The 55,367-nt window shown below is 62.4% G+C and carries 54 protein-coding genes, 5 tRNA genes and 1 pseudogene (1 of these 60 running past the window's edge); 30 read left to right on the top strand and 30 right to left on the bottom strand.

The genetic code is table 11. From position 1 onward, the window contains the following. From ACVOLQ_RS07425 to ACVOLQ_RS07415, 3 genes are all read left to right on the top strand, one after another. A protein-coding gene (locus ACVOLQ_RS07425; RefSeq protein ID WP_481527550.1) for a class I SAM-dependent methyltransferase crosses the window boundary here: on the top strand, window positions 1–432 show its 3' portion. 375 nt of this gene lie to the left of the window's left edge; the window shows 432 of its 807 coding nt (coding positions 376–807); the start codon falls outside the window, past its left edge; its stop codon occupies window positions 430–432. A gap of 269 nt (window positions 433–701) precedes the next feature. Next, entirely contained in the window at window positions 702–2,273 is a 1,572-nt protein-coding gene (locus ACVOLQ_RS07420; protein WP_481527549.1) for an SDR family NAD(P)-dependent oxidoreductase, read from the top strand. A 136-nt stretch (window positions 2,274–2,409) separates the two neighbouring features. Next, a complete protein-coding gene (locus ACVOLQ_RS07415) occupies window positions 2,410–3,018 on the top strand; it encodes a DNA-3-methyladenine glycosylase (protein WP_481527548.1) in 609 nt (202 codons plus the stop codon). Window positions 3,019–3,073: 55 nt separating this feature from the next. On the opposite strand, the gene ACVOLQ_RS07410 is transcribed toward ACVOLQ_RS07415, so the two are convergent. Continuing rightward, window positions 3,074–4,051 carry a LysR substrate-binding domain-containing protein gene (locus ACVOLQ_RS07410; protein ID WP_481527547.1) on the bottom strand — a complete coding sequence of 326 codons (978 nt, stop codon included), beginning with the start codon at window positions 4,049–4,051 and terminating at the stop codon, window positions 3,074–3,076. A 350-nt stretch (window positions 4,052–4,401) separates the two neighbouring features. Between ACVOLQ_RS07410 and ACVOLQ_RS07405 the strand changes: the two genes are divergently transcribed. Both ACVOLQ_RS07405 and ACVOLQ_RS07400 read left to right on the top strand, forming a co-directional pair. After that, window positions 4,402–5,271: a glutathione S-transferase family protein gene (locus tag ACVOLQ_RS07405; RefSeq protein ID WP_481527546.1), complete on the top strand. Its 870-nt coding sequence runs from the start codon at window positions 4,402–4,404 to the stop codon at window positions 5,269–5,271. Continuing rightward, on the top strand, window positions 5,268–6,335 hold the full coding sequence (locus ACVOLQ_RS07400) for an LLM class oxidoreductase (protein ID WP_481527545.1): 1,068 nt from the start codon (window positions 5,268–5,270) through the stop codon (window positions 6,333–6,335). The genes ACVOLQ_RS07405 and ACVOLQ_RS07400 overlap by 4 nt, the downstream gene beginning before the upstream one ends. A 266-nt stretch (window positions 6,336–6,601) precedes the next feature. Here the strand turns inward: ACVOLQ_RS07400 and ACVOLQ_RS07395 are convergent. Together ACVOLQ_RS07395 and ACVOLQ_RS07390 are read right to left on the bottom strand one after the other, a co-directional pair. Then, a pseudogene (locus tag ACVOLQ_RS07395) lies at window positions 6,602–7,048 on the bottom strand ((R)-mandelonitrile lyase). 308 nt (window positions 7,049–7,356) lie between these two features. After that, window positions 7,357–8,406, bottom strand: coding sequence for an NAD(P)-dependent alcohol dehydrogenase (locus ACVOLQ_RS07390; RefSeq protein ID WP_481527544.1), 1,050 nt, complete (start codon window positions 8,404–8,406; stop codon window positions 7,357–7,359). A gap of 124 nt (window positions 8,407–8,530) precedes the next feature. On the opposite strand from ACVOLQ_RS07390, the gene ACVOLQ_RS07385 reads away from it, so the two are divergent. Then, window positions 8,531–9,418, top strand: coding sequence for a LysR family transcriptional regulator (locus ACVOLQ_RS07385; RefSeq protein ID WP_481527543.1), 888 nt, complete (start codon window positions 8,531–8,533; stop codon window positions 9,416–9,418). A 90-nt stretch (window positions 9,419–9,508) separates the two neighbouring features. Here the strand turns inward: ACVOLQ_RS07385 and ACVOLQ_RS07380 are convergent, their stop codons facing one another. The 3 genes from ACVOLQ_RS07380 to ACVOLQ_RS07370 all read right to left on the bottom strand — a co-directional run bounded on the left by ACVOLQ_RS07380 (window position 9,509) and on the right by ACVOLQ_RS07370 (window position 12,393). Further along, window positions 9,509–10,606, bottom strand: coding sequence for a zinc-binding dehydrogenase (locus ACVOLQ_RS07380; protein WP_481527542.1), 1,098 nt, complete (start codon window positions 10,604–10,606; stop codon window positions 9,509–9,511). A gap of 376 nt (window positions 10,607–10,982) precedes the next feature. Next, complete coding sequence (locus ACVOLQ_RS07375; RefSeq protein ID WP_481527541.1) at window positions 10,983–11,882, bottom strand: AraC family transcriptional regulator; 900 nt, start codon at window positions 11,880–11,882, stop codon at window positions 10,983–10,985. A 202-nt stretch (window positions 11,883–12,084) separates the two neighbouring features. After that, on the bottom strand, window positions 12,085–12,393 hold the full coding sequence (locus tag ACVOLQ_RS07370; RefSeq protein ID WP_313493385.1) for a hypothetical protein: 309 nt from the start codon (window positions 12,391–12,393) through the stop codon (window positions 12,085–12,087). 504 nt (window positions 12,394–12,897) lie between these two features. Here ACVOLQ_RS07370 and ACVOLQ_RS07365 point away from each other — a divergent pair. Together ACVOLQ_RS07365 and ACVOLQ_RS07360 are read left to right on the top strand one after the other, a co-directional pair. Further along, the gene (locus ACVOLQ_RS07365; protein WP_481527540.1) at window positions 12,898–13,575 is read left to right on the top strand and encodes a response regulator; all 678 of its coding nucleotides are present in this window, start codon (window positions 12,898–12,900) and stop codon (window positions 13,573–13,575) included. A 262-nt stretch (window positions 13,576–13,837) separates the two neighbouring features. Beyond that, window positions 13,838–14,014, top strand: coding sequence for a hypothetical protein (locus ACVOLQ_RS07360; RefSeq protein ID WP_481527539.1), 177 nt, complete (start codon window positions 13,838–13,840; stop codon window positions 14,012–14,014). Window positions 14,015–14,075: 61 nt separating this feature from the next. Here ACVOLQ_RS07360 and ACVOLQ_RS07355 read toward each other — a convergent pair whose 3' ends face one another. Both ACVOLQ_RS07355 and ACVOLQ_RS07350 read right to left on the bottom strand, forming a co-directional pair. Further along, window positions 14,076–14,756 carry a response regulator gene (locus ACVOLQ_RS07355; protein ID WP_481527538.1) on the bottom strand — a complete coding sequence of 227 codons (681 nt, stop codon included), beginning with the start codon at window positions 14,754–14,756 and terminating at the stop codon, window positions 14,076–14,078. A gap of 584 nt (window positions 14,757–15,340) precedes the next feature. Beyond that, the gene (locus ACVOLQ_RS07350; protein WP_481527537.1) at window positions 15,341–16,567 is read right to left on the bottom strand and encodes an EAL domain-containing response regulator; all 1,227 of its coding nucleotides are present in this window, start codon (window positions 16,565–16,567) and stop codon (window positions 15,341–15,343) included. A gap of 192 nt (window positions 16,568–16,759) precedes the next feature. Between ACVOLQ_RS07350 and ACVOLQ_RS07345 the strand changes: the two genes are divergently transcribed. Continuing rightward, a complete protein-coding gene (locus tag ACVOLQ_RS07345) occupies window positions 16,760–19,588 on the top strand; it encodes an ATP-binding protein (RefSeq protein WP_481527536.1) in 2,829 nt (942 codons plus the stop codon). Here ACVOLQ_RS07345 and ACVOLQ_RS07340 read toward each other — a convergent pair. Beyond that, window positions 19,557–19,712, bottom strand: coding sequence for a hypothetical protein (locus ACVOLQ_RS07340; protein WP_481527535.1), 156 nt, complete (start codon window positions 19,710–19,712; stop codon window positions 19,557–19,559). The two genes, ACVOLQ_RS07345 and ACVOLQ_RS07340, sit on opposite strands and share 32 nt — an antisense overlap. Before the next feature lie 809 nt (window positions 19,713–20,521). On the opposite strand from ACVOLQ_RS07340, the gene ACVOLQ_RS07335 reads away from it, so the two are divergent. The 5 genes from ACVOLQ_RS07335 to ACVOLQ_RS07315 all read left to right on the top strand — a co-directional run bounded on the left by ACVOLQ_RS07335 (window position 20,522) and on the right by ACVOLQ_RS07315 (window position 21,518). Beyond that, window positions 20,522–20,597 (top strand) — tRNA-Ala (locus tag ACVOLQ_RS07335). 51 nt (window positions 20,598–20,648) lie between these two features. Beyond that, window positions 20,649–20,724 (top strand) — tRNA-Glu (locus ACVOLQ_RS07330). 135 nt (window positions 20,725–20,859) lie between these two features. Beyond that, window positions 20,860–20,935 (top strand) — tRNA-Ala (locus tag ACVOLQ_RS07325). A 51-nt stretch (window positions 20,936–20,986) separates the two neighbouring features. Beyond that, window positions 20,987–21,062 (top strand) — tRNA-Glu (locus ACVOLQ_RS07320). Window positions 21,063–21,242: 180 nt separating this feature from the next. Continuing rightward, window positions 21,243–21,518, top strand: a complete 276-nt coding sequence (locus tag ACVOLQ_RS07315) for a hypothetical protein (protein WP_481527534.1) — start codon at window positions 21,243–21,245, stop codon at window positions 21,516–21,518. Window positions 21,519–21,779: 261 nt separating this feature from the next. Here ACVOLQ_RS07315 and ACVOLQ_RS07310 read toward each other — a convergent pair. Further along, window positions 21,780–21,866, bottom strand: a tRNA-Leu gene (locus ACVOLQ_RS07310). Window positions 21,867–21,988: 122 nt separating this feature from the next. On the opposite strand from ACVOLQ_RS07310, the gene ACVOLQ_RS07305 reads away from it, so the two are divergent. Beyond that, on the top strand, window positions 21,989–22,357 hold the full coding sequence (locus tag ACVOLQ_RS07305; RefSeq protein WP_481527533.1) for a response regulator: 369 nt from the start codon (window positions 21,989–21,991) through the stop codon (window positions 22,355–22,357). Window positions 22,358–22,495: 138 nt separating this feature from the next. Here the strand turns inward: ACVOLQ_RS07305 and ACVOLQ_RS07300 are convergent, their stop codons facing one another. From ACVOLQ_RS07300 to ACVOLQ_RS07270, 7 genes are all read right to left on the bottom strand, one after another. Next, the gene (locus tag ACVOLQ_RS07300; protein WP_481527596.1) at window positions 22,496–24,871 is read right to left on the bottom strand and encodes a Tex family protein; all 2,376 of its coding nucleotides are present in this window, start codon (window positions 24,869–24,871) and stop codon (window positions 22,496–22,498) included. Window positions 24,872–24,988: 117 nt separating this feature from the next. Next, complete coding sequence (locus ACVOLQ_RS07295) at window positions 24,989–25,204, bottom strand: hypothetical protein (protein ID WP_481527532.1); 216 nt, start codon at window positions 25,202–25,204, stop codon at window positions 24,989–24,991. Between the two features lie 125 nt (window positions 25,205–25,329). After that, window positions 25,330–25,764 (bottom strand): hypothetical protein, encoded by a 435-nt coding sequence (locus tag ACVOLQ_RS07290; RefSeq protein WP_481527531.1) that lies wholly within the window; start codon window positions 25,762–25,764, stop codon window positions 25,330–25,332. 57 nt (window positions 25,765–25,821) lie between these two features. Further along, on the bottom strand, window positions 25,822–26,196 hold the full coding sequence (locus tag ACVOLQ_RS07285) for a YfeK family protein (RefSeq protein ID WP_481527530.1): 375 nt from the start codon (window positions 26,194–26,196) through the stop codon (window positions 25,822–25,824). After that, a complete protein-coding gene (locus ACVOLQ_RS07280; protein WP_481527529.1) occupies window positions 26,193–27,260 on the bottom strand; it encodes a class III poly(R)-hydroxyalkanoic acid synthase subunit PhaC in 1,068 nt (355 codons plus the stop codon). Before ACVOLQ_RS07280 ends, ACVOLQ_RS07285 begins: the two co-directional genes overlap by 4 nt. Next, on the bottom strand, window positions 27,257–28,405 hold the full coding sequence (phaE, locus tag ACVOLQ_RS07275; RefSeq protein WP_481527528.1) for a class III poly(R)-hydroxyalkanoic acid synthase subunit PhaE: 1,149 nt from the start codon (window positions 28,403–28,405) through the stop codon (window positions 27,257–27,259). The genes ACVOLQ_RS07280 and phaE overlap by 4 nt, the downstream gene beginning before the upstream one ends. A 54-nt stretch (window positions 28,406–28,459) precedes the next feature. Beyond that, window positions 28,460–29,074, bottom strand: coding sequence for a CDP-alcohol phosphatidyltransferase family protein (locus tag ACVOLQ_RS07270; protein WP_313495572.1), 615 nt, complete (start codon window positions 29,072–29,074; stop codon window positions 28,460–28,462). 245 nt (window positions 29,075–29,319) lie between these two features. On the opposite strand from ACVOLQ_RS07270, the gene ACVOLQ_RS07265 reads away from it, so the two are divergent. Continuing rightward, entirely contained in the window at window positions 29,320–29,895 is a 576-nt protein-coding gene (locus ACVOLQ_RS07265) for a class I SAM-dependent methyltransferase (RefSeq protein ID WP_481527527.1), read from the top strand. Window positions 29,896–29,899: 4 nt separating this feature from the next. Here the strand turns inward: ACVOLQ_RS07265 and ACVOLQ_RS07260 are convergent, their stop codons facing one another. The 3 genes from ACVOLQ_RS07260 to ppsR form a co-directional block, all read right to left on the bottom strand. Next, window positions 29,900–30,388, bottom strand: coding sequence for an NUDIX hydrolase (locus tag ACVOLQ_RS07260; protein ID WP_313170108.1), 489 nt, complete (start codon window positions 30,386–30,388; stop codon window positions 29,900–29,902). Window positions 30,389–30,442: 54 nt separating this feature from the next. Further along, window positions 30,443–30,949, bottom strand: coding sequence for a DUF1249 domain-containing protein (locus ACVOLQ_RS07255; protein WP_313170107.1), 507 nt, complete (start codon window positions 30,947–30,949; stop codon window positions 30,443–30,445). Between the two features lie 281 nt (window positions 30,950–31,230). Further along, window positions 31,231–32,052, bottom strand: coding sequence for a posphoenolpyruvate synthetase regulatory kinase/phosphorylase PpsR (gene ppsR, locus ACVOLQ_RS07250; protein ID WP_481527526.1), 822 nt, complete (start codon window positions 32,050–32,052; stop codon window positions 31,231–31,233). Between the two features lie 197 nt (window positions 32,053–32,249). On the opposite strand from ppsR, the gene ppsA reads away from it, so the two are divergent. Then, on the top strand, window positions 32,250–34,625 hold the full coding sequence (gene ppsA, locus ACVOLQ_RS07245; RefSeq protein WP_481527525.1) for a phosphoenolpyruvate synthase: 2,376 nt from the start codon (window positions 32,250–32,252) through the stop codon (window positions 34,623–34,625). A gap of 298 nt (window positions 34,626–34,923) precedes the next feature. Here the strand turns inward: ppsA and ACVOLQ_RS07240 are convergent, their stop codons facing one another. The 4 genes from ACVOLQ_RS07240 to ACVOLQ_RS07225 form a co-directional block, all read right to left on the bottom strand. Further along, the gene (locus ACVOLQ_RS07240) at window positions 34,924–37,194 is read right to left on the bottom strand and encodes a thiamine pyrophosphate-dependent enzyme (protein WP_481527524.1); all 2,271 of its coding nucleotides are present in this window, start codon (window positions 37,192–37,194) and stop codon (window positions 34,924–34,926) included. 59 nt (window positions 37,195–37,253) lie between these two features. Further along, the gene (locus ACVOLQ_RS07235) at window positions 37,254–37,877 is read right to left on the bottom strand and encodes a glutathione S-transferase family protein (protein WP_481527523.1); all 624 of its coding nucleotides are present in this window, start codon (window positions 37,875–37,877) and stop codon (window positions 37,254–37,256) included. 95 nt (window positions 37,878–37,972) lie between these two features. Next, a complete protein-coding gene (locus ACVOLQ_RS07230) occupies window positions 37,973–38,509 on the bottom strand; it encodes a GNAT family N-acetyltransferase (protein ID WP_313494871.1) in 537 nt (178 codons plus the stop codon). 279 nt (window positions 38,510–38,788) lie between these two features. Then, window positions 38,789–39,622 (bottom strand): glycine zipper 2TM domain-containing protein, encoded by an 834-nt coding sequence (locus tag ACVOLQ_RS07225; RefSeq protein WP_481527522.1) that lies wholly within the window; start codon window positions 39,620–39,622, stop codon window positions 38,789–38,791. A gap of 177 nt (window positions 39,623–39,799) precedes the next feature. Here ACVOLQ_RS07225 and ACVOLQ_RS07220 point away from each other — a divergent pair, with 177 nt between their 5' ends. Both ACVOLQ_RS07220 and ACVOLQ_RS07215 read left to right on the top strand, forming a co-directional pair. Next, complete coding sequence (locus ACVOLQ_RS07220; protein ID WP_481527595.1) at window positions 39,800–40,021, top strand: DUF6116 family protein; 222 nt, start codon at window positions 39,800–39,802, stop codon at window positions 40,019–40,021. A 3-nt stretch (window positions 40,022–40,024) separates the two neighbouring features. Then, window positions 40,025–40,786: a TatD family hydrolase gene (locus tag ACVOLQ_RS07215; RefSeq protein ID WP_313170095.1), complete on the top strand. Its 762-nt coding sequence runs from the start codon at window positions 40,025–40,027 to the stop codon at window positions 40,784–40,786. A gap of 128 nt (window positions 40,787–40,914) precedes the next feature. Here the strand turns inward: ACVOLQ_RS07215 and ACVOLQ_RS07210 are convergent, their stop codons facing one another. Next, window positions 40,915–41,706, bottom strand: a complete 792-nt coding sequence (locus ACVOLQ_RS07210) for a tRNA threonylcarbamoyladenosine dehydratase (protein WP_313170093.1) — start codon at window positions 41,704–41,706, stop codon at window positions 40,915–40,917. A gap of 129 nt (window positions 41,707–41,835) precedes the next feature. Here ACVOLQ_RS07210 and ACVOLQ_RS07205 point away from each other — a divergent pair, with 129 nt between their 5' ends. Continuing rightward, a complete protein-coding gene (locus tag ACVOLQ_RS07205; protein WP_481527521.1) occupies window positions 41,836–42,273 on the top strand; it encodes a cytochrome c in 438 nt (145 codons plus the stop codon). A 111-nt stretch (window positions 42,274–42,384) separates the two neighbouring features. Next, window positions 42,385–42,882 carry a glycine zipper 2TM domain-containing protein gene (locus ACVOLQ_RS07200; protein WP_313170090.1) on the top strand — a complete coding sequence of 166 codons (498 nt, stop codon included), beginning with the start codon at window positions 42,385–42,387 and terminating at the stop codon, window positions 42,880–42,882. A gap of 73 nt (window positions 42,883–42,955) precedes the next feature. Here ACVOLQ_RS07200 and ACVOLQ_RS07195 read toward each other — a convergent pair whose 3' ends face one another. Beyond that, window positions 42,956–43,165, bottom strand: a complete 210-nt coding sequence (locus ACVOLQ_RS07195; protein ID WP_282271583.1) for a cold-shock protein — start codon at window positions 43,163–43,165, stop codon at window positions 42,956–42,958. 233 nt (window positions 43,166–43,398) lie between these two features. Between ACVOLQ_RS07195 and ACVOLQ_RS07190 the strand changes: the two genes are divergently transcribed. From ACVOLQ_RS07190 to arsC, 3 genes are all read left to right on the top strand, one after another. Further along, window positions 43,399–43,884, top strand: a complete 486-nt coding sequence (locus ACVOLQ_RS07190) for a DUF456 domain-containing protein (RefSeq protein ID WP_313494866.1) — start codon at window positions 43,399–43,401, stop codon at window positions 43,882–43,884. 122 nt (window positions 43,885–44,006) lie between these two features. Beyond that, window positions 44,007–45,146: a phospholipase A gene (locus ACVOLQ_RS07185; RefSeq protein ID WP_313170087.1), complete on the top strand. Its 1,140-nt coding sequence runs from the start codon at window positions 44,007–44,009 to the stop codon at window positions 45,144–45,146. A 3-nt stretch (window positions 45,147–45,149) separates the two neighbouring features. After that, window positions 45,150–45,500 carry an arsenate reductase (glutaredoxin) gene (gene arsC / locus ACVOLQ_RS07180; protein ID WP_313170086.1) on the top strand — a complete coding sequence of 117 codons (351 nt, stop codon included), beginning with the start codon at window positions 45,150–45,152 and terminating at the stop codon, window positions 45,498–45,500. 48 nt (window positions 45,501–45,548) lie between these two features. Here arsC and ACVOLQ_RS07175 read toward each other — a convergent pair whose 3' ends face one another. Next, the gene (locus tag ACVOLQ_RS07175; protein WP_481527520.1) at window positions 45,549–46,082 is read right to left on the bottom strand and encodes a DsbA family protein; all 534 of its coding nucleotides are present in this window, start codon (window positions 46,080–46,082) and stop codon (window positions 45,549–45,551) included. A gap of 187 nt (window positions 46,083–46,269) precedes the next feature. Here ACVOLQ_RS07175 and ACVOLQ_RS07170 point away from each other — a divergent pair, with 187 nt between their 5' ends. Then, window positions 46,270–47,379 carry a sterol desaturase family protein gene (locus ACVOLQ_RS07170; protein WP_313494861.1) on the top strand — a complete coding sequence of 370 codons (1,110 nt, stop codon included), beginning with the start codon at window positions 46,270–46,272 and terminating at the stop codon, window positions 47,377–47,379. Window positions 47,380–47,464: 85 nt separating this feature from the next. Here the strand turns inward: ACVOLQ_RS07170 and ACVOLQ_RS07165 are convergent, their stop codons facing one another. The 3 genes from ACVOLQ_RS07165 to ACVOLQ_RS07155 form a co-directional block, all read right to left on the bottom strand. Beyond that, window positions 47,465–48,100, bottom strand: coding sequence for a glutathione S-transferase family protein (locus ACVOLQ_RS07165; protein WP_481527519.1), 636 nt, complete (start codon window positions 48,098–48,100; stop codon window positions 47,465–47,467). A gap of 297 nt (window positions 48,101–48,397) precedes the next feature. Beyond that, a complete protein-coding gene (locus ACVOLQ_RS07160; RefSeq protein ID WP_481527518.1) occupies window positions 48,398–48,718 on the bottom strand; it encodes a hypothetical protein in 321 nt (106 codons plus the stop codon). Between the two features lie 74 nt (window positions 48,719–48,792). Beyond that, window positions 48,793–50,310, bottom strand: coding sequence for a fumarate hydratase (locus ACVOLQ_RS07155; RefSeq protein ID WP_312371282.1), 1,518 nt, complete (start codon window positions 50,308–50,310; stop codon window positions 48,793–48,795). Between the two features lie 232 nt (window positions 50,311–50,542). On the opposite strand from ACVOLQ_RS07155, the gene sigJ reads away from it, so the two are divergent. From sigJ to ACVOLQ_RS07130, 5 genes are all read left to right on the top strand, one after another. Beyond that, on the top strand, window positions 50,543–51,439 hold the full coding sequence (gene sigJ, locus ACVOLQ_RS07150) for an RNA polymerase sigma factor SigJ (protein ID WP_481527517.1): 897 nt from the start codon (window positions 50,543–50,545) through the stop codon (window positions 51,437–51,439). A gap of 36 nt (window positions 51,440–51,475) precedes the next feature. After that, entirely contained in the window at window positions 51,476–51,925 is a 450-nt protein-coding gene (locus ACVOLQ_RS07145; protein WP_481527516.1) for a carboxymuconolactone decarboxylase family protein, read from the top strand. Between the two features lie 75 nt (window positions 51,926–52,000). Next, a complete protein-coding gene (locus ACVOLQ_RS07140) occupies window positions 52,001–52,645 on the top strand; it encodes a trimeric intracellular cation channel family protein (protein ID WP_062166083.1) in 645 nt (214 codons plus the stop codon). Between the two features lie 347 nt (window positions 52,646–52,992). Then, the gene (locus tag ACVOLQ_RS07135; protein ID WP_481527515.1) at window positions 52,993–53,310 is read left to right on the top strand and encodes a BON domain-containing protein; all 318 of its coding nucleotides are present in this window, start codon (window positions 52,993–52,995) and stop codon (window positions 53,308–53,310) included. A gap of 70 nt (window positions 53,311–53,380) precedes the next feature. Further along, window positions 53,381–55,240 (top strand): ABC transporter ATP-binding protein, encoded by a 1,860-nt coding sequence (locus ACVOLQ_RS07130; RefSeq protein ID WP_481527514.1) that lies wholly within the window; start codon window positions 53,381–53,383, stop codon window positions 55,238–55,240. Window positions 55,241–55,367: the final 127 nt, after the last annotated feature.

Genomic DNA, 55,367 nt, shown 5'->3' with positions numbered 1-55,367 from the left:
TGCGATGTCGCCATCGCCTCGCGTTCACTGATGGTCCCTGAGCTGGAACGGGCGCTGATGAAACTCGACGCGCACGCAGCGCAGCGCGTCTACGTGAGCTGTACCACGCAGCCGCGTACTGGCGTCCTGGAGCTTGCGGCGCTGCTGGGTCGGCAATGGATTCCCATGCCGGACCATCGCTATGTGATGGAGCTGCTTTGGGACATGGGACGGGAGCCCCGGCTCGACTATCTGCCGGTGTCGGCACTGGACCAGACACAGACTGCCGACGATCTGGTCCGCCAGGCGGAACAGTTGTTCGGCGAGCTGCAGATGAACGAGCGCAGCAGGATCGCGGAGTGGCACGGGCATTCGCCCCTGAATCGGCTTGGATTGGCACCCACCAGGCGTTGGGCCTTCATCTCCTGGGAAACCACTGCCCAAGCTAGCTGAGGTGGTGCATGGCGCTGATGGCCCAGGTCGGCGAGACCGGTCCTTGGCACCGTTCAAGCTGCATCAGCTGCGGTGCGCCCAGCCCTGGAAGGCGGCTGGGCAGGCGCTGCCGCCCATCCATCAACCCGACATTGGCGCCAACCCCCTGATATCTGGGACAATTGCCGCCGGCCGGACGCTCCCGGCCCGCTACAGCATGGACCCGCATCGAGGCGGTCATCGCTCTGCTGTCCATTCACGGCTTGCCGCCGCTCTTCCCGGATCGTCATTTGAACGCCATCGATACCCCTGTTGACCCTGCCCTGCCCTTGGCGGATCGTCTGCGCGACGCGCTGGATCTGCTGGAGACCATCGACGCGGATCGCGGCGTACTCGATGCGCTGCCTGAAGCCGACCGTGTACGCCTGCACCAGGTCGTTGCCAGGATCTTCCACCCCGAACCCAAGGCACGCCGGCAGATGCTCAAGAAGCAGGCCCGTGAGCGCCACCAGGAAAAGGTGCGCAAGTCCGAGGCGCTGCTTGAACAGACCGGCATCCGCGCCCTGCGCCGCAAGCCGGTCTTCAGCACCCCGAACTACTTCCCACCGCATGCAGCCGGGTTGCACGATGCCAGCAATGGTGAAGGTGCCGCGCTAGCGGAAGAGCCGGTGCATTCGCCCGAGCTGCGCCACTGCTACGTGTGCAAGCAGAAGTTCACCCAGCTGCATCACTTCTACGACCAGATGTGCCCGGCCTGCGCCGATCTGAATTACATCAAGCGCACCGAGACCGCCGATCTGCGTGGGCGCGTGGCGTTGCTGACCGGTGGCCGCGTCAAGATCGGCTACCAGGCCGGCCTGAAGCTGCTGCGTGCCGGCGCCGAGCTGATCGTGACCACGCGCTTCCCGCGCGACTCGGCCGCCCGCTATGCCGAAGAACCCGACTTCGCCGTGTGGGGCCACCGCCTGCAGGTGTACGGGCTGGACCTGCGCCACACGCCCAGCGTCGAAGCCTTCTGCAGCGAGCTGTTGGCCACGCGCACGCGCTTGGACTTCATCATCAACAACGCTTGCCAGACCGTGCGTCGTCCGCCGCAGTTCTATGCGCACATGATGGCCGGCGAAACCGCTGCCGTGCAGAGCCTGCCGGAAACCATCCGCAAGCTGATCGGCAATTACGAAGGCCTGCGCAGCGCCGACCTGCTCCCCGTCGCGGCAGCCGCACTGCCATCGCCGCAAGCTGTCGGTACTGACGGTTTGACCCGTGCTGCCGAGTTATCGCAGGTGCCGCTGCTGGCTGACGAACTATTGAGCCAGCGCCATCTATTCCCCGATGGCCGCCTGGACCAGGACCTGCAGCAGGTGGACCTGCGCGACAGCAATTCCTGGCGCCTGCGCATGGCCGAGGTGCCGTCGGTGGAGCTGTTGGAAACCCAGCTGGTCAATGCCATTGCACCGTTCATCATCAACGCACGCCTGAAGCCGCTGATGCTGGCCACGCCAGAGCGCGACAAGCACATCGTCAACGTGTCGGCGATGGAAGGCCAGTTCTACCGCAACTTCAAAACCACCCGCCATCCGCATACCAACATGGCCAAGGCCGCGTTGAACATGATGACGCGCACCTCGGCGGCCGATTACCAGAACGACGGCATCCACATGAACAGCGTGGATACCGGCTGGGTCACCGACGAGGATCCGGCAGGCCTGGCCGCCCGCAAGGTGCAGGAAGAGCGCTTCCACCCGCCGTTGGACATCGTTGACGGCGCCGCCCGCATCGTCGACCCGATCATTCACGGCTTCAACACCGGCGAACACGTCTGGGGGCAGTTCCTGAAGGACTATGCGCCTACCGATTGGTGAGCGCGCGGACACTGATTGAAACGATGGTTGTGCCCGACTGGCCGGGGCAGAACCATCGGCGTGCCACAGGCGAGCGGTGCGATCCGCCAAGCAACCTTACTGGCACGTCACCGCGGGCTACGGCTAGGATCGGCACATGAAGACCTCGCCTGTAAACTCGATGGTGCTCCCACGCGATTTCTATCGCAGACATCCCATTGTGGTCGCGCCGGAGCTACTCAACAAATTGCTGGTTCACGACGATGGCCGCTGTGCACGCATCGTCGAAGTGGAGGCCTATGCAGGTGGCGAGGACCCCGCCGCGCATTCGTTCCGTGGCAAAACCGCGCGCAACGCCACCATGTTCGGCCCAGCAGGTCATCTCTATGTCTACTTCACCTATGGCATGCATTGGGGCAGCAATGCGGTCTGCGGAGAGCCCGATGAAGGCGTAGGCGTGCTGCTCAGGGCGGCACAGCCGTTGCAGGGTTTGGATCTGATGCAAGCGCTCAGGCCAGCTGCTAAACGCACCATCGACCTGGCCAACGGCCCCGGCAAGTTGTCCCAGGCATTTGGATTGAACCGTGCGCATGACGGCGCTGACCTGGTAAGCGGTGATCGCGGCATCCGGATTGTCTCCGATGGAACGCCGCCGCCCCTCGTTCCCGGCCAAGGACCGCGCGTTGGCATATCCAAAGCCGTGGACCTGCCATGGCGATGGTGGGTCGCCGGCAACCCGTGTGTCTCTGGAAAAAAACAACGCTGAGATGCTCGATGAGCATGTCCACCGACAGCTTTGGCAAGGATCCTATCCTTTGTGGTCAAGGCAGAGCATTCTCGCCTTTGGCCTCGCCCTGCAGCCAGCCGAGGAATGAGGCAATGGCGGGCTTGCCATCCGCCCCTGGAAGAGTCACGGCGTAGTAGGCAAACTCGGTGGGCCATGGCTGATCCAAGGCGACCACCAATCGGCCGCTGGCCACTTCCGACTGCACGTACACGTCACGTACCAGAGCAATCCCCTGCCCCGCTTCGGCGGCGCGGATCAACAACACATCATCATCGAACGCGACGCCTCGTTCGATACGGGGATCGTCCGCCACACCCAGTGCCTTGTACCAAAGTCGCCAATCGCTGCGATCGGAGTCCTGCAGAAGTGGGTACTTGAGGCAATCGATTGGCTTTCGGATCGCTTTGCCCTTGGCCAGCAAACCAGGGCTCGCTACCGGCAGGAGCACCGGCGAAGCAAGGTGACGCGAGACCAGGCCCGGGTACTCACCCAAGCCGTGACGAATCGCTATATCGATGCGGTCACGGCGCAGATCAACCAAGGCCGATGAAGCTTCAACACGCACCTCGATGTCCGGATGCTTTTCGGTGAAGCGGCCCAGCCGAGGCACCAACCAGGACGCAGCAAAACCGGGAACCGTGCTGATCGTCAGTGTCTGCCGTCCGTTGATCGCCTCCAGAACAGCCATGCTGTCCTGGATGGTATCGAAGGCGCGAAGCAAGGCTGGATACACCTGCGCGCCTGCTGGACTGAGCGCGACGCCATGCCGATTGCGGGCAAACAACGTGACGCCGGTACGCGCACTCAACAGTTTCAGCTGCTGGCTCACGGCACCCGGCGTAACCCCCATTACCTCGGCAGCTGCCTTGAGGCTGCCGTGACGACCGGTCTCCACGAATGCACGCAACGCCAACAACGGTAGGACAGCACCCATTGGTTCAATTTCCCGATCTTTCACGCTTGGAAGTGATGGGTCTCTGCTGCGCTTGTGCCCATCAAGTCGGGCCAGCATGGATCATTTCATCAAACGAGAAAAGCTGAATTAATCAATGCACGGCAGCCGGCGATCTGCGGCCTGAATGACAAGGACTGATCACCATGTGCATTCCGCTAGTAAATCCAACACTAAACCCACTGAGAGGCGTGAGGATAGCGCATCCCTTTTCCCGCCATCGCGTCGAGGCCGGTACGAACAAACATTAGAAAATCTGATGTTGTCGAGCAGATAAGATCGTTTTCCAGAGCTGACGACGCCCCATAGACTGCAAGCATTCCCCGTCGGCAGGACCAAAGCTTCCAACAGCAGGCGATCAGCTTGCGCCACCCCAGCAAACCATCAAAACCTAGCAGCGCGCACTGAAATTGCACTGGCGAGAAAACGCGCAGCGCAAGTTAAAACGCTCCGGTTTCAGATCAAGCGCAACAACCGCGTCCGCCAATTGCAGGGGTGAGCAGGGCAATCGAGCTCACAACCATGCGACCTCTCATGGCGGCCTGCAGCAACCCGCAGGCCCAACACCTGCTCCTCACTTTCGCCAGCTGCGCACCGGGTCTCCAGGTGGCTTCGGTGAACCGCATCCCAAAAATGACTACTTCATGCCCAGCCCAACACTTCATCTGTATACCGACAGCTCACCAAACGGCTTCAAGATAAGCATTGCGCTGGAAGAGCTCGAACTACCCTATCAGCTGCATCACGTGCGCATCGCCGAAGGCGAGCACCGGCGGCCGGAGTTTCTGAAGCTGCATCCTCACGCGCGCATTCCCGTGCTTGTGGACGAATCTGCTGGCATCACTGTCTTCGAGTCGGCTGCCATCCTGTTGTACCTGGCTGAAAAGAGCGGCCGCCTCCTTCCACAGCAACCGACGGCACGATGGGAAGCGATCACTTGGCTGATGTTCCATGCCGCCAGCGTTGGCCCGATCCTTGGCCAGCGTGTTCACTTCGAGATGTTTGCCGACGAAGCACTCCCGGTCGCGATTGAGCGCTACCGGCGCCTGAGCAACGAGTTCTTCGCGACCCTGGATCAGCGTCTGGCTGACCGGCCTTGGCTGGCCGGAGACGAATACTCCATCGCCGACATCGCCGGTTTTGGCTGGACGCATATCGCCCGTGTCATCGACCTGGACTTCAGCGCCTATCCGAACTTGAGCGATTGGCACGCCCGTGTCGCCGGACGACCCGCCGTACAGCGCGGCGTACTTGTCCCCGAACCGGCGACCGGCCCATGATCGAGAACCAGAAAGTGAGCGCATTGAACAACAGCATCGATATGCAGACAGCGCTCAAGGGAGCATCTGCTCCCGCGTTTGCGCAGCACCGTGGCTACCAGCGGATGTTCCGCCAAGACGCACTGAGCCTTGGAATCTTCCTGCCATTGCGCTTCTATCGTGGCGACATGCGGGTGTTGGCCGGGCAGTCGGAGATGGTTGCTCAACTGGATCGCGCTGGATTTGCTGCAGTCTGGGTACGCGACGTTCCCTTGTTCGATCCCTTGTTCGGTGATGCCGGGCAGGTCTTCGACCCATTTACCTACCTGGCATTCCTTGCGGCTCACACCGAGCACATTGCCCTGGCCACTGGCAGCGCCATTTTCTCGCTGCGGCATCCCATTGACCTGGCCAAGTCGGCAACCACAATTGACCAGCTGTCTGCTGGGCGCCTGGTCATGGGTATCGCTTCTGGCGACAGACCGGTGGAGTTTCCGGCGTATGGCATCGAGCACGCACAGCGTGCCGAGCGCTTTGCAGAGACCGTCAGCTACGTCCGCGAGTTGATGCAGCCGGGCATGTTGAGCATCAACTCGCCGCTGGGCAACGCGCAAGGCGTTGAGCTGTTACCCAAGCCGGTTGCCGGTGCGGTGCCCCTGCTGGTGACCGGGACCTCGCGGCAGTCGCTGCAATGGGTTGCCGAACATGCCGATGGTTGGTTGACCTATCCGGATGCCACCCACCACGCCGCTGGCCCCAAGCGCCTGGCCGAGAAGATACGCGCGTGGCGAGGTTTGATCGGCGATGGCGGCTTCCGCCCGCACGTCACCAACGAGTGGATCGATCTGGTGGAAGACCCCAATCATCCCAGAACGGCGATCGATGGCGGCTACACCTTGCGGACGGGCCGTAACGGCTTGATCGATCTGCTAGGTGAATGGCAGCGTGCAGGCGTCAACCATGCGGCCCTTGGAATCCAGTTCAGTCAGCGTCCGGCACAGGACGTCCTGCAGGAGCTGTCGGAGTACGTGCTTCCCCTGTTCCCTTCGCACGATTCGCCGGTACCGCCAGCGATTCGTTGGTAGCACTGTCATCGAGTTGCCGGATCACAGCGAGGTTTGCCGGCGCGTCCCGCCAGGAGCACATCCTGGCGGGAGGCGCGCTACACGGAGGAATGCCTACGGACTGGGCCCAGCAGGCAATCGTGAAATCACCACGGAAAGCATCGCAGCCGATGCGATAACCACCGCTTGCACGCAGCCACCTACTGCCACGTGGTCACGAGATCACATGCACCCTTCGCGAGCCTTCTGGAGCTTCAGCAAGATGCGAAGAAACGACTGGGGTGAAGCTATTGAGCAACGTGATACTGCTCATCACTCACCTGCTCCATCCACTCGACATTGCTGCCATCGAGCACGCCGGTGACCGCCAGATGGGTCATGGCCATTGTCGGCCCGGCACCGTGCCAGTGCTTGATGCCTGCCGGGCAGGTCATCACATCGCCCGGCCGGCTCTGCTGCACTGGCTTGCCTCATTCCTGGGCAAACCCCACCCCGGACATCACCACCAGGCGCTGCCCTGCCGGGTGCGTATGCCAGGCCGAACGCGCGCCAGGCTCGAAGGTGACCCAGGCGCCGGAGGCAGTGAGCGCAGGATCAGCATCCCACACCGGATCGATGCGTACGCGGCCGGTGAAATGCCCCGCACTGCCTGCGAGCGATGGCCGACTGCCAGCTTCAGAAACATGCTGCGTTACTGAAGCTGCGGATACCGGCACTTCCGTGATCGCGGCCATCGGCACAGCCACCGCAATGAGCCCAAGGCTCTTCAGTGAGTCCTGGATAGGTGTTCCTTGAAAGACTGGTCCTGCCATGGCGTTGGACGGTCGGGAAGCGTCCAGCAACCATCAGGATGATGGGCTGTCTGGTTTCCCATGGAAGATACGGGTGTCCTGAACTGATCCGCTTGATCAACAATGCCCGCCGGGCGGCGGGGCATGGCGGCACCAGCAGTGAAAGCCGCCAGCAGACCATGCGGCGCCTTCACTGCAGCGCTGGCCGTCAGGGCCAACGCTGCAGGCAACTATCGACTCGGCAAGCCGCCTCAGCCGCCCATGGTGGCGTTGTCGATCACGAAGCGATACTTGATGTCGCCCTTGAGCATGCGCTCGTAGGCTTCGTTGATCTCCTCGGCACGGATCAACTCGATATCCGCCACGATCTGGTGCTTCGCGCAGAAGTCCAGCATTTCCTGGGTTTCCGGAATGCCACCAATCATCGAGCCGGCCAGGGTGCGGCGCTTGGTGATCATGTTGAACACATTCGGCGACGGGTGTGGCGTCGCCGGCGCCCCCACCAGCACCATCGCACCGTCACGCTTGAGCAGTGCCAGGAAAGCATCCAGGTCGTGCGGCGCGGCAACGGTGTTGACGATCAGATCGAAGCGCTTGCCCTGCGCTGCCATCGCTGCAGCGTCACGCGATACCACCACTTCATCCGCGCCCAATGCCAAGGCAGCCTCGCGCTTGGACTCGGACGTGGTGAAGGCGATGACATGTGCGCCCATCGCATGGGCCAGCTTGATGCCCATATGGCCCAGACCGCCAATGCCGACCACGCCTACCGTCTTGCCGGGACCGGCATTCCAGTGCTTGAGCGGCGAATAAGTGGTGATGCCGGCGCACAGCAGGGGCGCCACTGCGGCCAGCTGGTCTTCGGGGTGGCCGATGCGCAGCACATAACGCTCATGAACCACGATTTCCTGCGAATAGCCGCCCAGCGTCCAACCCGGCACATCCGCGGTAGCACCGTTGTAGGTGCCGACCATGCCGTCACAGTAGTTTTCCAGCCCGGCATCGCAGTCTTCGCACTGCTTGCAGCTGTCGACGATGCAGCCGATACCCACCAGATCGCCGGGCTTGAAGCCACTCACGTGCGCGCCCACTGCGGCAACCCGGCCGACGATTTCATGGCCCGGCACGCAGGGGAACTGGGTACCCGCCCATTCGGCACGCACCTGGTGCAGGTCGGAATGGCAGATGCCGCAGTACGCGATGTCGATCTGCACATCGTGCGCCCCCGGCGCGCGGCGGCTGATGTCCATCGACTCCAACGGCTTGTCGGCGGCATAGGCGCCATAGGCTTTGACAGACATGGGAACTCCGGCGGTGTTTGGGGAAGGTGGCCATTGTCCACCGCGACGACTCGACTGATAAGGTAATCAATGCTTCTAGCCATTATTAGCTGACCTAATCAATAAGCCGTGCCACACTGCGGCCATGGCACGACGCAACCTCAATGATCTACTGGCCTTTGTCACCGTGGCGCGTGAAGGGAATTTCACCCGCGCGGGTGCGCTGCTGGGCGTCTCGCAGTCCGCGCTCAGCCAAGCCATCAAGGCATTGGAAGAGCGGCTGCAGATCCGCCTGCTCACCCGCACCACCCGCAGCGTCTCGCCCACTCCGGCAGGCGAGCGCCTGTTACTGGCCATCGGCAATCGCTTCGATGAGATCGAAGCGGAGCTGGATGCACTCACCGAGCTGCGCGACAAGCCGGCCGGCTCCCTGCGCCTGACCTGCGGTGACCACTCGTTGCAGACCATCCTGCTACCCAAGCTGTTGCCGTTGATGCACCGCTATCCCGACATCCGCATCGAGTTCGACGTCAGCTACGCGCTGCGCGACATCGTCGCCGATCGCTTCGACGCGGGTGTGCGGCTGGGTGAGAGCATCGACAAGGACATGATCGCCCTGCCGATCAGCCCCAAGGTGCGCATGGCCGCAGCCGCTTCACCGGCCTATTTCGACAAGCACCCGATCCCCAAGGCCCCTGCAGACCTGACCCGGCACAGTTGCATCAACATCCGCTTCGCCACCTCGGGCGGCTTGTACGTGTGGGAATTCGAGCGCAACGGCAGGCAGGTGAACGTGCGCGTCGAAAGCCAGGCGGTGTTCAATACCTCGCCGCCAATGGTACAGGCGGCGCTGGATGGCCTTGGTATCACCTTCCTGCCGGAGGAAGAGTTCGGTGATCACATCGAGCAAGGCAGACTGGTGCGTGTGCTGCAGAACTGGTGCCCGCCCTTCCCCGGCTATCACCTGTACTACCCCAGCCGCCGCCAGCATTCGGCTGCATTCGCACTGGTGGTGGATGCGCTGCGGATCTGAACCGCACCATCGCGCCCAACTGCTCGAAAGCTTGGCCCTGCATTGCGTGCGGCATCACCGACAATCCCTGCGATGGCGCTGGCCAGACGGTCAATTATTGAAGTCGGTAATCACGACACGGGCGATCGCTCCATCCTTCAATGACTCGAAGCCATCGTTGATCTGCGACAGCGCTATCTCCCTTGACACCAACTCCGCCAGATTGAAGCGGCCGGCCAGTGCCATTTCCGCGTAAAACGGGATATCACGTTTCAGGTTTGACGAGCCCATGTAAACCGTCTCGATCCGATTCTGGTTCAGTTGCAGGCTGAGGGCATGGAGCTCAACGCTCGTCGCTCCGTCACCTATCCCAACCAGATACAGCCCACCGCCCTTGGCAAGCATCTGCAGCCCTTGCTCGATCACTGCCCGGACACCGACGAAGTCGAACACATGGTCTGCGCCGCCCGGAAGCAAAGCTCTCACTGCCTGCACTGGATCGCGCTCGCGGGAGTTGATCACGTCGGTGGCGCCGAAACGTCTTGCGCGTTCAAGCTTTCCGTCGGCCACGTCGATTGCAATGATGCGCGACGCCCCGGCAAGCCGTGCCCCTCCAATACCGCTGAGTCCGACACCCCCGGCGCCGATGATGATCACCGTCTCACCATGCTGCACGCCAGCCGTATTGAGCACCGCGCCCGCTCCTGTGAGCACGCCACAGCCCAACAGCGCTGCGTGTGCAAAGGGCAGCGCTTTCGGAACCCGTGCAATCTGGTTCTCATGCGCCAGTACCTGTGCCGCGAAGCCGCCAAGGCCAAACCCCTGGTTGATCACACTCCCGCCACTGCTGCGCAGGCGGGCAGGCTCGGTATCCTCCCGCAATGTCGCTTCAGGCTGCAGGCACGCATGGGTATGGCCGGAAAGGCACTGCACGCATCTGCCACAGAACTGGATCAGGCTGGCGACGACATGATCGCCGGGGTTGAACTCCGACGCCTCCTCACCGAGCGCAATCACCACCCCGGCCACTTCATGCCCCAGCACTACCGGCGGCGCGTAGCCGATGCCGGCCCTGGCAAGCGTCAGGTCGCTATGGCAGAGCCCGGAGGCTTTGACTTCGATCAGAACCTCACGCCCCATGGGCTTGTCCAGTTCGATGTCCTGCACATCAAAACCTCCACCCACTGAACTCACTACGGATGCCTTCATTGAAGCTCTCTTCGGTTGAGATGCACGGTGCGTTGGGGTGGATAAGCACCACGCGAGCGTGGATGCCACGTTCCTGCCTACCAACGCCGGTCAAGGCCAGGTGGCAGTGCAGTAGCACCCGTCCATCCAGGCGCGCTTGCACGACAGACAGCAGCTGCAACGCACAGACATCGCGTGGCTGAATGCGCCCAGCCGGCATATGTCGCAACGCCTGCGAGTTGCGGGATACAGCGCTCGACCAGCGGGAATGCATCAAGCAGGCCGAGGACAAGCGTAGGGACATCTGACGTACCTGTAGTAGCCGGATATCGGCCAACCCTTGCCTAATCCTGTCTTCACGTCGACGCACGCGATGACAGGCCGCAACCGACATCGTTCAGCTCGCCAGATCTGGCCGCAGAGCGTTGTCGCGCATTTCCACCGCGTCGCGCGACGGCGTCACGCCGAACATCTTCCGGTACTCGCGGCTGAACTGCGAAGGGCTTTCGTAACCCACGGCGTAGGCGACGCTGGCTGCGCTAGACGGGTGCGCAGCCAATCTCCGCCGTGCCTCCTGCAGGCGCAAACGCTTCTGGTACTGCAAGGGGCTCATGCCGGTAGCTGCCAAAAAGTGACGGTGCAGCGAGGACAGACTCATACCAACGCGGCTGGCCAACAGCCCCACCTGCATCGGTTGCGCATATCCGACACGGATCTGATTGATCACGATACCAACCCGCGCAAGACGGCCGTTCGACAACGCGAACTGGCGCAGAACCGGTCCTTGCTCACCAAGCAATAACCGATACAGCAGTTCGCGCTCGAACAACGGTGCGAGCATCCCGATGTCAGACGGACTGTCCAGCAACCGGATCAAGCGAAGCAGCGGATCGAGCAATTCGGGACTTGGCACGCCCGCCACAACAGCGATCGGTGTCGGCGGATCATGCAATTGTTCGCTCATATCCAGTAACACCGTGGACAGGATCGCGGGATCCATGCATAAGGCGACGCCCAGAAACGGCCGCGCGGCGCCGGCCTGGAGTATCTCGCCCGCCACTTGCGTCTGCGCTGGCGCCACCACGTAGCGCGGCGCCGCCAGCTCGACGGGCGTCCCACCCAAGCTCAGGCGCGCTCGTCCCTGCGCAACAAGCAACAAGCAGATGCCCCGGACAGAGGCAGACATTGCACCGCCAGCATCCGAGCGTAGTAGCGTGACACGCGGTATGACCGTGCCGACGAAACCAGGCGCACCATGCCTGGCGATTGCTGCCTGCAGTTCCGTCAACAATGCCATTGCGTCAGCCTAGCGGGCATTCGGTGCAATGGAATGACCGGAACTGCCATTTCGACAATGGCGAGGACGACCGATGGCGGCTTATTGCGAGTCCCGTCGTTCAGTCAGTACAGCAACGGTGCTGACTGCCGTTCCGCACGCTCCACCTGGGTGTTCCGCTATGGACACCTGACTTAGGCGTTCAGCGCACCGGCGGCGCAGATCACCTGAGCGCCAGCTTGCCCTTGCTGTGGTGCCGTCTAACTAATTCTTCCAGATAGATGTCCAAAGCGGCACGAGCGTCTTCGGAGGTCTCCTTGTGCTTCAACGCCCAGCCCAGGCGATCCATCAACACCGGGTCGCGGCACTCATCCAGGCTGCTCTCATCCCATTGACGCGCCTTGCGGTAACGTTTTGCGCGCTCGGCCTGAGATAGCGGGGTATCGTAGAGCCGCGGTCGACCACGCCGTTTTGCAGGCACGGGCGTCGGCGTTGGTTCGACTTCATCCACAGCACCGTGATCATCACGCATTGTCTATTCCCCGCTGGTTCGCGCTCAATAATAAAGTGATTCATCACATTTTGCGCGATGTGCCGCCGCCGCTTGCGCCAGCACGGCAATGTTCGGGGAACACGCAGCGATCAAGCGTGCAATGTTGGTAATGAAACCAGCGATCCTGGTTTGCTAGCTCATGCCTGCGCACCTGAGCCGACTCCTGCACCTGGCCTGCGCCGACGTCCGCACAAAGTCCTGAAAAACAACGTCTGCCCCGCTGGTTTGCAACGCCAAGCAAGGGCGCAAACCAGATCCCGCCGGCGATGTGGCCATGGTCCGTAGTTCAGACTCGTCCTACGAAGCAAAGCCGTTGAATAGGACCCGTAGTGCTTACTTTGCTGACACTACACAAATAAAGTAACAGCAGGCGCAGGGCAACCCAATATCTCTTTGCTCCTTCATGCCATGCGCCGGCTGCCCACAGCGCGGCTGTCTGCTCTGTAGAGGTTCCTCCCGTTCAACAACTGAAGCCGATCCGCCATGAAGCCACTCAGCCTCCGCGTTGTTCTCGCGGACGATCACTCAGCCGTGCGTGCCGGCCTTCAGTACGTACTTACCAGCGCCGGCACGATTTCCGTTACAGGGTCAGCGCGCAATTCAACCGAGCTCATGGATGTACTGGCGCGCAGTCCCTGCGACGTGCTGATCTCTGACTACTCGATGCCAGGGGGACGCTACGGTGATGGCATCGCGCTGTTCAAGCTGGTCAAGAAGCGTTATCCCTCGATCAAGATCGTGGTGCTCACCATGCTGGAGAATCCAGGCATCGTGCACTCACTGCTGACGCTGGGCATTTCCTGCATCCTGAGCAAGACGGATTCGCTCAATCACCTCATGCCAGCCGTTCATGGCGCTTTCGCCAATGGACGCTATCTGTCACCTACCATCACCGAGATCGCCGGCGCTGTGACTTCCGGCAACTCCGGCGTGCAGACGCTCACCACCCGTGAACTGGAGGTCATCCGCTTCTTCGTCTCCGGCCTGACGGTCAACGAGATTGCCGAGCGGCTGAGTCGCAGCAAGAAGACCATCAGCACCCAAAAAGGGGCAGCCATGCTGAAGCTGGGACTGAAGCGCGATGTCGACCTGCTGAGATACGGCATTGAATCGGGCCTGGCCGACGCAGAGGCGGCTCCCTCCATCGCCCGTGCGTCGTAATCACTACCGCGTGCATCCGCCAGCTGCCAATCACTGTACCGCACACTGATAGCCCTCCCCTCCCTCCCCTTGCCGGAACCAATCCAGGAGTCAATTCCGAAATTCAAGGACTTACCAAAAGCAAGATATCTCTGCCTTATTGGGACCGGTCCTATGGCTGCGCCAGACCGCTTGACACAACATGAGCAAATTCCTTGTGCGGCGCCAACCTGGCGCTCGCATGCGTGCTTTGCTTTTGAGCTGCGGCTGAGAAAATACAAAGATGGACAAGAAAACCGCGGACGTCAGACGCCTCCTGATCGAATTTGCCCGGCTATCCACCGCCCAGAAAAATCAATTTCTGGAGACTCTCAATTTGTTCATGTACGCCTCACCACAGCGAAGGCGCAAGATCATGCTGCAGTGGGAGTCGGGAAAGGCTGGCCTGGACGTGGAATGAACCCGTCCGGATTCTAGCGCGAGCCACTTGCATTCATGCCTGACCCTCAACAGCCAGCGGTCTACGGTGCGCCCGGGGTGCCGCCAGAAGAAGTGACCAGACCGTTCTCCATCGCGTAACGCAAAAGATCCACATCTTTTTCAATCGATAGTTTCTCCATCGCGCTGGCCTTCTGCGTGCTGATGGTCTTCTTGCTGCGGTGCAGGCGCTCGGCAATCTCGTTCACCGTCAGACCCGACGCGTAGAGCCGCACCACTTCGGACTCGCGAATGCTCAACACCCCGGCCGGGTTGCGGCTGCGTCTGTTCAGCTCGATGCCCTGTACCACCTTGTCGATGGTGGGCGAGTAGTATTTGCCACCGCTCTGCGCTGCATGAACCGCCGGCACAAGATGCGTCAATGCGTCCGACTTGCTGACAATGCAGCTCACCCCTTGCGTCAGCAGGGTATGCAGTACCGCCGGGTTGTCGAGCATCGTAAGCACGACCAGCCTCACCTGCGGATAACGCCTGGCGATCATCCCGAAAAGCGCAATTCCATCGCCGAAATCGCCGGCCGGCATTGCGTAGTCGGAGACCACCACATCGCATGCCACGCTACCAAGCAGCGCCATCAGTTCGGTCGAATCGGAAGCGGTTCCCACCAGCTCAAGCGTGGCTATGGACGATAATTCGTACTTCACCCCGGCGATCATGCCCGGATGATCGTCAGCCAAGATCACCCTGATCCTGAAACCACTCATGGCGAGGTCTCCGTGAAGTGCGCTGGCAGCTGGCCAATCCAGGCTGGGGAGGCATCCCCTACCCTGCGAGGCACGTCTGGACAGAATTTATGTCACATCACGCCCAAAGACAAAGACTTGTGAACGAAGGAAAGACTCGCCTGCCGGTGTGAGCGTCCCCCTTTGGCCCCCATGCCGTGGCGCTGGCCAGTCATGGGAAGAACCCCCGTCCCATATCGCAGCAGGAGGGAAGCACAAACCGGTAGCACGGGTGCGAGCCTTGCGGTGCGCCCTGCCTACCGTCAAGTGAGCTTTCCACCGCAGGGCAACCGCGCGCTATCCCCAGTCCTGCGCAGGAAGCAGGGGCCGCTGCCGACACTGCCCGTGCCCAAGTCTCCGCGGACGTCTGAGCATCAGGAGTGTCCCGCCTTCGCACCGGCGTCCGACTCTACCAGCCTGCCCAGACCCGCACGCCAGCCCCATCGCCTGGCCAGAAAGTAAACCGGGTGCAAACAGCAGAGGCCGCAATCAGGTAAGAGCGTCTGGCTTACAGAAGCAGATCGTCCGCGGCGCTGTCATGGTGAGCAGACGCTTTCCGCATCGGATCAGTCCTGACGTGCGACGTACTGCAGGTAGTCCGCCTTGGGCATGGCACGACCATGCAGGTACCCCTGGGTGGTGTGGCAGCCCAGGCTGCGCACCATGTCCAGGTCCCGATAGGTTTCCACGCCCTCGACGACAACCGTGGCAACCATCTGCCGGGCCATGGCGATGGTGCTGGCCAACAGGCAGCGGGCATGGGCGTGATCGCGGGCTTCCACCAACATGCTGCGATTGATCTTCAGCTCGTTGAAGGGCACCTGCAGCAATCTGTCCAGAGACGAATCACCGCTGCCGAAATCGTCGATGGCGCAATTGAAACCCCGCAGCCGCAACTGGGTTACAGCGCCAGCGAGCGCGGGATTGCACCGCTCACCACCATCTTCCGTGATCTCGATAACCACCCGGCTCGGATCGACTCCCGCATGATAGGCATGATCAGCAACGCTCTGTGCCCAGTGAACGCCGCTAGCTACGCGTGCCGGAACATTCACTGCCATCAGCAAGGACGATGCTGAATCTTCGGCAGCGATGCAGTCGAACGCGCAGGACAGCATGTAGCTGGTCAGCGACTCCAACAATCCTTCGCGCTCGATTGCGGGAAGAAACCCCGCTGGTGCCAGTACCGAGCCATCTGCCCGGTGCCAACGCGCAAGGATCTCGGCACCACGCAGCACACCGGTGATTGCGCAATGCTGTGGTTGGAAATAGGGCTGGATCTGCTGATCCAGCAATGCACCACGCAGCTCCTCACGCGAGAACCGCTGTGTGGAGCACTGCACCGGAGCGGCGCCATGGACCGACATCGTCGGTTCGATCGCCGCAGCGATGATGCTACGAACCTGCTCTGCCTTCAGCGGCTTGCGCAGAGCGGCCGCCACGGTCAGCCCACGATGGCGTGCATACGCCGAGGCCGCGTTCAATATCCTGCTGGGCTGACTGCTCACGATCACCAGCCTGGCATTGCGGCAACGCTCGGCCAGCAGGTCGATCACCTGCAGCCCCGTGAGGTCGGTGATATCCAGATCGAGGACAATCAGATCCCAGCTTCGATCACGCAATGCGGCCACCGCCCGCGCACCATCCAGGGCCGAAATGACTTCAGACACCCCTGATTGACGCAACACCTTGACCATCGGAAGATGCTGCAGTTCGTTGCTGTCTACCACCAGCGCATTCTGGATCATCCGGGCTTCCGGTTGGGGTGATACGAACTGGGCAAGAGCGTTCATGGGCGATGTCTCCACGCCAGAAGCGGCGATATCAGGGAAAGGGCTGTTCTCGATGGAGTCATTCTTCCAGTGCGGCCGTCCGGCCTACATCGGCCCAGTCCTAATATTCGTCTTGCAAGCTTCAGACAACGCCCTGAAATCGGGCTTTTCACCACACCAACCGGCTGTTGCCCAACGTGAGTGGAATCTCAAATGGCTTCTGAACCAGGCATCGCAGGGAACGACACGCGCCCTCACACGCCCGCACGGACAAACGCCCTGAAACTCCTGAGCCGCCACCAACGCGCCCTGTTGTACGTCGGTGGCATCGTCACCACGCTGATCCTGGCCGCAGTGACGGTTGTGGTCATCCATTCGCAGATCAAGGACTACATCGCCGAACGGCATGCCGACCAGGGCAGCCGTCGCATCGCATTGCAGTCGCTGTTCGCGGTACGCGAGGGGGCGATACGCGTCACCACCGCACAGGAGGAGCACGCCTGGGAATCACGGCAGAAGCCTGACCCCGACCTTGTTCTCAGGTTTACCGATAGCCACGGTCGCATGACGATCCAGCGTTCCGCCAACTCTCCGCCCGTACTGGTTCTGGGAGATACGGATCGGGGCCGTTCGCTGGAGAGCCTTGCGCCCTACCTGAAGCTGGCCGATGAAGTCAGCCACCAGGCAGGCACCTTCGCCCGCGCATTGAACGCTTCCATCTACTTTTCCAGCCACGACCACAGCTTCCTCGGAGCAGGCCCTCTGCCGGACGCCAACCTGCTTGCCCGGCACAAGGGAGAATCCACCGCCGCTCTCATCCAGCGCTTTACGCCAGGCCAAGCCCCCACCGTCGGGGGCGAAGATATGCCGACGTCGACAGGCCCGGTTTGGTTGCCCATCGCCGATGATCCCCTCACCGGCAGGCCTTCGTTGTTGCTGCAACAGCGGGCGTTCGCAGACTCCGGGGCATTTGCGGTTTTCGTGGCCTCCTACCCTGTCGAACTGGTGACGACCTTGCTCGGCTCGACACAGACCGACGAGTTCTGGATGATCGCCGATCGCCGCGGGGATCTTCTGCTTGGCGCCGAACAACCCAACGTCCGCGCGATTGCCCAGCTCCCTGTCAGCCATTGGGCCGGCGCAGCACCCGCGGAAAAGCGCGACAGGTTCGAGAGGATGGACGGGCGATTTGTCGCCACCGATCCGGTTTCTCCGGCCAACGGCGGCTGGCAGCTGATCCACACTTTTTCCTGGCGGACGATCATTGCCGCATTGTGGCCAACCCTATTGGCTTATATCGGTGCAATGTTGCTGGCGATAGGGTTTGTCTGGGCCGTCCTGCTGCTGATTGAGCGGAAAGTGTTCCGCCCCGGCTATGTCCGCTCGGAACGAATTGTCGAGAGCGAGAACCTCAACCGGACGATGGTCGAGACTGCCCCTTTCGGTCAAGCGCTTCTGTCGGCTTCAACGGGCGAAGTGCTACTTAAGAATGCCGTCATGACCAGCTATGCGAACGCGCTGACCGAAACAGCGCGCCCGCTACACCTGGGTTTTCTTGACGCTTTTCATGAACATGATACGGCCAGCATCGCTTCCCCCGGCGTGGAACTGAGCGTCCTGACCCGCGAAGGAAACGAATGCGCGTTATTGGTAAGTGTGGTACCGACCAAGTACCAGGGACGCGACGTACTTTTATGCAACTTCACCGATATTACCCTGCGCAAGAAGGTTGAACAGGAACTGCAGAACGCCCGCGCCGCCTCCGAAGCAGCGAATGAAGCGAAATCGACTTTCCTGGCCATCATGAGCCATGAGATCCGCACACCGTTGAACGCCATCCTGGGCAACCTGGAGTTGCTGGAACGCACTTCGTTGACAGTCGAACAGCACAGTCGACTACATGCCGTCACCTCATCGTCCTCTGCCTTGCTGAATATCATTAATGACATTCTGGACTTCTCCAAGGTCGAGTCCGGACAGATGACGATCGAGTCGATACCTTTCGACCTGAAAGAAGTGACACAGCAGTGCATCGATATGTTCTCGCCGATGGCGCAGGCCAAAGGCCTGGGCCTGGATCTGATCGTTGGCGATGAAATCCAGCCACGCTACATGGGTGATCCCACACGCATCCGCCAGATACTCTTCAACCTGATCAGCAATGCGATCAAATTCACCGACGCAGGTGACGTGCTGGTCGAAGTCTACCTCCAGGATGACAACGCGATTGACTCGGCCATCGTCCTTGGCGTGAGCGATACCGGCATCGGCATGAGCGAAGCCCAGCAAACGGCCCTGTTCACGACGTTCTCCCAGGCCGACTCCACCATCGCGCGACGCTATGGCGGCAGCGGTCTGGGGCTGGCGCTGTGTCGACGCCTGGCAGAGCTGATGCACGGCAGCATCCAGGTCAAGAGTTCGCCAGGTAATGGCAGCACCTTCATCGTCACCTTGCCACTTGCAGGCACCGCGGCGGGCCTCTCCCAGGACGCATCCCCCACCCCGTCGGACCTCGTACAGACGGCCTCCCTGCATGTCCTGGTGGTTGACGACCATCCTGCCAATCGCAGGCTGCTGCAGCTTCAACTGGAAGCACTTGGCTGCAGCGCAAACACATTCGAAGACTGCGGCGCAGCAATTGCCACCTTCAATGACCAGTCCTACAACCTGATTCTGACTGACCTGAACATGCCTGACATGGATGGCTTCAGCTTCGCGAGCTGCCTGCGTAACCGCGGGGTTACCACCCCCATCGTCGCAGTCACCGCCCATGCCTCGGACCAGGACAGATCGCGCAGCAGGAAAGCGGGCATCAACGGCATCCTGATCAAGCCGGTTCTCCTGGAAGCGCTACGCGCAACACTCTCCCAACTTGGCAAGCCCCACGCACTACTACAAACCAACGAAAGTCAGTGGGACATTGCCACCGGCATGCTTCCAGCAGAGGTGCACGCCCCCCCTGCTGGCCTCGCTTCAGGATTCCATCAACGCAATCCGCCAAACCTTGGACTCAATCGGCGCGAATGGCCTGCAACCGAATAGCTTCGATCACCACACCGACATCATCGGCAAGCATCTGCATTCGCTGCGCGGCGCGTTCGCCTTCATCCACGAGGCGGACATCGCCCGGCAATGCGCAGCGATGGAAACGCTTTTGCAGCATCAACAGCTAGACCGACTCGAACAGGCACTTAGCGATCTTGATGCTGCGGCACATGCGGCACTTGAGCGCAGGCGAAAGAGCCCACCTCCCAAACACGACAACTAGAACCAGCAGAAAGTCGCCCAAGCAGCGCATAGTGGCACGGCACAACCCTGTCGAAGCCAACGTCATGCGCCAGGCTAACGGCACGCCTGATGAACCTTGTTGTCCCAGAGACTCGACATCTTGAAGTCGCGCTTCAACCCTGCCTTGGCATAAGCCCGGTCTCGCCCTTGCCGTACCACCTCACAGGCGTTCGCTCTTGACGGTGCTGAAGACCGTTGCCGCACTGGCCGAACAGCCGCCGCCGGCCTCGGCGCCTTCCCCCGCAATGGAGACCGAACCGCGTCCTTAGGCAGGACCACGGCCGCATCCTCGGCACCGGACGCAAAAGCCCTGCGTTCCAACTCAGCGCCTTCGCAGGCAGCCTGCTGATAGGAATACCCGTCCGCTGTCCGGCACTTGTAGACAAACGATTCAGCCCCGCCGGGTCCCTGGGCAAGCAGGCAACTCAACACGACATGGAGATAGGCTGCCACGACTGCGACTCCAACTGACTGACCCAGCCTCAACTTGCCACGCCGCCCCTGTGCGCGATGCAGGTTGGCGACGCAGCCCGGCGTCAGACTCGTCCGCGACAACGGTCAGGGGCAGGTTCGGCGGCCTTTCAGTGGCATCTCATGGAATGAAGAAATTTCTTCACAAATCGCTTGCGGTAAATGTGAAGCCCCGCTATTATTTCTTTCTCGGCAACGACGTAACAACGCAACACCGGGGCCATAGCTCAGCTGGGAGAGCGCCTGCATGGCATGCAGGAGGTCAGCGGTTCGATCCCGCTTGGCTCCACCAAATTCGGACATTAGGCCGTCTGAATTGTCGACAATTTGATGAGTATAACGCGTCCCCATCGTCTAGAGGCCTAGGACATCACCCTTTCACGGTGGCGACCGGGGTTCGAATCCCCGTGGGGACGCCATTCATCAGGTACAAACGGACCCAGCCGTATCGGGTCTTTTTTTATCGAAGCAATCTTCCCAAGAGATTGCACAGGAAGAAGAAAAATCTTCCAATTCGGTAAAAGACCGCTATAATGGCGGGCTAGCAACAACGTGGGGCCATAGCTCAGCTGGGAGAGCGCCTGCATGGCATGCAGGAGGTCAGCGGTTCGATCCCGCTTGGCTCCACCAATCCAGGCCTTAGGCCGTCTGGATCTACAATCTGAGATTTGAAGAATACGCGTCCCCATCGTCTAGAGGCCTAGGACATCACCCTTTCACGGTGGCGACCGGGGTTCGAATCCCCGTGGGGACGCCATTTCTAAAAAGCTCCGAGCAATCGGGGCTTTTTTCTTGCCCGCGATTTACAACGGCGCTGCCCTGCCCGCCCAGGCCGAACACAGCACCCAACCTCCAGCGAGTCCTTCATCGACAGCCAGCATCCCGCGCCAGCATACTTGAGCGCTATTTGGGCGCGGGCAATGGCAAGGATCAACCGATGAACATGAAAGCACTCGCCATCTTGTTGGCCGGAGCACTTCTAGCGTTCGCAGGGACGACGCTGCACGCCAACCACCTCTTTGCCGAACGCTCGCAAGCGCCCGACCCGAGCAAAGGCGAGATCATTGAGTTCAAGGTGAAAGGATCGGATCGCACGGTTTACATCACCAGCGGCGATCGCATGCAGCATTGGTCGATTCTCGGCGCCGGGATTCTATTGTTCCTGCTGGGCGCCAAGGGCGGCGCCCTGCAGCGAAACCGCGTACAGAACTAAGCCCGCAAGCAGCTGCATACCTTTGTGGGAACGAACGGCGTAAGCCGCGAATCCAGAAGGCGGCAGTGTGATGCCCGGATATCCCCACAATATTGCCGGCTTCGCGGCTTACGCCGCTCCCACATCGATGCTGCAGATCGAGGCTTCGCCAGCAGAGCCCTTGCCGAGCATGGCTCGGCACTACTGGACAGCACGCCGCAATTGGAACTGCCTGCCAAATTCCAGGCAAAGAAAAAGGCACCGCTGGGTGCCTGTTTTCTCTGGTGCCGAAGGGGGGACTCGAACCCCCACGCTTTTAAGGGCGGCGGATTTTGAATCCGCTGCGTCTACCGATTCCGCCACTTCGGCTTGCAGGAGCGGAATTATAGCGGAGCTTGTGGCGCTTGGGCAGGCCTTGGTGGAAAATATTTGTGTAATGCCAGTTTCGGCGACTGACTATACTTCTCCCGATCCAGATACAGGGGCAAACGATGGGCTCACTCGAAGGTACGAGGGTGCTGGTCGTGGAGAACGACGAGCTGAATGCCATGCTGCTGCAGATGCAGCTTGAGATGGAAGGCATGCTGGTGGGCGGCGTCGCTGCCACGGTCAGTGCTGCCTTGCAGATGATCGATGAGCTGCAGCCCCAGCTCGTGTTCCTGGACTATTGGCTGGCATGCAACGAGAACAGCAGCCCGGTTGCCGAACGTCTGAGGCAGCGCGGCATCCCGTTCCTGGTCGCCACCGGGATGGAAATCGATCAGCTGCCTGCAGTGTTCGATGCCGGCGTGAAGCTGTCCAAGCCTTACACCGGCAGCGATCTGAGCCAAGCACTGCAGCGTGCGCTTGCCCCGGCTTGAAGTTCCAGGTTTGTGTGGGCGACGTAAGCCGCGAAGCAGATGGATCATCGATCGGCACCGATGCCCTGAACTTCCACATTGCTAGCTTCGCGGCTTACGCCGCTCCCACGGGATTGATGGAGCTCTGCGGCAGCTGACTCAGCTGCCGCGTTTTGCCCTTGCGAATGCATCGGCCAACGCATTGTTGGCCGGCGCCGCAGACACTGCCGGTCGGCCACCGCCATTGCCTGGATTGCGTTGACCGCGCTGATCCCGATCACGCCCGCTACCCGCACCACGCCCCTGCCCTGCGCCGCGCTCGTCGCGCTCGGTTCTTTTGGCCGGGGCGGGCGTATCTTCAAGGCGTCGGGTCAAGGCGATGCGCTTGCGTGCAACGTCCACCTCCAGCACTTTGATCTTGACGATATCGCCCGCCTTGACCACATCGCGCGGATCCTTGACGAAGGTATCGGACAAGGCGGAGATATGGATCAGGCCGTCCTGGTGCACACCGATATCGACGAAGGCACCGAACGCGGCAACGTTACTGACAACGCCCTCCAGGATCATGCCTTCGCGCAGGTCCTTGATGTCCTCGATGCCCTCGGCGAAACGCGCGGCCTTGAACTCGGGACGCGGATCGCGGCCTGGCTTTTCCAATTCCTTGAGAATGTCACGCACGGTCGGCACACCAAACTTGTCGTCGGTGAACTGTTCGGCCTTCAGGCTACGCAGGTAACTGCCGTCGCCCAACATCGCCTTGATCGGCTTTGCAGCGGCAGCGACGATGCGCTCGACCACGGGATACGCTTCCGGGTGAACCGCAGAGGCATCAAGCGGCTCGTCGCCATCTGCAATCCGCAGGAAGCCGGCGCATTGTTCAAAGGTCTTGTCGCCCAGGCGCGGCACTTTCAGCAGGTCCTTGCGGCGCTTGAACGGGCCATTCTCATCGCGGTGACGGACAATATTCTCGGCAACCGTCGATGACAAACCCGATACGCGCGTCAACAGCGCGGCCGAGGCGGTGTTGACGAACACGCCGACGGCATTGACGCAGTCCTCGACGCGCGCATCCAGCGCCTTGGCCAGACGGAACTGGTCGACGTCGTGCTGGTACTGGCCAACACCAATGGCCTTGGGCTCGATCTTGACCAGTTCGGCCAGTGGATCCTGCAGGCGGCGCGCAATCGACACTGCACCACGCAGCGAGACATCCAGGTCCGGGAATTCCTTGGCGGCAAACTCGGAGGCCGAATACACCGAGGCACCGGCCTCGCTGACCACCACCTTCTGCAGCTTGGGATTGGCACAGGCGGCGATTGCCTCGCCGGCCAGCTTGTCGGTTTCGCGACTGGCTGTACCGTTGCCGATCGCGATCAACTCGACATTGTGCTTGATGCACAGCTGCTTGATCGTCTGCAGCGACTGCTCCCACTGCCGGCGCGGCTCGTGCGGGTACACCGTCTCGGTGGCCAGCAGCTTGCCGGTGGCATCGACGACGGCGATCTTGCAGCCGGTGCGGATGCCCGGATCCAGTCCAAGCACTGCCTTGGGACCGGCCGGCGCTGCCAGCATCAGATCCTTCAGGTTGTCGCCGAACACCGCAATCGCCTCAGCCTCGGCTTTTTCGCGGGCCTGGTTGAACAGGTCCAGCAGCAGGTGCATATGCAGTTTGGCGCGCCAGGTCAGGCGGCAGGCGTCCAACAACCAGCGATCGGCCGGGCGCTCTTTGTTGGCGATGCCTGCGTTGAGCGCTACCCGACCTTCCGCATACTGGTGGCCGGCTTCGGCGTCGCTGCCCGGGTCCAGTTCGAGGAAGATGAACTCCTCGCGGCGCGCGCGGAACAAGGCCAGCAGGCGGTGCGAAGGAATCTTCGCCAATGCCTCGGCATGATCGAAGTAGTCGCGGTACTTGGCGCCTTCGGCCTCCTTGCCCTCGGCAACGCGGGCACGGATGATGCCGTTCCCAGCCAGCCAGTTGCGCAATTCGCCAACCAATGCAGCGTCTTCACCCCAGCGCTCCATCAGGATGGCGCGTGCACCTTCCAGTGCCGCCTTGGTATCAGCAACGCCCTTTTCCGCATTTACAAAACCGGCGGCGAAGACCTGTGGGTCCAACATGGGATCGCCGAGCAGGCCATCGGCCAGCGGCTCCAGGCCCGCCTCGCGGGCAATCTGAGCACGGGTGCGGCGCTTCTGCTTGTAGGGCAGATACAGGTCTTCCAGACGCGACTTGGTGTCGGCGCCCATGATCTGCTCACGCAGCACATCGGTCAGCTTGCCTTGTTCATCGATGCTGGACAGCACGGCGCGGCGACGATCTTCGAGTTCGCGCAGGTAGGTCAAACGACTTTCGAGATTACGCAGCTGGGTATCGTCCAGGCCGCCAGTCACTTCCTTGCGGTAGCGGGCGATGAACGGAACGCTGGCGCCCTCATCCAGCAGCGCGATGGCCGCCTTGGCCTGAGTGGCTTGTGCGCCGATCTCGTCGGCGATTGTCTGCGCGATCTGCTGCGCGAGCTTGGTGTCTTGCATTGCCGGTGCGGTAGCCACGGTGACGGAAGCTGCCATTCTGGCAATGCGCGCGCCCGGGGGAAAGCCGTTGACAGCACGCGCCGGACCTGTCGCCCGGCGGCGCGCACGCCTGAATACTCAGGCCAGATGCTGATACAGCCGTTGGCTTGCGACGTCGTCACGCAGATCTTCCAGCACCATGACCCGCATCGAGCCCCTGCCGGAGACGTTCATCGTCCGTTCTACGTAAATTTCCGGGCCATGCTCGGTATCTGCGCGGGTTTTGCTGAAGCCGTACGGCACCACACCCTTATCGCCATCCTTGCTGCCACCGATATAAAGAACAACTGCCATGGTGGTTCGTGCTCCTGTTGGATCTGTAACAGGTGCAACGATACGTGGTGGCGCGTTACAGAGATGTACACGAAAGGTTGTCATTTGATGTCAGCGCTTGCCGCGGACATGAATGTCGTCCTTCCTCAGCCACGTCCAGGCCACCAACCGTGGCCATGCATGGCGTAATGATCCGCCGCGCGCTCGAACGGATTACGCACACTGACACCGCCACACAACAGGTAAACCGGCAGGAACAGCGGACCCAGCACCAGATACTGGAAAACATGCGCACGTTCATGGTCGCCCAGGCGAACGCGCGGATGCAGGCAACGGCCCGCGCGATGCTCGTAGGTCAGGCACAGGCCGTCCAGATCGTCGCCAGTGTGCAGAATCACCATGCCGAAGGTGATCGCACCACCGGGCCCCCATGGCCAACGTCGGAACACCAACGCGCACTCCCTGTGGCTCCAATACGGACGCGCACCGGCAATGCTACCCAGCGCACCGCCGATCAAACCGACCAAGGTATTGGGCGAGGTCCACACGCCGCCCAGTATGCGCAGCCACATTGGCACCATTGCGAGCTGCACCTGGCTCAGGTTCGCAGCGCGGTTGTGGTATGTGGCACGTGCATGTCAGCCGGCCGGCGCACGCAGGCGCCGCAGCTGCTGCAGGAACCACGCTGAGGCATCCTGCTCCGGGACGCCGTTGCAGGATACCTTGTAGGCCTTGCCGCTCATGCTGCTGCGACTGGCCGCGCGCTCGATGAACTGCTCGCTGCTGTCCACCAGGTCACGCTTGAGCAGGTAGTCATATTTCCGCTGCAGATGACCGCGTGCAGCCACGGCGTCATACCAGCTGCCATTGCGCTGAAAGCGGCAGCCGGAGTTTTCCAGCGCCTGCATCAGGCCGTTGATCTCGCGTTGGGTTGCCGCACTGGGCGCAGCATCTGCCGGCAGCATGACCACGGCGAGGCTTGCAGCCATCAGGAAATTACGGATCAGCTTCATGCGCGCTCACTCAACCAGTCATTGATGGCGCCAGGCACCTCGCGCTGGGCACGCCCCGACACATAGATGCCGATGTGGCCACCGCGGAAACCCAGCTCGGTGTAGTCCTTGCTGCCGACCTGCGCCCGCATCGCCTTGGATGCAGCCGGCGGCACCAGGTGGTCCTGCTCGGCATAGATGTTCAGGATTGGCATCTGCACCTGCGCCAGATCCACGGCCTCGTCACCGATGCGGATGCTGCCGTTGACCAGGCCATTGGCTTGATAGAACTGCTTGACGAACTCCCGGAACGTCTCGCCGGCCAGATCGGGGGAATCGAAGATCCACTTCTCCATGCGCAGGAAGTCTTCGAGCGCCTGTTTGTCGTCGAGGATATCCATCAAGCCCACATACTTCTGCACGTTCAAGCGGAATGGCTTGAGCATCAGGTAGCTGGCGTTCATCAGATCGGCCGGGATATTGCCCAGGGTATCGACGAACAGATCCACATCCACGTGCCGGGCCCAGTGCGACAGCATGTTGTCCGCGGTGTGGAAGTCGACTGGCGTGACCATGCTGATCAGGTTCTGTACCTTGTGGGGACGCAGGGCGCTGTAGCACAGCGCGAATACGCCACCCTGGCAGATGCCAAGCAGGTTGACTGGCGCCCCCCCACGCTGCGAACGCAGGTGATCGACCGCACCGTCGATATAGCGCAGCAGATAGTCCTCCAGGGTCAGGAAGCGCTCCGAACGATCCGGGTAACCCCAGTCCAGCACGTATACATCCTGGCCGAGCGCCAGCAGTTTCTGTACCAACGAACGACCATCCTGCAGGTCGACCATGTAGGGCCGGTTGACCAGGGCATAGACAATCAACAGCGGCGGTTTGCGGGTATCGGCTTTATCGCTGACGAAGCGATACAGCTTCACCTTGCCGTCACTCCACACTTCCTGGCGCTCGGTGACGCCATAGTCCACGTCTTCAACGCCCGGTAGCAGCTTCAAGCCATCGACCAGCTTGCGCTGCCATTGCAGGGCCTCCTGCAGCAGGTCGTCATTGCCAAAACCCAGCGGACCCTTCACTTGGCACTCCTACGCCGTGCCGGCGCTGCTCTCGAGCTGGCAGCGGCCACGGACTTCCTGGCTGCGACCTTCTTCACCACAGCCTTCTTCGCTACCGACGTCTTGGCCGCAGGCTTCCTGGCAGATTTTCCGGCAGCGTTCCCGATAACCGGTTTTGAGGCCTTTGTTGCCGCCGGCTGCGGAGCACGCTTGATCGGTTTGGCAGCTGGCTTGGCCGTCGATGGCGCCGCCGACTTGGCCGTTGCCGCGGAAGGAGCCACCTGCTGAGTAGCAGCAATCAAACGTCGTACCTGCCGCTCGAGCTCGGCGATGCGGCGGTGTGCCGCATCCATTTCAGTACGGGTTGGCACACCCATCGCATCGCAGGCCCGTTCCAGCTCGCTCTGCGAGGCGGCGCGCAAACGCATCTGGGCATTGGCCAACTCGCCGTAGATGCGTTGGAAATCTTCGGAGAGCGCCACCTTTGCATAGGCTTCCTCAGCGGCATCGATCCATAGATCGAACATCGCACGCGCACTGGTCAGCTGGCTGCCGGGAACTTCGTGCTCTGCCAGCTTGGCCTCGAAGCGCTTGAAGGCATCGTCCAGAACGCTGCGGATCGTATCCACATAAGCTTCGGCACGCGCCTGGTATTCCTGCTGGATCTTCAGCAAAGCCTGCCAGCGCGCCTGGTGCTCGCGAGCCGGGCCAAATGCCGGTGCGTTCAACCAATCACCACCGCGAAAGCCGCTTTGCGCGGCCTTGGCGAACTCGCGCAACCAGGGTTGATCATTCAGTGCATTGCCTCCGCGTGCAGCGCCCAACATCCACTGCAGCAGATCATCGCCCTGCCCCGCCTGCACGGCTTCACGCCAAGCGCCGGCAACTTCCGCCGCCGAGGTGTCCTTGCCGGCAAAGCGCGCGGCGACCTGCTGCATCATGCCCAGCCAGTCGCCAGCCTGATGTTGGAAGCGCGCGCCCAGCGCCTGCACTTCCGCAGGGGTGTCCGTGCTGACCAGCCGGGTCCACTGGGCAATGCTTTCACGCCAGGGAAAATCGCTGCCTGCGGCTGCACCCGGGCCTTGCATGGCCTGTGACCATGCGTCCCAGTAGCCGCGCATGCTGGCTTCAAAATCCGCGTTGTCGTTGCTGCCTGGCGCCGCCATTGCCTTACTCCCGGGATACCGGCTGATGATAGCAATGCGACCGGGCTACCGGCGTCAGGGCTTGGGAATCCGCAGCGTCTTGCTGATCATCAAAGAGCCCGACAGCGCGAACAACAGGACCAGCGGATGCAGCTGCCACGGACCCAGCTGCCAGCTGCCACCCCATAGCAGGGGGCCGATCGCATTGAAATGCGCCGCCAGCGCCAACACGATCACCAGCGCCAGGCTGGTAGGGATCGGCGTACCTTCAAAATACGGCACCTTGTCCGATTCGCCGGCAATCTCTTCGGCAGTCACGTTGTAGCGCGCCAGACGGCTGACGCCGCAGCAGACGAAATAGCTGAGCACCAGCCAATCCCAGCCACCCTGCATACCACAGGCATAGGCCAGCGCCGCTGGCGCCACGCCGAAGGAAATGATGTCTGCCAGCGAGTCCAGCTCGCGCCCCAGGGTTGACGAGGATTGCCGCCAACGCGCCACCCGGCCATCCAGCGCATCAAAAATGAACGCCAGCGGGATCAAGGCCATGCCAAACATCAGGAAGCCGCGCTGACCGTCCTGCAGGAAGCGCATTGCCGCGAACACCGCACCGGTGCCGCAGAACGCGTTGCCGAGGGTGAACCAATCCGCAAGCTGGAACTCACGGAGCATCGAGAAATGGCGTTTCATGGGAACTCGCGGTGCATGGACCCCAACAGGGTACCGCGCGCGCCTGAATGATGGGCAGTACCCGCGCCAAGCCGCCCGGACGTGAGGTTCCCAAAGATCGCCGGGATCGCTAAGGTGCCGCAGGACCCAGCCATCGCCACGTCTCAACCACCCACATGGACACAGACGAGATGCTGGATACCCCAACCCTGGCCGCGCAATTGCGGTAGCCCCATGGCGATGCCGCGCCTGCCGTCGCCGACTCGATGAACCGCAGCAACGCTGGGCTCAACCACGCTGCCATCGATGCGCTGGCGGTACGGCCGGAAGAGTTCGTGCTGGAGATCGGCCCCGGCAACGCGGCCTTCGCGCCGGCGCTTCTGGAAGCGCCGGGCAGCCGCTACCTCGGCATCGAACTGTCGCTGGAAATGGTCCATGCGGGCAATGCCAGGCTCATCGAGGCAGGTTTGGCCGACCGAGCGGCCTTGCAGCTCGGTGATGCCAATGCGCTTGCGCAGGACGATGCCACTGTCGACGCCGTGCTGGCGGTCAACACCAGCTACTTCTGGCCCGTCCTGCTGCCGGTACTGGGCGAATTTGCGCGCGTGCTGCGCCCGGGCGGCAGGCTATGCCTCGCCTTCGGCGACCCGGTGTTCATGCGCACATTGCCTTTCACTGCACATGGCTTCCACCTGTACAGCCGCGACGAGTTTCAACAGGCCCTGCACGCGTCCGGACGATTCACTCGCCCGTCTTGGCACACCCATCAGGAAACCGGCACCAGCAACGATGGCCGGCAGCTGCGGAAGCACTTCCACATACTGCTCGCCCAGCGTCGATGAGCGCCTACAGCCGGGTATAGCTCCAGGACTGCATACGCCCATCGCGGTAAGGCATCACGCCATGGAACGGGCGCGGGTCATCGTCAAATACCAACGGCAGGAAGTGGCGGTCGCCCTCCCATAGCGGCAAGGATTCCAGCTGATCCAACGCCACCCATTCCAACGTGCCTTCCCGATTAACCTCCATCGGCGTGCCGGTGTAGTCGTCGATGACGAAGATGAAGGCAAACCAGTCCTCACCATTCTTGCCGAAACCGGGCCAGCTGATGCTGCCGCGCAAGCGCGTCGTGCCGCATTCGATACCCGCCTCTTCAAGGATTTCACGATGCATGCAGGCGAGGATGTCCTCGTCGGCTTCCATCTTGCCGCCCAGCCCGTTGTACTTGCCCAGGTGCATGTCACCGGGACGGGTATTGCGGTGAATCATCAAGGCCTTGCTGCCGTCGGCAGACAGCACATAGCCGAGCGTGGCCATAATCGGGGTATACGGCATAGCGACAACCGGAACCAGAGGGGCGTGCAGTATGCCCGATGCGCACGCCGCGCCTCAGCTCGGCAGTACATCCATGCGTCGCATAGGTACGACGGTCTCGTCGACACGGCGGAGCGTGGCAATGCTGTGACCGCGTTCAGCCAGGTATTCCAGCCATTTCCCAAGGAAGGTGTTCATGCGCATGCGGTGGCTGATCAGCGCTTCCGGCGGTGGATACATGCCCATCACATCCTGCCAGCGCCGGCCCACATAGCAGTGCGTGGTCTCGGCTTGGCGTGCATCACGGTAAAGACGCACGAACGCCGATGGATCCGGCTCACCGGTGACCGGATCGCACAGGTCATAGGTCAGGCGCAGTTCCACCGTGTAGCGGTGGCATTCGATCACATCCAGGCGCAGGTCCAGACCATCGCCGATGCTGGAAAGGTGGCTGCCGACATGCAGCCGATCCGGCGCGAACAGGCGCATCAGATGATCATGGTTTTCCGCATACAAACCCATCAGCCAGCCGAGCCGGCTGAGCCTGGGGATGCGATCGATGCGGGAGAGTGCGCCTGCCATGGAGCCGATCCTACACGCCGAGGCGTGCAGGTGGCATCACCGGTAGTGCCGAGCCATGCTCGGCAAGGGCTCCACCGGCAGCCCCGAAATATCTCGGCAGCGGCATCAGCCGCGAGACTGGCCTCACTGAAACCACAGCACCGCCTACCGCTCTGGTGAACCACCAGCTTCGCGGCTGATGCCGCTGCCACAAGCCAAACCATGGTCAATCAAGGGTTACCGGTAATGCCCCTGCCGAGCATGGCTCGGCACTACCGTTGGTTGTTCCGGCGCCCTTTGGCTTAGAACATCTCCCGCTGCAGGCTCAGGGTGCTCAGGACCTTGCTGGAGATCTCTTCGATGGAGGTGTGTGTGGTGCTCAGGGTCGGGATGCGCTCCATGCGGAACATGGTCTCGGCAGCGGTGACCTCGCGCTTGCAGGTTTCGAAGCTGGCATAGCGCGAATTCGGGCGCCGCTCCTGGCGGATCTGCTGCAGGCGCTCGGGGTCGATGGTCAGCCCGAACAGCTTGTTGCGATACGGACGCAGGCGTGGCGGCAGGCGATCCTGCTCGAGGTCTTCCTCGGTCAAGGGGTAGTTGGCCGCGCGGATGCCGTAGTGCAGCGCCAGGTAGATACAGGTCGGAGTCTTGCCGGCGCGCGACACCGCAACCAACACCACATCGGCCTCGTCATAGTTCACGGCGATGCCGTCGTCGTGGCTGAGCGCAAAATTCATCGCGTTGATGCGGCGATGGTAGGTATCGAAGTCGACCATGCCGTGCGCCTGCCCCACCTTGGAGTGGCGCGCGGAACTGAGCTCCTGTTCCAGCGGCCCGATGAATGGGGCAAAGACATCCAGCACCAGGGCCCCGCTCTCCTCCAGGATCAAGCCGAGGCTGGAATCCACGCAGGAACTGATGACGATCGGACGCACCTGGTAACGCTCGCCGGCGGCCCGGATGCGCGCCGCCGCCTCGTGCGCCTTGTCGGCATCGTCCACGAACGACATGCGATCAGTCACGAAACTGAAGCCATTGAACTGCGTCAGCAGACTGTGGCCAACGGTCTCGGCGGTGATGCCGGTACCGTCGGAAACATAGAAAACCGGCCGGATTGCCGTCATGAAAGCTCCCTTCAGAGTGTGAACCTGACCACAGGTCAAGCGTGATGACCTAGCCTGTCCCGAAAAAGACAAGCACAAGACAAAGTATTGTCACAAGCTTGTGCGGCTTCGGTGTGCACTGCATCATATTGGCTTCTTCCTACGGACGTGGCCATCCCAAGCCCGCCACGGGCGATGGCCTCAACGGAGCATCGCGCTTGAACGAGAATATCCTGTGGTTGCATGAGCTGCGCTTGGCCGACCTGGCCCGCGTAGGTGGCAAGAACTCCTCGCTCGGGGAGATGATCGGCAATCTTGCCGGTCTTGGGGTGTCCGTCCCCGGTGGTTATGCCACCACCTCCGAGGCGTTCAAGGACTTCATCGCCCATAACGACCTGTCCAAGCGCATTTTCGACAAGCTGGCCACGCTGGACGTGGAAGATGTCGCTGCCCTCACCGTTGCCGGCAAGGAAATCCGCGGCTGGGTAATCGACGCCCCGCTGCAGCCGCAGCTGGACAAGGACATCCGCGAAGCCTACGCAAAGCTGAGCGCCGAGAACGGCGGCGGTGACATCGCCGTTGCCGTGCGCTCCTCGGCAACCGCCGAAGATCTGCCGGACGCTTCGTTTGCCGGCCAGCAGGAAACCTTCCTCAACGTGACCGGTGCCGACGATGTCGTGCACAAGGTCAAGGAAGTGTTTGCCTCGCTGTACAACGACCGCGCCATCGCCTACCGCGTGCACCACGGCTTCAAGCACGAAGACGTGTTCCTGTCCGCTGGCGTGCAGCTGATGGTGCGCTCGGGCGTCGGCTCCTCCGGCGTGCTGTTCACCCTGGACACCGAGTCCGGCTTCCGCGACGTGGTGTTTGTCACCTCCTCGGTCGGCCTGGGCGAAATGGTCGTGCAGGGCGCGGTCAATCCGGACGAGTTCTACGTCTACAAGCCCAGCCTGCATGCCGGCAAGCCGGCGATCCTGCGCCGCTCGCTGGGCTCCAAGGCGATCCGCATGGTCTATTCGGACGTCCCGGGCGAGCGCGTCAAGATCGAGGACACCCCGGTCGAGGTGCGCAATACCTTCTCGATCAGCGATGAGGACGTGCAGGAACTGTCCAAGCAGGCGCTGGTCATCGAAAAGCATTACGGCCGCCCGATGGATATCGAGTGGGCCAAGGACGGCGTCAGCGGCAAGCTGTTCATCGTCCAGGCACGCCCGGAAACCGTGAAGTCGCGCGCCAAGGCCACCCAGATGGAGCGCTACGCGCTGCAGGGCAAGGGTGAAGTGATCGCTGAAGGCCGTGCCGTCGGCGCCAAGATTGGTGCTGGCGTGGCCCGCGTGGTCAAGTCGCTGGACGACATGGCCCGCGTGCAGCCGGGCGACGTGCTGATCGCCGACATGACCGACCCCGATTGGGAGCCGGTGATGAAGCGTGCCTCGGCCATCGTCACCAACCGTGGCGGCCGCACCTGCCACGCCGCCATCATCGCCCGTGAGTTGGGCGTGCCGGCCGTGGTCGGCTCGGGCAATGCGACCCAGGTGATCCAGGACGGCCAGGAAGTGACCGTCAGCTGCGCCGAAGGCGACACCGGCTTCATCTACGCCGGCAAGCTGGACTTCGAACGCAACACCACCGATCTGGGCAACATGCCGCCGGCACCGTTGAAGATCATGATGAACGTCGCCAACCCGGAACGTGCCTTCGACTTCGGCCAGCTGCCGAACGCCGGCATCGGCCTGGCCCGCCTGGAAATGATCATCGCCAGCCACATCGGCATTCACCCGAACGCGCTGCTGGAATACGACCGCCAGGACGCCGCCACCAAGAAGAAGATCGACGAGAAGATTGCCGGCTACAAGGATCCGGTGAGCTTCTATGTTGACCGTCTGGCCGAAGGCATCGCCACCTTGACCGCCTCGGTCGCACCGAACCCGGTGATCGTGCGCCTGTCGGACTTCAAGTCCAACGAGTACGCCAACCTGATCGGCGGCAGCAATTACGAGCCACACGAAGAGAACCCGATGATCGGCTTCCGCGGCGCCAGCCGTTACGTCGACCCGAGCTTCTCCAAGGCCTTCGCACTGGAATGCCAGGCCGTGTTGCGCGTGCGCAACGAAATGGGCCTGGAGAACCTTTGGGTGATGATCCCGTTCGTGCGCACCCTGGAAGAAGGCCGCAAGGTGGTGGAAGTACTCGCCGCCAACGGCCTGAAGCAGGGCGAGAACGGCCTGAAGATCATCATGATGTGCGAAGTGCCGTCCAACGCACTGCTGGCCGATGAGTTCCTGGAAATCTTCGACGGCTTCTCGATCGGTTCCAACGACCTGACCCAGCTCACCCTGGGCCTGGACCGCGATTCCTCGATCGTCGCGCACCTGTTCGACGAGCGGAACCCGGCGGTGAAGAAGCTGCTGTCGATGGCCATCAAGAGCGCACGCGCCAAGGGCAAGTACGTCGGCATCTGCGGCCAGGGCCCGTCCGACCATCCGGATCTGGCCGAGTGGCTGATGCAGGAAGGCATCGAGTCGGTGTCACTGAACCCGGACACCGTGGTCGACACCTGGCTGCGCCTGGCCAAGCTGAAGGCCAATAGCTGATCCAGCGCTGCATGCCTGAAAACAGAACCCCGCTTCGGCGGGGTTTTGTTTGCCTGCAAGATGGCGATGGTTTCGGCAGTTTTGTGGGAGCGGCGTAAGCCGCGAAGCTGGCAGCCTTTGAAGGCCCAAAAGCCAACCCCTCCCCAACCCCTCCCCTTGCCTGCGCCAAAGGGAGGGAGCAGTGCTGCAGGAGCGGCGTCAGCCGCGAAGCCACAGATCAGTCAGGTCGCAGGTGCTGGTGATTTCAGCATTGCCAGCTTCGCGGTTTACACCGCTCCCACAAAGAAACGCTAGCGGCTCACGCCAACTCCGCCGCCGCTGCCACCACATCGGCATCACTGGGTAACACCAGCAAGGCCGCACCAGCCAACGGTGTATAGGTATCCACACCGGTCACTCGGCGCAACGGCACCTGCCCATGGCCGGCTTCGACCAGGGCGGTGATCACGCCCTCGCCCACGCCGGCGCTCTGGCGGCCTTCGTCGAGCACGATGATGCGCTTCGCGCCCCTGGCCTGCTCAGCGATATAGCCGGCATTGAGCGGCACCAGCCAGCGCAGATCCACCACCCGCACCTTCCATCCGTGCTGCTGCTCGATGGTCCTAGCAGCACGCAGCGCCATCGGCACGCCATTGCCGTAGCTGATGATCAACAGATCATCATTGCCTTCGCCGTAAACCCTGCCCTCGCCCAGCGTCAGCGCCTGATCCGGCGCCGGATACGGGAACAGCCATTGCCCGTCACCTGCGGCATGCAGATCCTTGGTCATGTACAGCGCGATCGGCTCCAGGAACACGCAGACCCGACCATCAACCTTTGCCAGCGCAGCAAGCGTACGCAGCATCTCTGCGGCATCATCACCACGCGATGGGCAACCAACCACCAGTCCCGGGATGTCGCGGATGGCAGCGATCGAGTTGTCGTTATGGAAGTGGCCACCAAAGCCCTTCTGATAACCGAGCCCGGCGATGCGGATCAGCATCGGGTTGCGGTACTGGTCATTGGAGAAGAACTGCAGTGAACAGGCCTCGCCACGCACCTGGTCGGCGGCATTGTGCAGGTAGGCCAGGTACTGGATTTCCGGCAGCGGCAACATGCCCATGTTGGCGAAGCCCTGGGCCATGCCCAGGATCATGGTCTCGTCGAGCAGGGTATTGAACACGCGGCGCGGACCGAAAGCCTTCTGCAGACCCTTGGTTACCGTGTAAACGCCGCCCTTCTGCGCCACGTCCTCACCAAACAACAAGGTCTCGGGGTACTTGGCGAACAGATCGTGCAGGGCCTGGTTGATCTGCACTGCCAGATGCTTGCCTGGCTGATTCTCGGGCAGACCGGCCTCGCTGCCGAACACCTGCAGGCGTCGCTCGCTGTAATCCGCGCGCGTCGCCTCGGCCTGCACCTTGTCTGGTGTGTACGGCGCCAGCGGCGCGATCACATCCTGCAGCGCGGTCAGGCGTGGGCGTTTGTCGGCATCTTCGGCCGCAGCGAAACAACGCTGGCGGGTGTGTTCGTACAGGGCCAGCACTTCAGCCTTGTCCATCAGCCCGGATTCCACCGCCACCTGCGCCGAACGCAGCAGAGGATCGCCAGCCTCCACCGCGCACAATTCTTCCAATGCGCGCCATTCAATCTCGAAGTCGGTGCCGGCATGGCCCATCAGCCGGGTGGTGCGCAGGTGCAGGAAGGTCGGTCGCCGTGTACGCCGGCAATGCTCAACCGCGCGCTGTACGTCGGCGTAACCGTTGACCAGATCCAGACCGTCGGCATGGAAGTAGTCCAGCCCCGGGCGATGCCGGAAGCTCTCGGCGATCCAGCCTTCCGGGGTCTTCACCGAGATGCCGATGCCATTGTCTTCGCAGACGAACAGCACCGGCGCCGGCAGCTTCTGGAAGCTGCTCCAGGCCGCTGCATTGAACGCGGTCTGGGCGGTGGCGTGATTGGCCGAGGCATCGCCGAACGAACAGATGGTGATGCTGTCATCGGGAATCGGCAGGCCCTGCCCCAGTCGTTTGCCCGCTTCGATGGCCATCGCCGTGCCCAGCGCCTTGGGCAGGTGCGAAGCGATGGTCGAAGTCTGCGGCAGCACCCACAACGGCTTGCTGCCCCACACTTTATGGCGGCCACCGCTGGCCGGATCGTCCTTGCTGGCGGCAAAGGACAGCGCCGAGTCCATCACCGGATCCATGCCCGGCAACTTGCGGAAACGCTCGGCCATGAAGCCGCCGGAACGGTAGTGCAGGAAAGCCGGATCAGTGTGCCGGGCGGCACGCGCCACCATTGCGTTGCCTTCATGGCCGGACGAACCAATCGTGTAGAAGACCTTGTTCTGCACGCGCAGCACGCGCGCCATCAGGTCCAGGTGACGACTGATCAACTGCGATTCAAACAGCTCGCGGAAACCTTGGGCATCCAAGGCGCTACCGGGCAGGATCGGCGCGGCCGGCTGCGGACCTTGAGCCGGGCCCGGCGCCAGCGCGCTGACGAATTCAATGAAGTTGGTATCGCAGATTTCAGCGCGGTTCAGGCCCTTCATGCGGGCCGGGATGGGATTCGGTACACGAGCAAACATGCAGACAGGCTCCACAGCAAACAAGTGAGACGACGGAATCAAGCATCAAATGAGATTGTTCAGCCCGCGAGTATCGGCATGAAACCCGGCTGGGCCTGTACCGCCTGCAGCCAGCGTTGGATTGCCGGATACGGCGACAGGCCAATGCCACCGTCTTCGGCAACTGCGGTATAGGCGAACAGTGCAATATCGGCCACGCCATAGTCCGGGCCGGTGAACCAGGGATTATCCTGCAGGTGGCGCTCCATCACCGCCAGCGCAGCATGGCCCCGCTCGCGCAGACGCGGCAGGTCATCACGACGCGGCGAATCCGGCGGCGTCCAGATACTGATGAAACGTGCAACGGCGATGTAGGGCTCATGGCTGTACTGTTCGAAGAACATCCACGACAAGGCCTGCGCCCGCTGCCAGCCATCAGTGGGCAGGTACGGCGTGCCTTCAGCCAGCCAGAACAGGATCGCATTGGATTCGACCAGCACCCGACCATCGGAGCGCTGCACCAGTGGCACTTTTCCGTTGGGGTTGAGCGCGAGGAATTCCGGGGTGCGGGTCTGGCCTTCGGCGCTGTTCACCTCGACCCAATCGTAACGCGTGCCCAACTGTTCCAGCAGCAGCCGCACCTTGTGGCAGTTGCCCGACGAGGACATGCCGTAGACCCGCAACCCAGCACCCGAAACACTCACTGATCCGCTCCCCGCTACCGAATGGCAGACGACAGCCTCCATCTGACCGGATCACAGGCACCGCGGTAAAGCTGCGACCGCAGCAAAGTGCGCCCTCAGCGGTGTGATATCCACTGCTGCCTGGATTGCCCCCACACATCCACCTCGATATCGGCAGGCGCTGGCAACCGCGCCTGTCGCAGCAGGCTTGAGCCCAGCTTGCGCGCCACCGCCACCGAGTTGGTATTGGCCGGTTCGATGGTGTGGATCACTTCCTGCCAACCGAGCGTATCGAACGCCCAGTCGATGCTTGCCCGTGCGGCCTCCGGTGCATAGCCGCGACCCCAGAACTCCGAGGCGATGCTCCAGCCCACTTCCGTGCCAGGCCATCCATGCGGCTGCCAGGGCCCGACCCTGCCTATCCAGCGCCCGCTGCTTTTTTCAATCACCGAGAACATCGAATAGCCCAGCAGCTGCCAACTGCCGGTCAGTGCCGCCAGGCTGCGCCATGCAACCGATGGCACCTGTACGCCGCCAAGATGTTGCATGGTGCGCGGATCGGCGCAGAACGCAGCGAAGGCATCGAAATCCTCGGCAGCCGGTGGACGCAGCAGCAGTCGTTCGGTTTCCAGCCGGAGCTCGAACACACTCATCACGGTTCCTGTGTGCGGTGAACAAGGACGCCGAGCTTGCGCCGGCCAGCCCAACTGGTCAAACGGACGCTGCCTTGCTGGCGCCCGTTTGTGGGAGCGGCGTAAGCCGCGAAGTTGACACTGTTCGCTCCCTGAAGTGGTTTTCGCGCCACCCGATCATGTGTGGGCTTCGCGGCTTACGCCGCTCCCAAAAAACAATAAAAAATCCGATGCCAGAGATCTGGCATCGGATTACGGTGACTCAACAGCTGAAACAAGCAGCTTTACAGCTTGCGATGGTTACTGTCGGCTGTCCGCCGGCGCCATCGCCGCTGTCTGCGTCACCAACTGGCCATTGATGACCGGCAGACGATCACTTGCGGGGCGGTCCTGCATGCGCACGGTTTTCTCCGCACCTTCGTAACGGTACGTCACGTCGTAGCCAACGGTCTGGTTGGCATTACCCAGCGACACACGCTCGCCCGGGCGGCTGTCCATGCGCATCGTGCCGGTGCTGCCATCGGGCTTGCGGTAGCTGACGTTGTAGCCAGTGATTCGGCTGGACTCGGCAGTGCGCTGCTCGGTATGGCACTGGCGCTCGGTGCGGTTGACCACGCGACCACCAACGTGACGCTTGTCGACCTGGTTGCCGATCACGCCACCGGCCACGGCACCTGCAGCGGTTGCCGCCTTCTTGCCATTGCCGCCGCCGATCTGGTTGCCCAGCAGGCCACCAATCACCGCGCCAGCGACGGTGCCGCCGACGTTGCCATCACGCTCGGGCAGGCGCTCCTGTACCACCACATCCTCGCAGACTTCATGCGGGGTGCTGGTGGTGGAGGTTTCACGGATCGGCTCGCTGCCGGTGACCGTGCCATAGACGCGCTCCTTCTGCGTGACCGGTGCCACCTTGAGCACGTCGGCATATTGCAGCTGCGGCTCGGCCGGGTTCTCCACCTTGCCCGTAACAGCCGCATCGTCCACCAGCGGCGAGCTGTCCAGTACCGGACGGGTCCCCTCCACCAGCGGCGCGGTGCTGGCCTTGTCGCGGCCCTGCATGAAGGCGGCGGTGGCGATGCCACCTACCAGCAACGCGCCGGCGGCAACCAAAACGGTCGTGGTTGTGCTCTTCATGATCTGTCTCCGTGCGGTTGGCCGCGTCTGTGTTGAGAGGATTCCAGCATGGGCAAGCTGAACAGAGGCCAGTATTTCTGTCCTCACCCTATCGAAAACATTCAACTCGTCGCAATATTCAGCACGCCGGCCCTGATCCCTGGGGGCAAGCTGAACCCCTCTTCATCTGGATACGCCATGTCGAGCATGATGTTGTCGTCGTTTCTGGAATGGGCACGCAAGCTGCGCTACCCCACCCTGTTCAAGCTGACCGGTGCGCTGTTCGTCATCAGCATGCTGCTGCCCGATCCGATTCCGTTTGTCGATGAGATCCTGTTTGGCCTAAGTACGTTGTTGCTGGCCAATTGGAAGCGCCGCAAGGACCCGGTCGAGCCGCCGATTCTGCCGGGCAAGCGCTGAGCCGTGCAGCTGGTCGACAGCCACTGCCATCTGGATGCCGCGGAATTCGACATCGACCGGGAGGCGGTGGTCGCCCGCGCCGGCGCTGCCGGCGTGGGCATGCAGATCGTGCCGGCGGTGACCGCGGCCAGCTGGCCCAAGCTGCGCGAGGTGTGCGCAACCGGCGCTGGACTGCATGCGGCTTACGGTCTGCACCCGATGTTCCTGCCGGAGCACCGCCCCGAGCACCTGCAGCAACTGCGCGATTGGGTGGAGCGCGAAAAGCCTTGCGCCATTGGGGAATGCGGGCTGGATTTCTTTGTCGACAATCTCGAGCCGGCAGCACAGCGCATGTACTTCCAGGGCCAACTTGAGGTCGCGCGGGACTTCCAGCTACCGCTGATCGTGCATGCGCGCCGTGCCTTGGATGAAGTAATTCTGCGCATCCGCCGGGTTGGCGGACTCAAGGGCGTAGTGCACAGTTTTTCCGGCAGTCCAGAGCAGGCACGGCAGCTCTGGGAGCTTGGATTCATGATCGGCCTGGGTGGCCCCATTACCTATACACGCGCCAATCGTTTGCGCGGGCTGGTGACGCAGATGCCACTGGAGTTCCTGCTGCTGGAAACCGACGCACCGGATCAGCCGGATGCCGGCATCCGCGGCCAGCGCAACGAGCCTTCGCGGCTGCGGCAGATCCTCGACACCGTTGCGGAACTGCGCCAGCAACCGGCGGCGGATATCGCAGCGCAGACCACGGCCAATGCGAGGCGGCTGTTCAATCTTTAGGACAGGCTGTAGGAGCGGCGTAAGCCGCGAAGCCACAGGTCAGCCAGATCACGAACACCTTGGCATTTTCAGCAATGCCAGCTTCGCGGCTGACGCCGCTCCCACAAACCACAGGCGCCCGCCTGCTTTTATGCGCGGTTCTTCAGCAGCATTTCCAGCGCCTTGCCCACTGCAACGAACGCAAATGCGCCGGTAATGTGCGTGGCGGCACCCAGGCCGCCGCCGCAATCCAGCTTCAAGGCCTCATCCGGGCCCAGGTTCGGGCGGATGCCACAGACGCTACCGTCGGCCTGCGGGTACTTCACGTTCTCCAGCGAATACACCGCCGGCACGCCGAAATAGCGCTTTGCGCTTTTGGGGAAATTGAACTCGCTGCGCAACTTCTTGCGGATCAGCGCCATCATCGCGTCGTGCTCGGTACGCGATACGTCACGCACCCGTACCAGGGTTGGATCAGTACGCCCGCCCGCCGCGCCGATGGTGATCATCGGTAGCTTGCGGCGACGGCACCAGGCGATGGTTTCCACCTTGACCCGGAAGCTGTCGCAAGCATCGATCACCAGGTCAAAATCACGGTCCAGCAGCTCGGCCATGTTCGCAGGGGTCAGGAACGACTCCACCGCCTCGACCTCGACGTCCGGATTGATCGCACGGCAACGCTCGGCCATGGCCAGCGCCTTGTTGCGACCGTACTGCCCAGCCATTGCCGGCAGCTGGCGGTTGGTGTTGGAGACGCAGATATCGTCGGCGTCGATCAGGCTCAAATGGCCTACCGCAGAGCGCACCAGCGCCTCCACGATCCACGAGCCCACCCCGCCCATGCCGACCACGGCCACCTTGCAGCCGCTCAGGTGGGTGATGGTGCCTGCCCCGTACAGCCGGTCGATACCGGCAAAACGCTCACGCAATTCTTCTTTCATCAGTCCATTTTACGGCCTGCCCCGGCGTGGCGGCGAGCCGACCCTAACCACGATGACACGGGCTTCGCTTGCGCAGCTGCATAATGCCCGGCAGTCGAACCCTTTTGCCTATAGCCTGGAGCCAACGCAATGTCCGACCCTGCACCCGCCCGCCCCCCGTCCAAAGCCTCGCGCTATCTGTTCGTCCTGCTTGCCGGCCTGTTGATCGGTGTGATCGCGACCGTGATGGGGATGCGCGCCATCCAGGCCCGCCAGGACCACTTCCCGGACAGCCTCATGACCGTCATGGCCAAGCAGACCCAACTGCTGGGCGAGAGCCAGAAGCAGAATCGCTGCAGCGTCAGCGATACCACGCCGCGACTGCAGACCTTGCGTGCATTGGCCAATGACCTGGAGACCGCCTTCCCGGGGCTGCGTGATGACGAGCGCTTCCAGCAGCACGCCAGCCGTTACCGCGCCACGCTGAATGACGCACTGGCCAAGCCACCGGCAGATTGCGCGACATTGGCTGCTGCGGTGCAAAAAATCGGCAGCGACTGCAAGTCATGCCATCAGGACTTCAAGTAAGCAAACTGCGATTTCACACGTGATTGGCCCTCCATTCACATGCAAAACCGCAGGATCTTCGCCGCGGGTCACTCAGCAGTACCCATTTCCAATCTGGCAAGGAGAAACACCATGAAGATCCAACTGATTGCTGCAGGCGCGATTGCCAGTCTGGCGCTGGCCGGTTGCGCCACCTCCCCTGGTTACGGCGGTGGCTACAACAACGGCGGCTACAACAATGGTGGCAATTACGGCAACAACAACGGCTATAACCAGAACCGTTGCACCGACTGCGGCATCGTTACCCGCATCGACACGGTCGCCTCCGGCCGCACCGCGCCCAGCGCTACCGGCGCCATCCTCGGCGGCATCGTCGGCGCAGTGGCCGGCCATGAAATCTCCGACAAGACCGGCGGCAGCAAGGGCAACCAGAACATCGCCGCCGTGGCAGGCGCCGTAGGTGGCGCCATGGCCGGCAACAAGATCCAGCAGAACGTCACCGGCAACTCGTACGACATCCAGGTCCGGATGGACGATGGCCGCGTGATCGTGGTCAACCAGAAGGACCTCGGCGGCATCCGCGAGAACACCTATGTGCGCGTGGTCAATGGCCGCGTGGTCATCCGCTGAGCCCCATATCGGCGCCGCTGACAGCGAAAGGCCCGCTTGCGCGGGCCTTTCTTTTGGCTGCGTGGCCGCCGGATCAGGCCGGTTGTACGGCGTCAGCCTGCAGGCCCTTCTGGCCCTGCACAACGGTAAAGGTGACCTTCTGGCCTTCCTTCAGGCTTTTGAAGCCATCGGTCTGGATGGCGCGGAAGTGCACGAACACGTCCTCACCATTTTCGCGGCTGATGAAGCCGAAGCCCTTGGCGTCGTTGAACCACTTGACGGTACCGGTTTCGCGATCAGACATCTCGACTAACTCCCTGTAACTCTTTCGTTTGATGGTTACGCCCGGTAAGGCGGCTGGTTGCAAGGAGGAAGCGAGGTGCAACGATGCAGCAAATCCTTCGATCTACCCATCAGGCCACGATTCACGGTGACCTTGCCAAGCTCAGCGGCTGCAACTTAACCCGGGCCAAACCAAATTGCAACACTGCGCAACACGTTAAAGTCAACCCCTATTAGACCCCCTTCAGAGCATACATGGACTATTCATTCATCTTCTATCTGGTCGGCGCGCTGCTGGTCCTGGTCGGCATCGCCGGCATCATCCTGCCAGCGCTGCCCGGGGTCCCCCTGGTATTTGCCGGCCTGCTGCTGGCGGCCTGGGGTGACGGCTTCGAACGGGTGGGCTGGGTACCCCTCGTGGTACTGGGGGTCCTGACGATCATTTCCATCATCGTCGACGTGATCTCCACCATCGCCGGGGCCAAGAAGGTGGGAGCCAGCAAACTGGCCTTGATCGGCTCGGCCATCGGTACCGTGGTCGGCCTGTTTTTCATGCCGATCGGCCTGTTCGTAGGCCCATTCCTCGGCGCGCTGGGCGGCGAGTACCTGCACGGCCGCCAGCTCGGCCAAGCCACCAAGGTCGGCTTTGGCACCTGGCTGGGCATCGTCCTGGGCGTGGCCCTCAAGCTGGGCCTGGCGGTCGCCATGGTCGGCGTGTTCGCCATTGCCTGGTTCTTCTGAGCGCCTCCTAACCCCCTCTCGACAGGGGAATCACCGACAATCCCCCTTTGCCACTGCTGCCGGCGTGCAATGCCCGCTTGATTGCCCCGGCCCGGCCACCCCACAGCGACCGGATGGACCCCATGCAAACACCCGCCCTCTCCCACGCCTTGCTGCTCGTCCTGAGCGGTGCCAGCGCCTCCGCGCTTGCCCAGGAAGCGATGCCGACACCCGCCTCGCCACAGGCCTGCTTCGCACTCGAGACCGACGCCATCCGCCTGGCCTGCTATGACAGCGCACTCGGCCGCACCGCCACCGATACCCGCGCCGCCGATGCCGCCGCGGCCGCGGCCCTGGCCGCGCGCAAGGAGGCCAAGGCCACCGCCAAGGAGCTTGACCAACCGTTGCCGCATCGCAATGAACTGTTCGCCCATGACGAGCTGGATTCCGCTGCGGCCAACGCCGGTCGCGGCTCGCTGCTGGATAGCCGCTGGGAACTGGCCAAGGACTCCAAGCTGGGTCTGTTCCAGCTGCGTGCCTACAAGCCGGTCTACCTGCTGCCGGCGTTCTGGAGCAGCAAGCCCAACGAAATGCCGCACTCCCCCAATCCCAACAACACCGTCACCCAGGCCGAGGAACTGGACAGCACCGAGCTGAAGTTCCAGCTCAGCTTCAAGACCAAGGTCGCCGAAAACCTGTTTGGCGACAACGGCGATATCTGGGTCGGCTATACCCAGAGCTCGCGCTGGCAGGCCTATAACAGCGAGCTGTCGCGGCCCTTCCGCGAGACCAACTACGAGCCCGAAGTGATGCTGGCCTTCCGCAACGGCTATTCACTGTTCGGCTGGAATGGACGCATGACCGGCGTCAGCCTCAACCATCAATCCAACGGCCGTAGTGATCCCTTGTCGCGCAGTTGGAACCGGGTGGTGATGAACGTCGGCCTGGACCGTGAGAACTGGGCAATCATGTTGCGCCCCTGGTATCGCATCCCGGAAGGTCGCCGCGACGACAACAACCCGGATATCGAGGACTACATGGGGCGTGGCGATGCCACCCTGGTCTACAACCGCAACGGCCATGAGCTGGCCATCACCGGCCGCCATTCGCTGCGTAGCGGCGACCGTTCGCATGGCTCGCTGCAGATGGATTACGGCTTCCCGATCAACAAGCTGCTGCGCGGCCACGTGCAGGTGTTCGATGGCTACGGAGAGAGCATGATCGACTACAACCATCGCGCCACCTATATCGGCGTTGGCGTCTCCCTGCTGGAGTGGTTCTGAGTCATGAAAGCCACCATCTGGCATAACAACCGCTGCTCCAACTCTCGTGGCGCGCTGGCCTTGTTGCAGGAAGCCGGCATGGAGGTCGAGGTGATCAACTACCTCGACACCCCGCCGTCCGTCGAGCAGCTGCGCGCCGTGCTTGATGCCATGGGCATGCCGGCCCGCGATCTGCTGCGCAGCAAGGAAGCCGCCTACGCAGAGCTCGGGCTGGCCGCCAAACTCGATGACGAGGCAGCGCTGATCGAGGCGATGCATCAGCATCCCAGCTTGATCAATCGCCCCATCGTACGCACTGCCAAGGGCACGGCATTGTGCCGCCCACCGGAAACCGTGCTTGGCCTGATTGGCTGAGCTGCGGTCCTGATGCACCGGCTTGGGCGCCTTGGCGCCGAAGCCGCCTCAGTTGCTTCCGGCGCCGGCCTGGATGATGGCGTCGTAGAGCTCCTCGAAGCTTTGCCTTGGCTGGAACAAGGCGCCGTTGATGAAAAAACCGGGCGTCCCGGTGACGCCGCTGCGCATACCGCTCTCGATATCCCGCTGGATCCGCAACAGGTTGCGGTTCTCGCCCATCGCCGCGGCCAAACCCTCCTCCGGCAACCCGAGCTCGCGCATCAACTCGCGATAGACCAACTCGCCCAACTGCTGCTGGCTGCGGAACAACGCGTCATGCGCTTCCCAGAATTTACCGTGCTCGGCAGCGTATTCCGCGGTGATCGCCGCCGGCAGCGCCTGTGGGTGCGACTGCACCAGCGGGAAATTCCGGAATACCAGGCACAGCCCTTCGCCGAAACGCTGCTGCAAGCGCTTGACCAGCGAGAATGCTTCACCGCAGTACGGGCATTGGTAATCGGCATATTCAACCAGTACCACTGCCGCATCCAGGTTGCCCTGGATGTGATCCAACGCGCTCACCGGAACCGTCAATTCGCTCATACCTACACTCCAGATCATCCCGGCATCGCCGTCCGCCGACCCATGGGCGCACTTGCCGCCTGATGCCTGCAAACCTACCCGCCGCGCCGCGCAAGCTGCGTGAATTGTGCCGATGCCGGCCCCGATACCACTTCCCCCGTTCAGCAGACACGGGCAGAATCGCCAGGTCGAAGACAGGACGTCCGCAATGACCCGCACTCGCCGCTCATTCTTTGCCTATGGCTCCGCACTGCTCGGCGTGCTGAGCCTGCTGGCGGTCGCCTGCTTTCATTTCCCCGAGCTGCTGACCAGCCGCGAGTTCCGCGCGGTCTACAACGAACAGTTTGCCCGCCACCTGCTGCTGGTTGGCCTGGCCGCCGCGTTCATCATGGGCACCGTCGCCATCCTGCGCGATCGCAACAAGCGCATCGCCACACTGGGCGTGGGCAGCGCGACGGTGGCGGTATTGCTGGGCGGCACCAACGTGCAGTTCGATGCCATCGGCCAGACACCTTATTCGCTGGGGCTGGACTGGTTCGTACTGTCGCTGTTCTTCTCGGCGCTGGTGTTCGTGCCGCTGGAGCGCTATCTGGGCAAGCGCGAACTATCGCCGCTGCGTCCCGGCTGGCGCACCGATGTCGCGTACTTCTTCATGAGCCACGTGCTGGTGCAATTCATCCTGATCCTGGTCACCGCTTCCACCTCCACCATCGCGGGGCTGGCCGCGTTCCCCGGACTGAAGGCTGCCATCCAGTCTTTGCCGGTGTGGGCGCAGTTCCTGATCGCTGTTTTTGTCGCCGACATGGCCCAGGCGCTGTTGCACCGCGCCTATCACAACATCCCCTGGCTCTGGCGCTTCCACGCCGTGCACCACTCCAGCCGGCATATGGACTGGCTGGCTGGCTCGCGCGTGCATTTTGTCGAGATCGTACTGACCCGTAGTGCCGTGCTTTTGCCACTGCTGATCCTCGGCTTTTCGACGCCGGCCGTGAATGCCTACGTGATCCTGGTTGGCCTGCAGGCGGTGCTGGCTCACGCCAATCTCGGCATCCGCTTTGGCTGGCTGGAATACCTGCTGGTGCTGCCGCGCTACCACCATTGGCACCACGCCCGACAGCAGGAATACATCGACGTCAATTACGCCATCCACCTGCCACTGGTGGACATGTTGATGGGCACCTTCAAGCTACCGCGCGATCAGGCGCAATGGCCGCAGGAGTATGGCGTGATGAAACTGGAGACGGTGCCGAACGGCATCATCAAACAGCACCTGATGCCATTCCAGGGCGGTCGCAAGTTCGACGACCACGTCGATTGAGCGACCCGAGCGTTTGCTCTTGTAGGAGCGGCGTCAGCCGCGAAGCCACAAATGTCGCCGCTTCATCCTGCATACCACTGCCCACTCACCACCAGTCATCAATCCCCTCACGCCGATACACCTCGGCAAACGCAGGCCGGGCCTTCATCCGCGCCGCATGCGCGGCCAGCACTGGCCAGCTATCGCCCGGACGCGGCATGTTGCGGCTCCAGCGCATCAACATGGTCAACATGAAATCGACGACGCTGAGCTGCTCACCCAGAACGTAGGGGCCATGCGCTGCCAGGTGATCAGCCATCTGCTGCCAGGCGGCTTCCAACTGCGCTCGGGCCCGCTGCTTTACTTCATCCACATTCGACTCACCTGCCGGCTCCTGCGGATAGAACCAGGCACGGTATGCCGGCATCAGGGTGTACACGCAGAAACACATCCAGCGGTAGTAGTCACCGCGTGCAGCCGTGCCTGGTACAGGCGCCAGCGCTGCCTGCGGGTGCAGGTCGGCCAAATGCATGGCAATGGCGGCGGACTCGGTCAGTACCTGCCCATCGATGATCAGTGCGGGTACGCGGCCAGCAGGATTGATCGCAAGGAACTCCGCTGACTTCTGCTCGCCGCGCTCAAAGTCCAGCTGACGCAGCTCGTGCTCAATACCGAGCTCAAGCAAGAGCCAATGCACCACCAACGAAGCAGTGCTTTGTGATCCGTACAGAACAACTGACATGCGCTGAGTTCCCGGCTGGAGAAATTACATTCTAACCAACCAAGACACCTGGCTTGTGGCAGCGGCGTAAGCCGCGAAGCTGGTACGCCCAACGCCGCGGCACCAGCAAAAGCGCAAATCCAAAGCCCCCCTCCCCAGCCCTCCCCTTGCCTGCGGCAAAGGGAGGGAGCAGAAGCCGTGCCGCCTTGCTTTCATGGCAGCGGCGCAGGCCGCGGCGCTGATGATTTGATGACTTCCCGGGAAAGCCTTTGCCGAGCATGGCTCGGCACTACTGGTTCGTCGCAGCTATCGGCTGGTTCAGTTGCAGCTGTTCATGCAACTGTTCAAGCGTTCGCCACATACCGACGCAGCCGACCGGTTCTGGCAGAACGCCTGTGAGGTCTGGCAGGCACCACGCAGTTCCGGGTTGGTGATCTTGTCGCACTGGTTGTTACGGTTTGCTTCGCCGCAGTCGCCGTAGCTGCGAGGGTTGGCGTTGCAGAGCTCGTACGCTTTCTGGCAGTAGCTGACGCAGGCCGCGGGGTCGTTGCGAGGCGCGTCACCCCAGCCTCCACCACTCGCGCAAGCCACCAGCGACGACAACACCACAACAACCAGCATCCACTGGAACCTGCGCATCGGACATTCCCTGGAAACGACGACGGCCCGAGCATAGCCCGGGCCGTCGCGGCATCACCAGTGACAGCGCTCGATTACTCGACGATCACCGGAATCTTGCCGATGCGGGCCTGCCATTCGCGCGGGCCGGTCTTGTGTACCGACTCACCGGTGGAGTCCACCGCCACAGTCACCGGCATGTCCTGCACGGTGAACTCGTAGATCGCTTCCATGCCCAGGTCGGCAAAACCGACCACCTTGGACGCCTTGATCGCCTTGGACACCAGGTAGGCCGAGCCACCGACGGCCATCAGGTAGGCCGACTTGTTGTCACGGATGGCCTCGATCGCGGCCGGGCCACGTTCGGCCTTGCCGACCATGCCCAGCAGGCCGGTCTGTTCCAGGATCTGGCGGGTGAACTTGTCCATGCGGGTCGCCGTGGTCGGGCCGGCCGGGCCCACCACTTCGTCGCGCACCGGATCAACCGGGCCGACGTAATAGATGAAGCGCCCCTTCAGGTCCACCGGCAAGGGCTCACCCTTGTTGAGCATGTCGACCATGCGCTTGTGCGCGGCGTCGCGGCCGGTCAGCAGCTTGCCGTTGAGCAGCAGGGTCTGGCCCGGCTTCCATGCAGCCACTTCTTCCGGCGTGATGGTGTCCAGGTCGACGCGGGTGCCCTTGGAGGCGTCGTAGGTGATCTGCGGCCAGTCTTCCAGCGACGGCGGGTCCAGCATCACCGGGCCACTGCCGTCCAGGGTGAAGTGGGCGTGGCGGGTGGCGGCACAGTTGGGAATCATCGCCACCGGCAGGTTGGCGGCGTGGGTCGGGAAGTCCTTGACCTTGATGTCCAGCACCGTGGTCAGGCCACCCAGGCCCTGCGCGCCGATGCCCAGCGCATTGACCTTCTCGTACAGCTCCAGGCGCAGTTCTTCGGCACGGTTGGAAGCACCGCGGGCCTGCAGATCGGTGATGTCGATCGGCTCCATCAGCGATTCCTTGGCCAGCAGCATCGCCTTCTCGGCGGTGCCGCCAATACCGATGCCGAGCATGCCCGGCGGGCACCAGCCAGCGCCCATGGTCGGCACGGTCTTGAGCACCCAGTCGACGATGGAGTCGGACGGGTTGAGCATGGCGAACTTGCTCTTGGCCTCGGAGCCACCGCCCTTGGCGGCGACGATCACGTCGACCTTGTCACCCGGCACGACCTTGATGTTGACCACACCCGGGGTGTTGTCCTTGGTATTGGTGCGCTTGCCGGCCGGGTCGGCCAGCACCGAGGCTCGCAGCTTGTTGTCCGGGTAGGCGTAGGCGCGGCGGATGCCCTCGTTGGCCATGTCCTCCACGCCCATGGTGGCGTCGTCCCAACGCACGTTCATGCCGATTTCCAGGAACACGGTGACGATGCCGGTGTCCTGGCAGATCGGGCGATGGCCCTCGGCGCACATGCGCGAGTTGATCAGGATCTGCGCAATGGCCTCCTTGGCCGCCGGCGACTCCTCGCGCTCATAGGCAGCGGAAAGATTCTTGATGTAGTCGACCGGGTGGTAGTACGAGATGTACTGCAGTGCGTCGGCGACGGACTGGATGAGGTCTTCCTGCTTGATCGATGTCACGGCTTGCTCGCTTGCTGAAGGCTGGCGGGGGTTCAGCCCACCATTTTACGCCTTGGAGCGGCGCAGTGCTGCCCGCCCTTGGTTGTAGGAGCGGCGTCAGCAGCGAAGCCGGTGAACGGACAGGTCTTCAGCTTCGCGGCTGACGCCGCTCCCACAACCTCAACCACAGCCAGGCTTGGGTTCAGGCAAAGTAGCGCTGTCACGCCAGCCTGCCCCGCGCCGTCCTGCCTTCATGAACCCCGAATCCATCTTCCAGACCAACCGCCCGCGCCTGCTGGCACTGGCCTACCGCATGCTGGGCAGCCGCGCGGATGCCGAGGACGTGCTGCAGGACGCTTGGCTGCGCTGGGCGGGCAGCGACACCGCCGAGATCCGTGATGCGCAGGCTTGGCTGGTCACCGCGACCACGCGACTCAGCCTGGACCGCCTGCGCGCCGCAAAGCGTGAGCGCCAGCATTATGTGGGTCCTTGGCTGCCCGAACCTTTGCAGGTCGAACTGGCCACGGATACCAGCCCCGACCCGGCCCAGCTCCACGCCGTCGCCAATGAAGTCTCCGTCGCCTTCCTGACCCTGCTGGAGCAACTGAGCCCGGACGAGCGCGCCGCTTTCCTGCTGAAAGAAGCCTTCGACCACGACTACCGCCAGATCTGCAGCCTGCTTGGCCACAGCGAGGCCAATTGCCGGCAACTGGTGCGTCGGGCCAAGCAGCGCCTGCAGGCCGGTGCACCACGCTTCCAGCCGGCGCCGGCACAGCATAGGGAGTTGCTGCAGCGCTTCATGGAAGCGGCCCAGCGTGGCGACAGCCCCGCTATCCAGGCCCTGCTGCATGCCAATGCCGCCCAGTTCTCCGACGGTGGCGGCATCGTCACCGCTGCCATCCGCCCACTACGGGGCGCCGAGCGCATCGGCCGCCTGTACTGGGCCATCGCCCGCCGCGGTGCGGCCTTGCCCGCCCAACTTGGCTACGTCAACGGCGAACTGGCAATCCTGCGCTTCGCCGAAGGCAAGCTGGCCTCATTCACCACCATCGAAGTGGTGGATGGGCGCATCGCAGCCCTTTACAGCGTGCTCAATCCAGAAAAGTTGCCCCCACTTGTCACGCACGAAACCACTGCTGCGTCCTTGTAACGAAAGACGGCCATCGTGGCTGTCTGGAGAAACCCGATGTCCGCTACCACCTTCCCCCGCGTGCCCTACACCCGTCTCGCCGCCGATGCCTTCAAGGGCCTGCTGGCCACCAGCAAGGCCGTGCATGACAGTTCCATCGAGCACGAACTGCAGGAGCTGGTGTTCCTGCGCGTCTCGCAGATCAACGGCTGCGGCTACTGCATGGACATGCATGCCACCGCCCTGCGCAAGGCCGGCATTGAACCGCGCAAGCTCGACACCCTGCCAGCCTGGCACGAGAGCCGCTTCTTCGATGAGCGCGAGCGTGCCGCGCTGGGCTGGGCCGAGGCCATGACCCGTTTGCCCGACGGCGCACCGTCTCAGGCAGCCTTCGACGCATTGACCCCACATTTCGACGACAAGGGCATCAGCGACCTGAGCATGGCGGTGGCGGTGATCAACGCCTGGAACCGGCTGGGCGCCAGCCTGCTGCCACCACTGCCCTGAGCCATCAGCCCATGGGGCCATCATTCCGGACCGGGCTGATGGCCGCCGCCGACGCGACAACGCACAATACGGCGCATGGGAACCCTTGTACTGATACTCGACCTTATCGGCACCTTCGTCTTCGCCCTGTCCGGGGCGACGATGGGGGTACGCCGTCGATTGGATATCTTCGGCGTGCTGGTGCTGTCGTTCGCGGCAGCTTTGGCTGGCGGCATCACCCGCGACCTGCTGATCGGCGCTACCCCGGTGGCGGCGATCAGCGATTGGCGCTACCCGGCCATCACCCTGGCTGCAGGCATCGTCACCTTCTTTTGGGCGCCCTTGATCGAGCGCATGCAGTACCCGGTACGCATGTTCGATGCGATGGGCCTGGCTCTATTTGCTGTGGCCGGCACGCAGAAGGCGCTGGCTTATGGCATCGATCCGCCAATGGCGGCCGCCCTGGGCATGTTGACCGGCATCGGCGGCGGCATTGCCCGTGATGTGCTGCTGGCACAGGTGCCGCTGGTGCTGCAGGCCGAGTTGTATGCGGTCGCGGCGTTGGCAGGCGCTGCTGTGGTTGCGGTGGGTTATTGGCTGGGCTTGCCGCCGTTGCCATGCGCCCTGGTTGGTGCAGGACTGTGTTTTGGCCTGCGGATGATGGCGATGCATTTTGGCTGGCATCTGCCGGTGGCGCTGCAGTCATCGGAGCCACCGCCGCCGGAAGGGCCGCGTAGTTGAGGTAAGAGCTTTGGGCTTTGGGCACTTGTCTTCCGCTCTTATGCCGTCATTCCCGCGCAGGCGGGAATCGCTCTTGCCGTTGACCTTGACCTTGCCTGTCGTCCTCGCCAATTGCCAAGGCAGGAGCAGAGCAGGAGCGATTCCCGCCTACGCGGGAATGACGGCGTAACGGCAGAAGCTAGAGCCAGAACCAAAACCAAAGCCAAAGCCAAAGCCAAAGCCAAAGCACCCCTCCCCGGCCCTCCCCTTGCCTTCGGCAAAGGAAGGGGGCGAAGCCAAGCCCCCGGTAACGCCAAACTCACACTGCATCGGCGATCTTGGGAATCCCGCTTCAACAGGACCCCACCATGTCCGCAGAACGCTCCGACACCCTGATCGGCGATGAAGTCGTCCATACCCTTGGCCAGCAGGCCCAGACCTCGCAGGTACTCGCCCAGGTCAAGAATGGCCAGGTGACCTTGTCCGGCGATGTTCCCAGCGCTGAGGTGAAGCACATGGCCGAGGCCCTTGTGGCTGGCATCGAAGGCGTGCTCAAAGTGGTCAGTCACCTCCACGTCGACAGTGGCAAGCGCTCGTTCGGTGCCGCCGGCGAGGCTGTCCGTGACAACCCCGACGGTCGCGACGACGCGCAGATGGGCGATATCGACCTGCGCAAGGACGGCTGAGCATATTGATGCGGCGGGCTGAACGCATTTGCAGGTAACCTGAACCCGCATTTCGCCGCTTGAGCCCCCCATGCCCCACCCCGAACCCGCTCCCGCCAAGAAACCCAGCTTCCGCGAGCGCGTCGATGCGATGCGCAACCTGCCGCCGTTCCTGCGGCAGGTTTGGCAGACCAGCCGCTGGCTGACACTCGCCAGCCTCGGCCTGCGTCTGGTCCGTGCGTTGATGCCGGTCGCGATGCTGTACGTGGGCAAGCTGATCATCGATGAAGCCGTGCGCCTGGCCGGTGCCGGCCCGATGCCACCGCTGGCAGAGGCGTTCTCCAGCGGCCATCTCAACACCCTGCTTGAGCTGCTGTTGTTGGAGTTGGCCATCGCGATCGGCTCGGACCTGCTTGGTCGACTGATCAGCTACGCCGATTCGCTGCTCTCCGAGCTGTTCACCAATGCCACCAGCGTGCGTCTGATGGAACACGCCGCCGAGCTCGATCTGGAAGACTTCGAAGACCCCGACCTGCAGGACAAGCTGGACCGTGCACGCCGCCAGACCATGGGCCGCATGAGCCTGATGAGCCAACTGTTCGGCCAGGTGCAGGACACCATCACCGTCATCAGCTTTGCCGCCGGCCTGATCGTCTACGCACCGTGGTTGATCGTATTGCTCGCGATTGCCCTGATCCCGGCTTTCATCGGCGAATCGCACTTCAACACCCTGGGTTACTCGCTCAACTTCAGCTGGACCCCGGAACGCCGCCAGCTCGACTACCTGCGCCAGGTCGGCGCCAGCGTGGAAACGGCCAAGGAGGTGAAGATATTCAACCTCAACCGTTTCCTGATCGACCGCTACAAGCTGTTGGCCGAACGCTTCTACAAGGCCAACCGCGCGCTGGCGCGCAAGCGCGCGATCTGGGGCACGCTGCTGGCCGCCCTGGGCACACTTGGCTACTACGCTGCCTATGGATACATCGCCTGGCGCACCATCCGCGGTGACTTCAGCATCGGCGACCTGACCTTCCTGTCGGGTAGTTTCCTGCGCCTGCGGCAACTGCTGGAAGGCCTGCTAACCGGCTTCTCGCAGGTCGCCGGGCAGGCGCTGTACCTGGATGACCTGTTCTCGTTCTATGCCATCGAACCGGAGATCCGCTCGCGTCCGGATGCTGTTGCGATACCGCGCCCGATCCGCGAAGGCTTCGTGTTCGAGAATGTTGGCTTCCGCTACCCGGATGCCGAGCGCTGGGCGGTACGCAATCTCAGCTTCCATCTGCAGGCTGGCGAAGTCATTGCGCTGGTCGGCGAAAACGGCGCCGGCAAGACCACTCTGGTCAAGCTGCTGGCACGCCTGTATGACCCGGACGAAGGCCGCATCCTGCTCGATGGCCGCGACCTGCGCGACTATGACCTGGATGACCTGCGCGCCAACATGGGGGTGATCTTCCAGGATTTCGTGCGCTACCACCTGTCTGCCGGCGAGAACATCGGCGTCGGTCTGGTCGAGGCCATGAACGACAAGGAGCGCATCCGCAATGCCGCGCGGCGCGCGCTGGCCGATGAGGTGATCGATGCGTTGCCTGCCGGCTATGAGCAACTGATCGGCCGCCGCTTCAAGACCGGCGTGGATCTGTCCGGCGGCCAGTGGCAGAAGATCGCCATCGCCCGCGCCTATATGCGCGATGCGCAGGTGATGATCCTCGACGAACCGACCGCAGCCCTGGATGCACGCGCCGAGTTCGAGGTATTCCAGCGGTTCAAGGAGCTCTCGGACAACCGCACCGCCGTGCTGATCTCGCATCGCTTCTCATCGGTGCGCATGGCTGATCGCATCCTGGTGCTGGCCGACGGTCGCATCGAAGCCAGCGGTACCCACGAAGAGCTGATGATCGAAGGCGGCCGCTATGCCGAGTTGTTTGAACTGCAGGCCGCCGGATACCGCTGACCGTAGTGCCGAGCCATGCTCGGCAGGGGACTTTCCAGCGAAAAGCCCCCCTCCCCCAAGCCCTTTCCTCGGCCTCGAGCCAAAGGGAGGGCGCGTAGTGCCGAGCCATGCTCGGCAAAGGCTTTAC

This window comes from Stenotrophomonas sp. STEN031, from assembly GCF_056759975.1.
This window is presented reverse-complemented; position numbering and strand designations above follow the sequence as displayed.

Excerpts from the sequence above, each read along its gene's own strand:
- ACVOLQ_RS07225 (WP_481527522.1), bottom strand. The coding sequence starts at position 39,622 with ATGAAGAGCACAACCACGACCGTTTTGGTTGCCGCCGGCGCGTTGCTG.
- ACVOLQ_RS07355 (WP_481527538.1), bottom strand. The coding sequence starts at position 14,756 with ATGAGTGGTTTCAGGATCAGGGTGATCTTGGCTGACGATCATCCGGGC.
- ACVOLQ_RS07410 (WP_481527547.1), bottom strand. The coding sequence starts at position 4,051 with ATGCTGGCCCGACTTGATGGGCACAAGCGCAGCAGAGACCCATCACTT.
- ACVOLQ_RS07300 (WP_481527596.1), bottom strand. The coding sequence starts at position 24,871 with ATGCAAGACACCAAGCTCGCGCAGCAGATCGCGCAGACAATCGCCGAC.
- ACVOLQ_RS07370 (WP_313493385.1), bottom strand. The coding sequence starts at position 12,393 with ATGCGTGATGATCACGGTGCTGTGGATGAAGTCGAACCAACGCCGACG.
- ACVOLQ_RS07190 (WP_313494866.1), top strand. The coding sequence starts at position 43,399 with ATGGACTATTCATTCATCTTCTATCTGGTCGGCGCGCTGCTGGTCCTG.
- ACVOLQ_RS07270 (WP_313495572.1), bottom strand. The coding sequence starts at position 29,074 with ATGAAACGCCATTTCTCGATGCTCCGTGAGTTCCAGCTTGCGGATTGG.
- ACVOLQ_RS07175 (WP_481527520.1), bottom strand. The coding sequence starts at position 46,082 with ATGAGCGAATTGACGGTTCCGGTGAGCGCGTTGGATCACATCCAGGGC.
- ACVOLQ_RS07185 (WP_313170087.1), top strand. The coding sequence starts at position 44,007 with ATGCAAACACCCGCCCTCTCCCACGCCTTGCTGCTCGTCCTGAGCGGT.
- ppsR (WP_481527526.1), bottom strand. The coding sequence starts at position 32,052 with ATGACGGCAATCCGGCCGGTTTTCTATGTTTCCGACGGTACCGGCATC.
- ACVOLQ_RS07415 (WP_481527548.1), top strand. The coding sequence starts at position 2,410 with ATGAAGACCTCGCCTGTAAACTCGATGGTGCTCCCACGCGATTTCTAT.
- ACVOLQ_RS07255 (WP_313170107.1), bottom strand. The coding sequence starts at position 30,949 with ATGGCAGGCGCACTCTCCCGCATCGATCGCATCCCCAGGCTCAGCCGG.
- ACVOLQ_RS07145 (WP_481527516.1), top strand. The coding sequence starts at position 51,476 with ATGTCCGCTACCACCTTCCCCCGCGTGCCCTACACCCGTCTCGCCGCC.
- ACVOLQ_RS07195 (WP_282271583.1), bottom strand. The coding sequence starts at position 43,165 with ATGTCTGATCGCGAAACCGGTACCGTCAAGTGGTTCAACGACGCCAAG.
- ACVOLQ_RS07260 (WP_313170108.1), bottom strand. The coding sequence starts at position 30,388 with ATGCCGTATACCCCGATTATGGCCACGCTCGGCTATGTGCTGTCTGCC.
- ACVOLQ_RS07290 (WP_481527531.1), bottom strand. The coding sequence starts at position 25,764 with ATGGTGCCAATGTGGCTGCGCATACTGGGCGGCGTGTGGACCTCGCCC.
- ACVOLQ_RS07385 (WP_481527543.1), top strand. The coding sequence starts at position 8,531 with ATGGCACGACGCAACCTCAATGATCTACTGGCCTTTGTCACCGTGGCG.
- ACVOLQ_RS07390 (WP_481527544.1), bottom strand. The coding sequence starts at position 8,406 with ATGTCTGTCAAAGCCTATGGCGCCTATGCCGCCGACAAGCCGTTGGAG.
- ACVOLQ_RS07305 (WP_481527533.1), top strand. The coding sequence starts at position 21,989 with ATGGGCTCACTCGAAGGTACGAGGGTGCTGGTCGTGGAGAACGACGAG.
- sigJ (WP_481527517.1), top strand. The coding sequence starts at position 50,543 with ATGAACCCCGAATCCATCTTCCAGACCAACCGCCCGCGCCTGCTGGCA.
- ACVOLQ_RS07160 (WP_481527518.1), bottom strand. The coding sequence starts at position 48,718 with ATGCGCAGGTTCCAGTGGATGCTGGTTGTTGTGGTGTTGTCGTCGCTG.
- ACVOLQ_RS07200 (WP_313170090.1), top strand. The coding sequence starts at position 42,385 with ATGAAGATCCAACTGATTGCTGCAGGCGCGATTGCCAGTCTGGCGCTG.
- ACVOLQ_RS07375 (WP_481527541.1), bottom strand. The coding sequence starts at position 11,882 with ATGGCATTGTTGACGGAACTGCAGGCAGCAATCGCCAGGCATGGTGCG.
- ACVOLQ_RS07315 (WP_481527534.1), top strand. The coding sequence starts at position 21,243 with ATGAACATGAAAGCACTCGCCATCTTGTTGGCCGGAGCACTTCTAGCG.
- ACVOLQ_RS07220 (WP_481527595.1), top strand. The coding sequence starts at position 39,800 with ATGTCGAGCATGATGTTGTCGTCGTTTCTGGAATGGGCACGCAAGCTG.
- ACVOLQ_RS07380 (WP_481527542.1), bottom strand. The coding sequence starts at position 10,606 with ATGAAGGCATCCGTAGTGAGTTCAGTGGGTGGAGGTTTTGATGTGCAG.
- ACVOLQ_RS07230 (WP_313494871.1), bottom strand. The coding sequence starts at position 38,509 with ATGAGTGTGTTCGAGCTCCGGCTGGAAACCGAACGACTGCTGCTGCGT.
- ACVOLQ_RS07130 (WP_481527514.1), top strand. The coding sequence starts at position 53,381 with ATGCCCCACCCCGAACCCGCTCCCGCCAAGAAACCCAGCTTCCGCGAG.
- ACVOLQ_RS07360 (WP_481527539.1), top strand. The coding sequence starts at position 13,838 with ATGGACAAGAAAACCGCGGACGTCAGACGCCTCCTGATCGAATTTGCC.
- arsC (WP_313170086.1), top strand. The coding sequence starts at position 45,150 with ATGAAAGCCACCATCTGGCATAACAACCGCTGCTCCAACTCTCGTGGC.
- ACVOLQ_RS07285 (WP_481527530.1), bottom strand. The coding sequence starts at position 26,196 with ATGAAGCTGATCCGTAATTTCCTGATGGCTGCAAGCCTCGCCGTGGTC.
- phaE (WP_481527528.1), bottom strand. The coding sequence starts at position 28,405 with ATGGCGGCGCCAGGCAGCAACGACAACGCGGATTTTGAAGCCAGCATG.
- ACVOLQ_RS07210 (WP_313170093.1), bottom strand. The coding sequence starts at position 41,706 with ATGAAAGAAGAATTGCGTGAGCGTTTTGCCGGTATCGACCGGCTGTAC.
- ACVOLQ_RS07400 (WP_481527545.1), top strand. The coding sequence starts at position 5,268 with ATGATCGAGAACCAGAAAGTGAGCGCATTGAACAACAGCATCGATATG.
- ACVOLQ_RS07205 (WP_481527521.1), top strand. The coding sequence starts at position 41,836 with ATGTCCGACCCTGCACCCGCCCGCCCCCCGTCCAAAGCCTCGCGCTAT.
- ACVOLQ_RS07165 (WP_481527519.1), bottom strand. The coding sequence starts at position 48,100 with ATGTCAGTTGTTCTGTACGGATCACAAAGCACTGCTTCGTTGGTGGTG.
- ACVOLQ_RS07365 (WP_481527540.1), top strand. The coding sequence starts at position 12,898 with ATGAAGCCACTCAGCCTCCGCGTTGTTCTCGCGGACGATCACTCAGCC.
- ACVOLQ_RS07170 (WP_313494861.1), top strand. The coding sequence starts at position 46,270 with ATGACCCGCACTCGCCGCTCATTCTTTGCCTATGGCTCCGCACTGCTC.
- ACVOLQ_RS07350 (WP_481527537.1), bottom strand. The coding sequence starts at position 16,567 with ATGAACGCTCTTGCCCAGTTCGTATCACCCCAACCGGAAGCCCGGATG.
- ACVOLQ_RS07345 (WP_481527536.1), top strand. The coding sequence starts at position 16,760 with ATGGCTTCTGAACCAGGCATCGCAGGGAACGACACGCGCCCTCACACG.
- ACVOLQ_RS07240 (WP_481527524.1), bottom strand. The coding sequence starts at position 37,194 with ATGTTTGCTCGTGTACCGAATCCCATCCCGGCCCGCATGAAGGGCCTG.
- ACVOLQ_RS07135 (WP_481527515.1), top strand. The coding sequence starts at position 52,993 with ATGTCCGCAGAACGCTCCGACACCCTGATCGGCGATGAAGTCGTCCAT.
- ACVOLQ_RS07265 (WP_481527527.1), top strand. The coding sequence starts at position 29,320 with ATGAACCGCAGCAACGCTGGGCTCAACCACGCTGCCATCGATGCGCTG.
- ACVOLQ_RS07140 (WP_062166083.1), top strand. The coding sequence starts at position 52,001 with ATGGGAACCCTTGTACTGATACTCGACCTTATCGGCACCTTCGTCTTC.
- ACVOLQ_RS07295 (WP_481527532.1), bottom strand. The coding sequence starts at position 25,204 with ATGGCAGTTGTTCTTTATATCGGTGGCAGCAAGGATGGCGATAAGGGT.